The sequence below is a fragment of the Enterobacter sp. MEB024 genome (genome assembly GCF_030209635.1).
In the GTDB taxonomy this organism is placed as follows: domain Bacteria; phylum Pseudomonadota; class Gammaproteobacteria; order Enterobacterales; family Enterobacteriaceae; genus Enterobacter; species Enterobacter ludwigii.
Window position 1 is genome coordinate 230686 of the sequence record NZ_JARVRQ010000006.1, and the last position, 55794, is coordinate 286479.

The 55794-nt window shown below is 55.3% G+C and carries 59 protein-coding genes and 3 tRNA genes (2 of these 62 cut by a window edge); 42 read left to right on the forward strand and 20 right to left on the reverse strand.

The features are described 5' to 3' along the window. A protein-coding gene (locus tag QRN24_RS12660) for a DUF1120 domain-containing protein (RefSeq protein ID WP_284942765.1) crosses the window boundary here: on the forward strand, positions 1 to 314 show its 3' portion. It extends 256 nt beyond the left edge of the window; 314 of the gene's 570 nt are visible here — the last part of the coding sequence; its start codon lies off the left edge, out of view; its stop codon occupies positions 312 to 314. 117 nt (positions 315 to 431) lie between these two features. Next, positions 432 to 1136 carry a DUF1120 domain-containing protein gene (locus QRN24_RS12665; protein WP_025205508.1) on the forward strand — a complete coding sequence of 235 codons (705 nt, stop codon included), beginning with the start codon at positions 432 to 434 and terminating at the stop codon, positions 1134 to 1136. A gap of 46 nt (positions 1137 to 1182) precedes the next feature. Here QRN24_RS12665 and deoD read toward each other — a convergent pair whose 3' ends face one another. From deoD to deoC, 4 genes are all read right to left on the reverse strand, one after another. Then, positions 1183 to 1905, reverse strand: coding sequence for a purine-nucleoside phosphorylase (gene deoD / locus QRN24_RS12670; RefSeq protein ID WP_013095492.1), 723 nt, complete (start codon positions 1903 to 1905; stop codon positions 1183 to 1185). A gap of 104 nt (positions 1906 to 2009) precedes the next feature. Further along, positions 2010 to 3233, reverse strand: coding sequence for a phosphopentomutase (deoB, locus tag QRN24_RS12675; RefSeq protein ID WP_020885280.1), 1224 nt, complete (start codon positions 3231 to 3233; stop codon positions 2010 to 2012). A 53-nt stretch (positions 3234 to 3286) separates the two neighbouring features. After that, positions 3287 to 4609, reverse strand: coding sequence for a thymidine phosphorylase (deoA, locus tag QRN24_RS12680; protein ID WP_014168528.1), 1323 nt, complete (start codon positions 4607 to 4609; stop codon positions 3287 to 3289). 56 nt (positions 4610 to 4665) lie between these two features. Further along, positions 4666 to 5445, reverse strand: coding sequence for a deoxyribose-phosphate aldolase (gene deoC / locus QRN24_RS12685; protein ID WP_020885282.1), 780 nt, complete (start codon positions 5443 to 5445; stop codon positions 4666 to 4668). A gap of 261 nt (positions 5446 to 5706) precedes the next feature. Between deoC and QRN24_RS12690 the strand changes: the two genes are divergently transcribed. Then, positions 5707 to 7254, forward strand: a complete 1548-nt coding sequence (locus tag QRN24_RS12690) for a YjjI family glycine radical enzyme (RefSeq protein WP_284942766.1) — start codon at positions 5707 to 5709, stop codon at positions 7252 to 7254. Continuing rightward, complete coding sequence (locus tag QRN24_RS12695) at positions 7229 to 8089, forward strand: YjjW family glycine radical enzyme activase (protein ID WP_284942767.1); 861 nt, start codon at positions 7229 to 7231, stop codon at positions 8087 to 8089. The genes QRN24_RS12690 and QRN24_RS12695 overlap by 26 nt, the downstream gene beginning before the upstream one ends. Here QRN24_RS12695 and QRN24_RS12700 read toward each other — a convergent pair. The 8 genes from QRN24_RS12700 to QRN24_RS12735 form a co-directional block, all read right to left on the reverse strand. Continuing rightward, a complete protein-coding gene (locus QRN24_RS12700) occupies positions 8084 to 8866 on the reverse strand; it encodes a TatD family hydrolase (RefSeq protein ID WP_185791558.1) in 783 nt (260 codons plus the stop codon). The genes QRN24_RS12695 and QRN24_RS12700 overlap by 6 nt on opposite strands. Then, complete coding sequence (locus tag QRN24_RS12705; RefSeq protein ID WP_020885286.1) at positions 8863 to 9915, reverse strand: patatin-like phospholipase family protein; 1053 nt, start codon at positions 9913 to 9915, stop codon at positions 8863 to 8865. Before QRN24_RS12705 ends, QRN24_RS12700 begins: the two co-directional genes overlap by 4 nt. A gap of 120 nt (positions 9916 to 10035) precedes the next feature. Continuing rightward, positions 10036 to 10197: a DUF1328 domain-containing protein gene (locus tag QRN24_RS12710; RefSeq protein WP_003856556.1), complete on the reverse strand. Its 162-nt coding sequence runs from the start codon at positions 10195 to 10197 to the stop codon at positions 10036 to 10038. Positions 10198 to 10326: 129 nt separating this feature from the next. Further along, complete coding sequence (gene osmY, locus QRN24_RS12715) at positions 10327 to 10944, reverse strand: molecular chaperone OsmY (RefSeq protein WP_020885287.1); 618 nt, start codon at positions 10942 to 10944, stop codon at positions 10327 to 10329. Positions 10945 to 11247: 303 nt separating this feature from the next. Further along, positions 11248 to 12837, reverse strand: a complete 1590-nt coding sequence (prfC, locus tag QRN24_RS12720; protein WP_014168520.1) for a peptide chain release factor 3 — start codon at positions 12835 to 12837, stop codon at positions 11248 to 11250. A 91-nt stretch (positions 12838 to 12928) separates the two neighbouring features. Continuing rightward, positions 12929 to 13606, reverse strand: a complete 678-nt coding sequence (yjjG, locus tag QRN24_RS12725) for a pyrimidine 5'-nucleotidase (RefSeq protein ID WP_014168519.1) — start codon at positions 13604 to 13606, stop codon at positions 12929 to 12931. A gap of 19 nt (positions 13607 to 13625) precedes the next feature. Further along, a complete protein-coding gene (gene rimI / locus QRN24_RS12730) occupies positions 13626 to 14069 on the reverse strand; it encodes a ribosomal protein S18-alanine N-acetyltransferase (RefSeq protein WP_020885288.1) in 444 nt (147 codons plus the stop codon). Continuing rightward, positions 14038 to 14451, reverse strand: a complete 414-nt coding sequence (locus QRN24_RS12735; RefSeq protein WP_014168517.1) for a DNA polymerase III subunit psi — start codon at positions 14449 to 14451, stop codon at positions 14038 to 14040. Before QRN24_RS12735 ends, rimI begins: the two co-directional genes overlap by 32 nt. A 102-nt stretch (positions 14452 to 14553) precedes the next feature. Between QRN24_RS12735 and rsmC the strand changes: the two genes are divergently transcribed. The 4 genes from rsmC (at position 14554) to QRN24_RS12755 (ending at position 16077) form a co-directional block, all read left to right on the forward strand. Continuing rightward, positions 14554 to 15582, forward strand: a complete 1029-nt coding sequence (gene rsmC, locus QRN24_RS12740; RefSeq protein ID WP_014168516.1) for a 16S rRNA (guanine(1207)-N(2))-methyltransferase RsmC — start codon at positions 14554 to 14556, stop codon at positions 15580 to 15582. Positions 15583 to 15756: 174 nt separating this feature from the next. Continuing rightward, positions 15757 to 15843 (forward strand) — tRNA-Leu (locus QRN24_RS12745). Positions 15844 to 15871: 28 nt separating this feature from the next. Continuing rightward, a tRNA-Leu gene (locus tag QRN24_RS12750) sits at positions 15872 to 15958 on the forward strand. Between the two features lie 32 nt (positions 15959 to 15990). Then, a tRNA-Leu gene (locus QRN24_RS12755) sits at positions 15991 to 16077 on the forward strand. 40 nt (positions 16078 to 16117) lie between these two features. Here the strand turns inward: QRN24_RS12755 and QRN24_RS12760 are convergent. Then, positions 16118 to 16387 carry a DUF1435 domain-containing protein gene (locus QRN24_RS12760; protein WP_063214213.1) on the reverse strand — a complete coding sequence of 90 codons (270 nt, stop codon included), beginning with the start codon at positions 16385 to 16387 and terminating at the stop codon, positions 16118 to 16120. 215 nt (positions 16388 to 16602) lie between these two features. Between QRN24_RS12760 and QRN24_RS12765 the strand changes: the two genes are divergently transcribed. Together QRN24_RS12765 and fhuF are read left to right on the forward strand one after the other, a co-directional pair. Further along, positions 16603 to 17667, forward strand: coding sequence for a GGDEF domain-containing protein (locus QRN24_RS12765; protein WP_025205608.1), 1065 nt, complete (start codon positions 16603 to 16605; stop codon positions 17665 to 17667). A 94-nt stretch (positions 17668 to 17761) separates the two neighbouring features. Next, positions 17762 to 18550 (forward strand): siderophore-iron reductase FhuF, encoded by a 789-nt coding sequence (gene fhuF / locus QRN24_RS12770; RefSeq protein WP_020885292.1) that lies wholly within the window; start codon positions 17762 to 17764, stop codon positions 18548 to 18550. 47 nt (positions 18551 to 18597) lie between these two features. Here fhuF and QRN24_RS12775 read toward each other — a convergent pair whose 3' ends face one another. Then, positions 18598 to 19944: a PTS cellobiose transporter subunit IIC gene (locus tag QRN24_RS12775; protein WP_014168512.1), complete on the reverse strand. Its 1347-nt coding sequence runs from the start codon at positions 19942 to 19944 to the stop codon at positions 18598 to 18600. 328 nt (positions 19945 to 20272) lie between these two features. On the opposite strand from QRN24_RS12775, the gene QRN24_RS12780 reads away from it, so the two are divergent. Continuing rightward, positions 20273 to 20731 carry a YbaK/EbsC family protein gene (locus tag QRN24_RS12780; RefSeq protein ID WP_014168511.1) on the forward strand — a complete coding sequence of 153 codons (459 nt, stop codon included), beginning with the start codon at positions 20273 to 20275 and terminating at the stop codon, positions 20729 to 20731. A gap of 38 nt (positions 20732 to 20769) precedes the next feature. Here the strand turns inward: QRN24_RS12780 and bglJ are convergent, their stop codons facing one another. Both bglJ and QRN24_RS12790 read right to left on the reverse strand, forming a co-directional pair. Then, entirely contained in the window at positions 20770 to 21405 is a 636-nt protein-coding gene (bglJ, locus tag QRN24_RS12785) for a DNA-binding transcriptional activator BglJ (RefSeq protein ID WP_032681707.1), read from the reverse strand. Beyond that, the gene (locus QRN24_RS12790; RefSeq protein ID WP_014168509.1) at positions 21402 to 22139 is read right to left on the reverse strand and encodes a helix-turn-helix transcriptional regulator; all 738 of its coding nucleotides are present in this window, start codon (positions 22137 to 22139) and stop codon (positions 21402 to 21404) included. Before QRN24_RS12790 ends, bglJ begins: the two co-directional genes overlap by 4 nt. A 411-nt stretch (positions 22140 to 22550) precedes the next feature. On the opposite strand from QRN24_RS12790, the gene QRN24_RS12795 reads away from it, so the two are divergent. From QRN24_RS12795 to QRN24_RS12855, 13 genes are all read left to right on the forward strand, one after another. After that, positions 22551 to 23327, forward strand: coding sequence for a threonine/serine exporter family protein (locus QRN24_RS12795; RefSeq protein WP_014168508.1), 777 nt, complete (start codon positions 22551 to 22553; stop codon positions 23325 to 23327). Then, positions 23318 to 23791: a threonine/serine exporter gene (locus tag QRN24_RS12800; RefSeq protein ID WP_020885295.1), complete on the forward strand. Its 474-nt coding sequence runs from the start codon at positions 23318 to 23320 to the stop codon at positions 23789 to 23791. Before QRN24_RS12795 ends, QRN24_RS12800 begins: the two co-directional genes overlap by 10 nt. A gap of 67 nt (positions 23792 to 23858) precedes the next feature. Next, complete coding sequence (locus tag QRN24_RS12805) at positions 23859 to 24500, forward strand: TetR/AcrR family transcriptional regulator (protein WP_020885296.1); 642 nt, start codon at positions 23859 to 23861, stop codon at positions 24498 to 24500. Positions 24501 to 24541: 41 nt separating this feature from the next. After that, complete coding sequence (locus QRN24_RS12810; RefSeq protein WP_014168505.1) at positions 24542 to 24994, forward strand: MarR family winged helix-turn-helix transcriptional regulator; 453 nt, start codon at positions 24542 to 24544, stop codon at positions 24992 to 24994. Positions 24995 to 25078: 84 nt separating this feature from the next. Further along, positions 25079 to 25507 carry an organic hydroperoxide resistance protein gene (locus QRN24_RS12815; RefSeq protein WP_006174091.1) on the forward strand — a complete coding sequence of 143 codons (429 nt, stop codon included), beginning with the start codon at positions 25079 to 25081 and terminating at the stop codon, positions 25505 to 25507. A 148-nt stretch (positions 25508 to 25655) separates the two neighbouring features. Continuing rightward, positions 25656 to 26201: a primosomal protein DnaT gene (gene dnaT / locus QRN24_RS12820; RefSeq protein ID WP_025205613.1), complete on the forward strand. Its 546-nt coding sequence runs from the start codon at positions 25656 to 25658 to the stop codon at positions 26199 to 26201. Further along, positions 26198 to 26935 carry a replicative helicase loader DnaC gene (gene dnaC, locus QRN24_RS12825; protein ID WP_014168503.1) on the forward strand — a complete coding sequence of 246 codons (738 nt, stop codon included), beginning with the start codon at positions 26198 to 26200 and terminating at the stop codon, positions 26933 to 26935. The genes dnaT and dnaC overlap by 4 nt, the downstream gene beginning before the upstream one ends. Before the next feature lie 85 nt (positions 26936 to 27020). Then, the gene (locus QRN24_RS12830) at positions 27021 to 27503 is read left to right on the forward strand and encodes a YjjA family protein (protein ID WP_020885299.1); all 483 of its coding nucleotides are present in this window, start codon (positions 27021 to 27023) and stop codon (positions 27501 to 27503) included. A gap of 269 nt (positions 27504 to 27772) precedes the next feature. Then, on the forward strand, positions 27773 to 30064 hold the full coding sequence (gene opgB, locus QRN24_RS12835; protein ID WP_014168500.1) for a phosphatidylglycerol--membrane-oligosaccharide glycerophosphotransferase: 2292 nt from the start codon (positions 27773 to 27775) through the stop codon (positions 30062 to 30064). A 261-nt stretch (positions 30065 to 30325) separates the two neighbouring features. Beyond that, positions 30326 to 30865, forward strand: coding sequence for a helix-turn-helix transcriptional regulator (locus QRN24_RS12840; RefSeq protein WP_040018564.1), 540 nt, complete (start codon positions 30326 to 30328; stop codon positions 30863 to 30865). Between the two features lie 270 nt (positions 30866 to 31135). Next, the gene (locus QRN24_RS12845) at positions 31136 to 31876 is read left to right on the forward strand and encodes a winged helix-turn-helix domain-containing protein (protein WP_121339939.1); all 741 of its coding nucleotides are present in this window, start codon (positions 31136 to 31138) and stop codon (positions 31874 to 31876) included. Position 31877: 1 nt separating this feature from the next. Beyond that, positions 31878 to 32351: a FidL-like protein gene (locus QRN24_RS12850; protein ID WP_059306536.1), complete on the forward strand. Its 474-nt coding sequence runs from the start codon at positions 31878 to 31880 to the stop codon at positions 32349 to 32351. Between the two features lie 29 nt (positions 32352 to 32380). Then, a complete protein-coding gene (locus QRN24_RS12855; RefSeq protein ID WP_025205617.1) occupies positions 32381 to 32887 on the forward strand; it encodes a GNAT family N-acetyltransferase in 507 nt (168 codons plus the stop codon). A gap of 68 nt (positions 32888 to 32955) precedes the next feature. Here the strand turns inward: QRN24_RS12855 and tsr are convergent, their stop codons facing one another. Together tsr and hpaR are read right to left on the reverse strand one after the other, a co-directional pair. Next, on the reverse strand, positions 32956 to 34620 hold the full coding sequence (tsr, locus tag QRN24_RS12860; protein WP_032670796.1) for a methyl-accepting chemotaxis protein: 1665 nt from the start codon (positions 34618 to 34620) through the stop codon (positions 32956 to 32958). 85 nt (positions 34621 to 34705) lie between these two features. Next, positions 34706 to 35146, reverse strand: a complete 441-nt coding sequence (hpaR, locus tag QRN24_RS12865) for a homoprotocatechuate degradation operon regulator HpaR (protein WP_014168494.1) — start codon at positions 35144 to 35146, stop codon at positions 34706 to 34708. 269 nt (positions 35147 to 35415) lie between these two features. Between hpaR and hpaG the strand changes: the two genes are divergently transcribed. The 14 genes from hpaG to yjiA all read left to right on the forward strand — a co-directional run bounded on the left by hpaG (position 35416) and on the right by yjiA (position 50354). Further along, on the forward strand, positions 35416 to 36693 hold the full coding sequence (gene hpaG / locus QRN24_RS12870) for a 4-hydroxyphenylacetate degradation bifunctional isomerase/decarboxylase (protein ID WP_049023608.1): 1278 nt from the start codon (positions 35416 to 35418) through the stop codon (positions 36691 to 36693). Beyond that, positions 36690 to 38156, forward strand: a complete 1467-nt coding sequence (gene hpaE, locus QRN24_RS12875) for a 5-carboxymethyl-2-hydroxymuconate semialdehyde dehydrogenase (protein WP_049023609.1) — start codon at positions 36690 to 36692, stop codon at positions 38154 to 38156. Before hpaG ends, hpaE begins: the two co-directional genes overlap by 4 nt. Positions 38157 to 38158: 2 nt before the next feature. After that, positions 38159 to 39016: a 3,4-dihydroxyphenylacetate 2,3-dioxygenase gene (gene hpaD / locus QRN24_RS12880; protein ID WP_020885307.1), complete on the forward strand. Its 858-nt coding sequence runs from the start codon at positions 38159 to 38161 to the stop codon at positions 39014 to 39016. Between the two features lie 9 nt (positions 39017 to 39025). Beyond that, a complete protein-coding gene (locus QRN24_RS12885) occupies positions 39026 to 39406 on the forward strand; it encodes a 5-carboxymethyl-2-hydroxymuconate Delta-isomerase (protein WP_020885308.1) in 381 nt (126 codons plus the stop codon). A 78-nt stretch (positions 39407 to 39484) separates the two neighbouring features. Beyond that, positions 39485 to 40288, forward strand: coding sequence for a 2-oxo-hept-4-ene-1,7-dioate hydratase (hpaH, locus tag QRN24_RS12890; RefSeq protein ID WP_020885309.1), 804 nt, complete (start codon positions 39485 to 39487; stop codon positions 40286 to 40288). A gap of 9 nt (positions 40289 to 40297) precedes the next feature. Beyond that, positions 40298 to 41095 (forward strand): 4-hydroxy-2-oxoheptanedioate aldolase, encoded by a 798-nt coding sequence (gene hpaI, locus QRN24_RS12895; protein WP_032681713.1) that lies wholly within the window; start codon positions 40298 to 40300, stop codon positions 41093 to 41095. Positions 41096 to 41116: 21 nt separating this feature from the next. Next, on the forward strand, positions 41117 to 42469 hold the full coding sequence (gene hpaX / locus QRN24_RS12900; protein ID WP_020885310.1) for a 4-hydroxyphenylacetate permease: 1353 nt from the start codon (positions 41117 to 41119) through the stop codon (positions 42467 to 42469). Between the two features lie 9 nt (positions 42470 to 42478). Next, entirely contained in the window at positions 42479 to 43390 is a 912-nt protein-coding gene (gene hpaA, locus QRN24_RS12905) for a 4-hydroxyphenylacetate catabolism regulatory protein HpaA (RefSeq protein ID WP_014168485.1), read from the forward strand. Positions 43391 to 43554: 164 nt separating this feature from the next. Then, the gene (gene hpaB / locus QRN24_RS12910; protein ID WP_014168483.1) at positions 43555 to 45117 is read left to right on the forward strand and encodes a 4-hydroxyphenylacetate 3-monooxygenase, oxygenase component; all 1563 of its coding nucleotides are present in this window, start codon (positions 43555 to 43557) and stop codon (positions 45115 to 45117) included. A 17-nt stretch (positions 45118 to 45134) separates the two neighbouring features. Beyond that, positions 45135 to 45644, forward strand: a complete 510-nt coding sequence (locus QRN24_RS12915; protein ID WP_014168481.1) for a 4-hydroxyphenylacetate 3-monooxygenase reductase subunit — start codon at positions 45135 to 45137, stop codon at positions 45642 to 45644. Between the two features lie 178 nt (positions 45645 to 45822). Further along, on the forward strand, positions 45823 to 46746 hold the full coding sequence (locus QRN24_RS12920) for a helix-turn-helix transcriptional regulator (RefSeq protein ID WP_284942768.1): 924 nt from the start codon (positions 45823 to 45825) through the stop codon (positions 46744 to 46746). Positions 46747 to 46936: 190 nt separating this feature from the next. Next, the gene (locus tag QRN24_RS12925; RefSeq protein WP_020885314.1) at positions 46937 to 49090 is read left to right on the forward strand and encodes a carbon starvation CstA family protein; all 2154 of its coding nucleotides are present in this window, start codon (positions 46937 to 46939) and stop codon (positions 49088 to 49090) included. A gap of 96 nt (positions 49091 to 49186) precedes the next feature. Continuing rightward, a complete protein-coding gene (locus QRN24_RS12930) occupies positions 49187 to 49390 on the forward strand; it encodes a YbdD/YjiX family protein (protein ID WP_003856610.1) in 204 nt (67 codons plus the stop codon). Positions 49391 to 49400: 10 nt separating this feature from the next. Beyond that, positions 49401 to 50354, forward strand: a complete 954-nt coding sequence (yjiA, locus tag QRN24_RS12935) for a GTPase (RefSeq protein WP_020885316.1) — start codon at positions 49401 to 49403, stop codon at positions 50352 to 50354. A gap of 46 nt (positions 50355 to 50400) precedes the next feature. Here yjiA and QRN24_RS12940 read toward each other — a convergent pair whose 3' ends face one another. Then, positions 50401 to 51759: an esterase-like activity of phytase family protein gene (locus QRN24_RS12940; RefSeq protein ID WP_049023611.1), complete on the reverse strand. Its 1359-nt coding sequence runs from the start codon at positions 51757 to 51759 to the stop codon at positions 50401 to 50403. A 412-nt stretch (positions 51760 to 52171) separates the two neighbouring features. Here QRN24_RS12940 and QRN24_RS12945 point away from each other — a divergent pair, with 412 nt between their 5' ends. Both QRN24_RS12945 and QRN24_RS12950 read left to right on the forward strand, forming a co-directional pair. Then, positions 52172 to 52717 carry a YfaZ family outer membrane protein gene (locus tag QRN24_RS12945; RefSeq protein WP_014168475.1) on the forward strand — a complete coding sequence of 182 codons (546 nt, stop codon included), beginning with the start codon at positions 52172 to 52174 and terminating at the stop codon, positions 52715 to 52717. Then, entirely contained in the window at positions 52717 to 53037 is a 321-nt protein-coding gene (locus QRN24_RS12950) for a hypothetical protein (RefSeq protein WP_020885318.1), read from the forward strand. Before QRN24_RS12945 ends, QRN24_RS12950 begins: the two co-directional genes overlap by 1 nt. A 43-nt stretch (positions 53038 to 53080) precedes the next feature. Here the strand turns inward: QRN24_RS12950 and QRN24_RS12955 are convergent, their stop codons facing one another. Next, the gene (locus QRN24_RS12955; RefSeq protein ID WP_025205640.1) at positions 53081 to 54451 is read right to left on the reverse strand and encodes an NAD-dependent succinate-semialdehyde dehydrogenase; all 1371 of its coding nucleotides are present in this window, start codon (positions 54449 to 54451) and stop codon (positions 53081 to 53083) included. A 154-nt stretch (positions 54452 to 54605) separates the two neighbouring features. Here QRN24_RS12955 and QRN24_RS12960 point away from each other — a divergent pair, with 154 nt between their 5' ends. Both QRN24_RS12960 and QRN24_RS12965 read left to right on the forward strand, forming a co-directional pair. Then, on the forward strand, positions 54606 to 55358 hold the full coding sequence (locus tag QRN24_RS12960; protein WP_049023612.1) for an AraC family transcriptional regulator: 753 nt from the start codon (positions 54606 to 54608) through the stop codon (positions 55356 to 55358). Positions 55359 to 55397: 39 nt separating this feature from the next. Beyond that, positions 55398 to 55794, forward strand: partial view of a LysE family translocator gene (locus QRN24_RS12965; protein ID WP_020885321.1) — the 5' portion only. The gene runs 257 nt beyond the window's last position; the window shows 397 of its 654 coding nt (coding positions 1-397); its start codon is at positions 55398 to 55400; its stop codon lies off the right edge, out of view.

Here is a 55794-nt window from a genome sequence, read left to right on the forward strand (position 1 = left end):
GGGGGGTTCTCTTGGGTCAGGACGGGCGGCTGGCCATTATTGCCGACAATATGGTGGTTGACGGGCATGCCTGCACGCTGGCGAAAACGACGGACCGTATCGGTTTTACGCCCTCCTCCAGCCCGACGCAACGCGCGTTTATCAAAAATAATGAAGGTCTCGTTGCCCGGCAAAATGCCGCGCCGGTGCGGGGTAAACACATGAGCTTCACCCTTAAGATTGTTCCCGTCATTAATAACAGCCAGCTTCGTCATGTTGCTGACAATACCCTTCTTGAGAGCAATATGGCCTGGGAATTATTAACACAGGAATAACCCCATTCACGCGTCAGGTACCTGCCTGCGTGAAGCGTAGAAAAGCACTACCGTTACAAATACTGACGGGTTAATACCCCGCAATGTCATGCTTTTTATTTATGTTAAGGATTAACAATGAAAAAATGTTTACTCGTTGTCGCGCTGGCCCTGGCGGCCACATCCGCACACGCGGGCGATACCGCCGTGCTGAAAGTCAAAGCCTCGCTTGCCGGTGCCTCGTGTGTACCGGAGCTGAGCAATAATGGCGTGATCGATTTTGGCAGGATTCATATTGGCGATTTGTCGCAAACCCAGGCTACGCAGCTGGGCGAAAAAGGGGTGATGCTGACGATCAACTGCCCTACGCCAACAAAGGTGGGCTGGAGCATTGCGGATAACCGTACCGATTCCAACGCCAGCACGGGCAGCAGCAGTAACCTGAAGGTGAAAAACGCCAATGCTAACGGCGGTGAGCTTCGCGGTGCGATGAGCACCTTTGGGCTGGGCAAAACGCACGATGGTAAAAACATCGGCGCGTACTCCATCTACACCACGCCAGGCGATGTGACGGCGAACGGCAATAACGCTGAGCCTATCCGTACGGCCGTGACCGCGGGAGCGGGCGTGAGCCGCTGGCAGAAAGCCAACGGTGGTACCATCGCCAATAAAGATTTGGGTCTGATGAGCGTTGCACCGGCGGGCAAAAACGACCCGATGGCGGTCACCAGCGTCTCTTTCCCGCTGAACGTGTCGCTGGCGGTCGAGAATCTGAAGAATCTGTCTTTAACGGAAGATACGGAGTTTGACGGTCAGGCGACCATCAGCGTGGTGTATTTGTAACCGGGAAGAGCATGCCGGGCAGCGAACGCCGCCCGGCAGTACAACATTACTCTTTGTCGCCCAGCAGAACGGATTCCAGCGCGATTTTGATCATGTCGTTGAAGGTGGTCTGACGCTCAGCAGCGGTCGTCTGCTCGTGCGTACGGATATGGTCAGACACGGTACAGATGGTCAGTGCTTTCGCGCCAAACTCAGCCGCGACACCGTAGATCCCAGCCGCTTCCATTTCCACACCCAGGATGCCGTACTTTTCCATCACGTCGAACATCTCGCCGCCGTCTGGTGCATAGAACAGGTCAGCAGAGAACAGGTTACCCACTCGTGCGTCTACACCCAGCGCTTTTGCGGCATCAACCGCGTTACGCACCATGCCGAAGTCAGCGATGGCGGCAAAGTCATGGTCTTTGAAACGCATACGGTTAACTTTAGAGTCCGTGCACGCGCCCATGCCGATAACCACATCACGCAGCTTAACGTCCATACGTACTGCACCGCAGGAGCCTACGCGAATGATTTTCTTCACGCCGAAATCGGTGATCAGCTCTTTGGTGTAGATGGAGCAGGATGGGATACCCATACCGTGACCCATCACGGAGATTTTGCGGCCTTTGTACGTACCGGTGAAGCCCAGCATGCCGCGAACGTTGTTCACTTCACGCACGTCTTCGAGGAAAGTTTCTGCAATGTGCTTCGCGCGCAGCGGGTCGCCCGGCATCAATACGACGTCAGCGAAATCACCCATTTCGGCATTAATGTGAGGAGTTGCCATCTTCAGTTCCTTTTATCGTGTTTTTGCCGGGTGGCGGCGGCGCCTGCCCGGCCTGCATGGTGTTCTCCCTCTCGCGAAGGGAGAGGGGATACGCCCGGATGTGTTTAGAACATGGCCTTGCCATATTCCATGTCGGACGTACCAAAGTATTTCGCAATAGTCTGACCGATATCGGCGAAGGTTTCACGGTGGCCCAGTGAGCCAGGTTTCACTTTCGGGCCGTACACCAGCACAGGAATGTGCTCGCGTGTGTGGTCGGTACCGGTCCAGGTTGGGTCGCAGCCGTGGTCGGCGGTCAGGATCAGAATGTCATCTTCACCCACCAGCTCCATCAGCTCCGGCAGACGGCGGTCAAACAGTTCCAGTCCCGCGGCATAACCGGCCACGTCACGACGGTGGCCCCAGGAGGAGTCGAAGTCCACGAAGTTAGTGAAGACGATAGTCTTGTCACCCGCTTCTTTCATCTCTTTGATGGTGGCGTCAAACAGCGCATCCAGACCGGTGGCTTTCACTTTTTTGGTGATACCGCAGTTGGCATAGATGTCTGCAATTTTCCCCACGGACACCACGTGGCCGTCTTTCTCGTCAACCAGCTTCTGCAGTACGGTCGGTGCCGGTGGCTCAACGGCCAGGTCATGACGGTTACCGGTACGCTGGAAGTTACCCGCTTTATCACCGATAAACGGACGTGCAATCACGCGACCGATATTATAGCCGCCTTCGGTCAGCTCTTCACGTGCGATTTCGCACAGCTCGTAAAGCTTATCCAGGCCAAAGGTCTCTTCGTGGCAGGCAATCTGGAACACGGAGTCGGCAGAGGTGTAGAAAATCGGCTTGCCGGTTTTCATGTGCTCTTCACCGAGTTCGTCCAGAATCACGGTACCGGAAGAGTGACAGTTACCGAGGTAGCCCGGCAGATTGGCACGCTTAACCAGCTTGTCCAGCAGCTCCTGCGGGAAGCTGTTCTCGTGATCGGAGAAGTAACCCCAGTCGAAGAGAACCGGCACGCCGGCGATTTCCCAGTGGCCAGACGGAGTATCTTTACCGGAAGAGAGCTCGTGCGCCCAGGCGTACGCGCCTACCACTTCCGCATTGCCGTCCATACCGGCTGCAATTTTACCGGTAGAACCTTCATGGGCTTTCACCAGACCCAGACGGGTCAGGTTTGGCAGAGTCAGAGGGCCTTTACGACCGTTGTCCGCTTCGCCTTTCGCACAGGCTTCAGCGATGTGACCCATGGTATCGGAACCCACGTCACCAAAACGTTCTGCATCTTCGGTTGCGCCGATGCCGAATGAGTCCAGCACCATAATAAATGCACGTTTCATAATTGTTCTCCGTACGTAGTGCTTCAAAAATTATCGATCAGATCAGTATACCGCTATTCGGTGATACGGCGATAGACAGTCGGTGTGCTTTGCGGTGCTTTATCATCAAGCGTAATGGCCGCTTTCACCGCCTTCGCCGCTTCCTGCCAGCTGGCTTCATCTTTCGCGTGGATCACGGCCAGCGGACGTTGACCATCAACGCTGTCACCCAGACGCGCCATATCGGTAAAGCCGACGCTGTAATCAATGGTGTCCGAGGCCTGACGACGACCGCCGCCCATCGACACGACCGCCATGCCGAGCGCGCGCGTATCCATCGCCGAGACAAAGCCTTCGGTATCGGCGTAGACCGCTTTGCTGAGCGTCGCCGTTGGCAGGTATTTCGCGTAGTGTTCCACGAAGTCGGTTGGGCCTTTCTGCGCTGCTACCATGCGGCCGAAGATCTCTGCCGCTTTGCCGTTATCCAGCACCGCCTGAAGTTTGGCGCGTGCGTCGGCATCATCGCTGGCGAGCTTGCCGGAGATCAGCATCTCCACGCACAGGGCCATGGTGACATCGAGCAGACGCGGGTTCCGGTATTCACCGGTGAGGAACTGCACAGCTTCACGCACTTCCACGGCGTTGCCTGCGCTGGACGCCAGCACCTGGTTCATGTCCGTCAGCAGGGCGGTAGTACGCACGCCCGCTCCGTTGGAGACGCCCACAATGGCTTCTGCCAGCGCCGCGGAAAGTTCATAGGTCGGCATAAAGGCGCCGCTGCCCACTTTCACATCCATGACCAGCGCATCCAGGCCTTCCGCCAGTTTCTTGGCGAGGATAGAGGCGGTAATCAGGGGAATAGAGTCAACGGTCGCAGTGATATCGCGGGTCGCGTAGAAGCGTTTGTCTGCAGGAGCAAGAGAGCTGGTCTGGCCGATAATCGCCACACCAACGTCTTTAATAATGTCGCGGAAGCGATGGTCATCCGGGAAGATATCGAAGCCCGGGATGGCTTCCAGTTTGTCGAGCGTACCGCCGGTATGTCCCAGGCCACGCCCGGAGATCATGGGGATATAACCACCACAGGCCGCCACCATTGGGCCCAGCATCAGCGACGTCACGTCACCTACACCGCCGGTTGAGTGTTTATCCACAATCGGGCCGTTGAGGTTAAGGCTTTTCCAGTCCAGAACGGTTCCTGAATCTCGCATCGCCATGGTCAGCGATACACGCTCAGGCATCGACATATCGTGGAAGAAAATGGTCATCGCCAGAGCAGCAATCTGCCCTTCAGAGATGGTGTTATCACGAATGCCATTGATAAAGAAGCGGATCTCTTCGTCGCTTAATGCATGACCATCACGTTTTTTACGAATAATTTCTTGTGCGAGAAACACGGTAACCCCCGAGAAAACAGGTTAAATGCGGCGGATGGCCCGCCGCAGGATAAAAATCAGTAGCTGCTTGCGCTCTTACCGTCGCCGTGACCCAGCGCTTTCAGCAGGCTCGCCAGCAGGCTGGATGCACCAAAGCGATAGTGACGGGAATCCGCCCACGCCGGGCCGAACAGTTCGTCGGCAATCGCCAGGAACTGCTGCGCATCTTCAGCCGTGCGCACGCCGCCCGCAGGTTTGAAGCCTACGGTTTTTTCCACGCCCATATCACGGATCACTTCCATCATGATGCGCGCGCTTTCCGGCGTTGCGTTCACCGGCACTTTACCGGTAGAGGTTTTGATGAAATCTGCACCCGCGTTGATGGAGATTTCAGACGCTTTACGGATCAGCGCTTCTTCTTTCAGCTCACCGGTTTCGATGATCACTTTCAGCAGCACGTTTGCCGCTGCACAAGCGTCTTTACACGCTTTCACCAGGTCAAAACCAACCTGCTCGTTACCGGCGATCAGCGCACGGTACGGGAATACCACGTCCACTTCGTCAGCACCGTACGCGATGGCCGCGCGGGTTTCAGCCAGCGCAATCTCGATGTCGTCATTGCCGTGCGGGAAGTTAGTCACGGTTGCAATGCGTACATCCGGCGTGCCCTGCTCTTTCAGCGTCTTACGGGCAATGGGGATAAAGCGCGGGTAGATACAGACGGCTGCAGTGTTTCCGACGGGCGTTTTCGCCTGATGGCACAGGGCGATGACTTTCTCATTGGTGTCGTCATCATTCAGGGTGGTCAGGTCCATCAGTTTCAACGCGCGCAGGCTGCTTGCAGTTAAATCGGTCATAACATTCTCCAACGGCATCGCCGTATAAATTTCACCTTGCGGTCTGTGACTATTCTAACATCCAGCCGCACTTACACTTCGACATTCATCACAGTTAATGAAAACTGCGTACAAATTTGCATTACTGTAATGAGATGAACTTCAAATTTTACTGCTGTCGCTGCTGATTAAAGCAGCGATACCCGGTGTGGGATCAAAAGTCCCCCCGGGATGACTTCCTACAATTCGGTCATCATCCGCAGAACCATAAAGGAAGCGAATATGTCCCACGCCAGCCCTCACGCACTGCAACAACGTTGCCAGCAAATTGTGACAAGCCCGGTATTGACCCCCGAGCAAAAACGTCATTTTCTGGCGCTGGAGGCGGAGAACAATATTCCCTACCCCGCGCTGCCTCAGGCCGCTCGCACCGCGCTGGAAGAGGGATTTATCTGCGACATGTTCGAAGGCCATGCGCCTTATAAACCGCGCTATGTTCTGCCTGATTACGCCAGTTTCCTCGCCAACGGCTCGGCATGGCTGGAACTGGAAGGGGCAAAGGATCTGGATGACGCGCTCTCACTGCTGACCATCCTGTACCACCATGTTCCTTCTGTCACATCGATGCCGGTCTTCCTCGGTCATCTTGATGCATTACTGCAACCGTATGTTAATATTCTAACACAAGAAGAAATCGATAGCCGAATAAAACGTTTCTGGCGCTATCTCGACAGAACGCTTCCGGATGCGTTTATGCATGCCAATATTGGCCCGGCGGACACGCCCGTTACCCGCGCGATTTTACGCGCTGATGCAGAGCTGAAGCAGGTCGCACCGAATCTGACCTTTATTTATGATCCCGATATCACACCAGATTCGCTGCTGCTCAGGGTGGCCGAAAATCTCTGTGAATGCAGCAAACCCCATATTTCTAACGGCCCGGCAAATGATAAAATTTTCACAAAAGGCCGTTATGGCATCGTGAGTTGTTACAACTCCCTGCCGCTGGCAGGCGGCGGCAGCACGCTGGTGCGCCTGAACCTGAAGGCCATTGCCGAACACAGCGACTCGCCCGAAGACTTTTTTAGCCGTACGTTGCCCCACTACTGCCAGCAGCAACTGGCCGTCATCAATGCCCGCTGCGAGTTCCTGTATCAAAAATCCGGCTTCTTTGAGAATAGCTTCCTCGTCAAAGAGGGGCTGATTGATCCCGACCGCTTTGTGCCGATGTTCGGCATGTACGGCCTGGCCGAAACGGTGAACGTGCTGTGTGAGAAAGCGGGTTCCCCGGGCCGTTACGGTAAAGACGACCAGGCCAACGCGCTGGGGTATCGGATCAGCGAACAGCTCGCGGCGTTTGTTGAAAACACGCCGGTGAAATACGGCTGGAAACAGCGTGCGATGCTGCATGCCCAGTCCGGAATAAGCTCTGATATCGGTACGACGCCGGGCGCGCGGTTGCCTTACGGGGAGGAGCCGGACCCGATTAGCCACCTGCTGAGCGTGGCGCCTCACCACAAGCACTATCACGCCGGGATTAGCGACATCCTGACGCTGGACGAGACGGTCAAACGCAACCCGCAGGCTGTGGTGCAACTGTGTCTGGGTGCGTTCAACGCCGGAATGCGGGAGTTCACCGCCAACGTGGCCGGTAACGATCTGGTGCGCGTGACCGGATATATGGTCCGGTTGTCCGACCTGGAGAAATACCGTGAAGCAGGGTCACGCACTAACACCACCTGGCTTGGAGAAGAAGCCGCCCGACACACCCGCATCCAGGAGCGCCAGCCACGCGTGATAAGCCATGAACAGCAGATGCGCTTTAGTTAGTCAGGTGATCCCCTTCTCCTGCGTGGACGGGCCGGGCAGCCGCCTGGCTCTGTTTCTCCAGGGCTGCAACCTGCGCTGCAAAACCTGCCACAATCCGTGGACCATCGGACGCTGCAACGACTGTGGCGACTGCGTACCCCACTGCCCACACTATGCGCTGAACATACAGGCCGGGCGGGTCTGGTGGCAGGAGAGTCAGTGTCAGCAGTGTGATACCTGCCTGCAGTTGTGCCAGCAGCAGGCAACGCCAATGGCGCACCGTTTTAGCGTCGACGAGATCCTCATTCAGCTCTCTAAATCCGCGCCCTTTATTGAAGGTATTACCGTGAGCGGCGGTGAAGCGACAACGCAGCTACCATTCCTGGTGGCGCTCTTCACGGCGATCAAAGCCGATCCCGCCCTGCAACACCTGACGTGCCTGGTGGACAGCAACGGTCTGTTAGGGGAAACCGGCTGGCAAAAACTGCTGCCGGTATTCGACGGGGCAATGGTGGATTTGAAGGCCTGGGGGAACGAACACCATCGTTTCCTGACCGGACGCGAAAATCCGCAGATTAAGCACAGTATCCGCTGGCTGGCACACCACCAGCGGCTGGCGGAACTGCGATTACTGGTGATCCCGGAGCAGTGTGATTATCTGGAGCATCTGAAAGCGCTGACGGCGTTTATCCACGCGTTGGGCAATGTCCCGGTACGCATTAACGCCTTTCATGCTCACGGCGTTTACGGTGAAGCGGCGTCCTGGCGCAGCGCCACGCCCGAAGATATTGAGCCGCTGGCGCGGGCGCTGGAACAACAGCAGATCGTGGTGATCCGACCGGCGCTTTATCTATAACGTAATACCAAATACCGCGCGGGTATTCTCCAGCAGGGCATGCGCAATCACCTCTTCCGGCTCCTCGCGCAGCTCACAAAGCGTGTCAAAGACCCGGGCGGCCTGCTCCGGGCGATTTGGCTGCCCCTGAAAACCGTTGAGCGGCATATCCGGCGCGTCGGTTTCCAGTAATAATGCTTCGAGCGGCAGCTGCGCCATCACATCGCGGGTTTTACTGGCGCGTGGATAGGTGATGGTACCCCCGACGCCAATTTTATAGCCCAGCGCAATAAAGCGCTGCGCCTGCTGCAGGCTCCCTGAAAAGCCGTGCACAACGCCCCTTCGCGGAAGATCGATACGCTTCAGATGCATTGCCAGTGTGTCATGGGTTCGACGGGAGTGAAGGATCACCGGCAGATCGTGGCGCTTCGCCAGACGCAGCTGCGCATCAAGGATCGTCTGCTGGCGCGCAAACTGCGGATCGTCGCGATAGAGATCGAGGCCGATCTCACCGATGGCGACGAGTTTGTCGCCAGCCGTCTGCACAATGGCGTCCAGCGCGTCGATATGCTCATCAAGATGGTGTTCAATCACAATGGGATGCAGGCCGAGCGCGGCGTACAGCGCCTGGTGCCGCCTTGAGAGATCCAGTACCCGCTCAAAGTATGCCGCTTCAACCGCCGGCACAATTATCGCCTCTACGCCGGCTTGTGCAGCTCGCGTGATGCTTTGCTCTTCATCCCCCGTAAACGGTGGAAAATCAAAATGACAGTGGGTATCGATAAACCGGTACGTCACGCCAGATCCTCATTATCTAACAATGCGTCATTCGCCTGCGGAGCATCCACCAGTGGCATCGCCAGCGCATCATTCGCCACCACTGCCGGTGGGGTAATAATGGCTTTATGACGATGTATAGGCGGTTGTTCAGCCAGCAGTTTGCCTATTGTCGCCAGGAAGTAACGCCCGCACAGACGCCCCGTTTTGTAATCGGTACGCAGCGCAGGAACGCGGCTGCCCAGCGCCATGCTGACCAGCGGTTTAGGCGGATAAATTTCAAATATACGCAGCTTACCCGGCGGTTTTTCAATAAAGCGCTGCATGGCGCCGTAGGTCGTTTCATGCTGCTTCGCGATATTGACCAGATGTTGCAGGCTGCTGTCGCCTAACCAGCGCTCCATGCGTTTAAACCATTGCGGGGTATAGTACATTTGCGACGGGACGGTGCGGATCACCACAATGGTGTTTGCCCCGCGTCGCGCAGCTTCCTGTACCGGCACCGCGTCACTGATGCCGCCGTCCAGATAGCTGATGCCGTCCAGCAGCGCGCCGGAACGATAGAAACCGGGAATGGCGCTGGAGGCGCGAATGATATCCAGCCAGTTCTCTTTTTGAGGAGAGAAATAGCCCGGCGTGTAGTCATCACCACGGCTGGCGCACATCCAGAACTCTTTTCCGCTGTCGAACAGGCGCGCCGCCGTATCCATTGCCAGCGGCATCTGGCTTGAGGTCGAATCCAGCAGCCAGTCGAGGTCAATCAGGTTCCCGCCGCGCACAAAGCGCACCGGGTTGAAAAATTCTTTCGCCGTGGTGTAGCGCATGATCACTTTTCGCGCGTAGCCGGGCTGGTTACAGACATAAGCAGAGAGGTTTTGCGCCCCGGCAGAGGTCCCGAAGTACAGGTCAAACGGGTTGAATTGCGCGCGCATAAACTCGTCCAGCACACCGGCCGTAAAAATGCCGCGCTGTCCGCCACCTTCACACACCAGCGCAAGCGGGCCTGCGCGAAACGGCTTTAACGCCAGCGGCGCAATATTGCCGAGCGTAACGGGAATTCGTTGCCCCACCTCTGCTTTCCTGTTTTCATTTTTCTGTTATGACACAGTAGCGCACCCGACCAGCGACTGAAACAAGAAAAAGCCAGTCACGAGGACTGGCTTTTTTTTGTTGAAGGAATATTGCGTTTGCTACGGACGTCGACGACCCGTAAACAGGCTGACCAGGAACAGAATAATACCCACGACAAAGACAATTTTTGCTGCCCATGCCGCTGTACCTGCCAGACCACCAAAGCCCAATGCGGCGGCAATTAACGCGATAACCAGAAATATAATGCCCCAACGAAACATAAGCTTCTCCTTTACCATAGTTAATGTCGGCCGCTAAATGTGAGCGCGCTCAGGTCACTCACCGGCGATTTTCCAGAGTCATTTTTATTTCGCCCGCTGACGTTAGCCAGACGGGCGAATGGTGCAGATTTACTTCGTTTTCAGATCGTTTTTAACGCTTTTAACACCATCGATCGCTTTCGCGATGGACTCGGCGCGCTCACTTTGCGCCTGAGAATCGACCGTACCGGAAAGCTGAACCACGCCATCGGTGGTTTCCACTTTCACTTTACGAGATGGCACGATGTCATCTGCTAAAAGTTTAGCTTTGATTTCGCTGGTGGTGGCTGCATCTCCGGCATACCCTTTCACCGACGCGTTTTTGCTGTCCCGAACGTGCAGTTTGTCGCTCACGGACGCTACACCTTCAACACCCTTCGCCACTTTTACCGCCTGTTCGGCCTGGGCCTGGCTTTCTACAAAACCACTCAGGGTGACAACTTTCTTGTCAGTTTTAACGGAAATATCGGTGCTCTTGATAGCTTCATCATCCACCAGTGCGGCTTTCACTTTTGCTGTGATTGAGCTGTCATCCATGAAATTACCGACTTTATTCATAGAGCTATCGATTTTTTGCCCTGCGGTATCGGCGGTGGACTGGGCTTTATCCATAGTGCTGGTTTCAGCCAGAGCAGAACCACTTACCAGGATGCTACCCAGTGTCACAGCCAGCAGAGTTTTAGAAATCTTCAGTCTTGTCATATTCATCGATGTATTCCTGTGTATACCCGTCATTCGGGCGACATACTTCCCTAATTGCTAGTTTTATATATTGCGAATGAACACACGGGCAAAATGGAGAACCCAAAGTCATGCATTGAACAGTTAATTCATCCACGCCCGGTGTTAAACACTGAGTTAAATATAGATCACTCTCACAGTGCCGCTTTCAGATTTGGGTAAAAAACGAGCAAAAGACGCGAAATAATGTTGAATTAAGAACATTCCGCAAGAGATTAATAAGACAGGAAATAAAGAAGAGCACGGCGATTGCCGTGCTCTGAGAGGGGATCAGTGTTCGCGCGTTTTGCGGAACTGGACATCAGGATAACGTTCCTGCGTCAGGTTAAGATTGACCATGGTTGGGGCGATATACGTCAGGTTATCACCGCCATCCAGCGCCAGCTGCACTTCGTTCTTACGTTTAAATTCTTCGAATTTCTTCACGTCAGAACACTCTACCCAGCGCGCGGTTGCCACGTTAACCGATTCATAGATCGCTTCCACGTTGTACTCACTCTTCAGACGCGCAACGACCACGTCGAACTGCAGCACACCGACAGCGCCTACGATCAGATCGTTGTTAGCGATAGGGCGGAACACCTGGACTGCGCCCTCTTCGGAAAGCTGAACCAGCCCTTTCAGCAGCTGTTTCTGCTTCAGCGGATCGCGCAGGCGAATACGACGGAACAGTTCCGGTGCGAAGTTCGGAATACCGGTGAACTTCATCATTTCACCCTGGGTGAAGGTATCGCCGATCTGAATCGTACCGTGGTTGTGCAGACCGATGATGTCGCCCGGATAGGCTTCTTCAACGTGCGAACGGTCGCCCGCCATAAAGGTCAGCGCGTCGGAGATCACCACATCTTTACCGATACGTACCTGACGCAGCTTCATGCCCTTTTCATACTTACCGGACACCACGCGCATAAAGGCGACGCGGTCACGGTGTTTCGGGTCCATGTTGGCCTGAATTTTAAAGACGAAACCGGTGAACTTCTCTTCTTTCGCTTCCACTTCACGGGTGTCAGTTTTACGTGACATCGGTTGTGGCGCCCACTCCACCAAGCCATCAAGCATATGGTCAACGCCGAAGTTACCCAGCGCGGTACCAAAGAAGACCGGGGTGATTTCACCGCTCAGGAACAGCTCTCTGTCGAATTCGTGAGATGCACCTTGAACCAGCTCCAGCTCGTCACGCAGCTGCGCGGCCAGCTCTTCACCCACAGCCGCATCCAGCTCCGGGTTATCCAGACCTTTTACGATACGGACTTCCTGAATGGTATGGCCTTTGCCGGTCTGGTAAAGATAGGTTTCGTCTTTATAAAGGTGATAGACACCCTTGAACAGCTTGCCGCAGCCAATGGGCCAGGTGATAGGCGCACAGGCAATTTTCAGCTCGTTTTCCACTTCATCCATCAGCTCCATCGGGTCGCGGATGTCACGGTCGAGTTTGTTCATAAAGGTGAGGATCGGCGTATCGCGCAGACGGGTAACTTCCATCAGCTTACGGGTACGATCTTCTACCCCTTTCGCGGCGTCGATGACCATCAGACAGCAGTCCACCGCCGTCAGCGTACGGTAGGTATCTTCCGAGAAGTCTTCGTGCCCTGGGGTATCCAGCAGGTTGACCAGGCAATCATGATACGGGAACTGCATCACGGAGGTGGTAATGGAAATACCACGCTGCTTTTCCATCTCCATCCAGTCAGATTTTGCATGCTGGTTGGAACCACGGCCTTTTACGGTACCCGCAGTCTGAATCGCCTGTCCGAACAGCAACACCTTCTCGGTGATGGTCGTTTTACCGGCATCCGGGTGAGAGATAATGGCAAAAGTACGGCGCCTGGCCACCTCTTGCAGATAAGGAGACAACGTCATAATGAAATCTTCTATATAAGCGCGGCGTCAGGCCGCGCATCATGGGATACGAAAAATGCGGCTATTTTACCCATCAATGGGGGGCAGGCAATCATTGTTTACACAGGAGCTGCTCCAGTTCGTTCAATGACGTGACGGTCCAGGTCGGCTGGATACCTTCCGGCAACGTGCGACCGTGTGCATTCAGCCAGACGGTCGACAGGCCGGCGTTCATCCCGCCACGAATATCAGACTCCGCGGTGTCCCCGACCATCAGCACTCGTTCACGATCGGGATTGCCCGCTTGTTCCAGCGCATAATCAAAAATACGCGGATCCGGCTTAGGTACGCCCACCTCTTCAGAGATCACCAGCGCGTCAAAATGATCGCGCAGGCCCGTACGCTCAAGGCGGATCTGCTGCAGGGCGGTAAACCCGTTGGTAATAATGCCCAGCTTCGCCTTGCCCTTCAGGGCGTCCAGCAGGGAAACCGCGCCCGGCAACGGCGCGCAGATATCCGCCATAGCATTAAGGAAGGCATCGTTAAGCGCACCCGGGCTGACGTTTAACCGCTCGGCCCAGACATCAAAGCGCTGGTGCTGCAGCTGTAACGCGGTGATGGCACCGTTCTGGTAATCCACCCACAGCGGTTTGTTTACCGCCTGATAGTCCTGAAAGTCTTCAGCGGTGAAGGTAACGCTATAATCGAGAAACATCCGCTGTAGGCCGCCAAACGAGTCAAACGTAAACAGCGTTTCGTCGGCATCAAAGAAAATCCAGTCCCATTTCATCGTTACAACCTTATTTTAGTTATCCAAGCGGCAGAGCCATTATGATGGCGTCTTCACGTCCCTCTGCGGTGGGGTAGTAGTTACGGCGGATAGTCGCCTCGTTAAAGCCTAAGCTTTCATAGAGTGCGATGGCGGCGACATTCGACGCGCGCACCTCCAGCCACAGGGTGAAAACGTCACGGGTTTCGAGCTCGCGAATGAGATGCTCAAGCAGTTCTCTTCCCAGCCCCCGGCGCTGATACGCGGGATCAACCGCGATATTAAACAGCGTCGCTTCGTCCAGAACGACCTGCGTGATGGCAAAAGCGGCCATCGTGCCGTCGACGTCCAGACGGTAATTCAGATACCGCTCGCCCTGATTGCTGGCGAGGGTTTTTTCGCTCCATGGAAAAGCATGGGCGCGCGTTTCAATCGCGTACGCCGCGGTCAGATCAGGCGTCGTGAGGGAAGAAATCGTGTTCATATTCGCAGATTTGTTGCCATAGCGCGCTGCGCGCTTTTGGGTTGGCTTTCAGTTCGTCCAGCGCTGGCGAGCAGATCTGGCTCCCTTCCAGGGAGACCTCATCGATGTCTCCCATACGCCAGCTGTTGCAGCGGCTGTCGGATGGCAGCATGGTGACCCTGTCTGGCGTAAGCTGTAAAACCTGTTCAGTGGTCAGCTTCAGGCTACGAAGGACATCACCAATAAGGGGTTCATTCAGGGCAGGCAGTTCCTCCGCCACCATCACCAGCCGGACGTGCGCAGGGATGGAGATGGCGATTTCGCCCTGCAACGCCGTCGGGCGACGCAAGGCCCACTGGGTGATGCCCAGTTGCTGCAACTGCCAGTCTCGTCGGGATGTCATAGGGAAAACTCCTGTCTCTCAGGCGCGCAAATATAGCAAATGTGTCGAAACTGCGCCATCTACCTACTATAATCCCCGCCTGAGTTAATTGAGGAACAATTCATGTCTGCATTTACCCCGGCAAGTGAAGTCTTGCTGCGTCACAGTGATGATTTCGAAGAAAGCCGTATTCTGTTTGCCGGAGATATGCAGGATGACCTGCCCGCACGTTTCGACTGTGCTGAAAGCCGTGCCCACACCCAATACTACCACCACTGGCAGGTACTGAGCCGCCAGATGGACGACCGCGCGCGCTTTAGCCTGGTCGCTGAACAGAGCGACATCGCCGACTGCGACACGCTCATCTACTACTGGCCGAAGAACAAGCCAGAAGCCCAGTTCCAGCTGATGAACCTGCTTTCTCTGCTGCCCGTTGGCTGCGATATTTTCGTGGTCGGTGAGAACCGCAGCGGCGTTCGTAGCGCAGAACAGATGCTGGAAGGCTATGCGCAGCTGAATAAAATCGACAGCGCCCGTCGCTGTGGCCTGTATCACGGCCGTCTGGAAAAACAGGCGACCTTTGATGCTGAGAAATTCTGGGATGAGTATCAGCTTGACGGTCTGACCATTAAAACTCTGCCAGGCGTCTTCAGCCGCGACGGTCTGGACGTGGGCAGCCAGCTGCTGCTCTCCACCCTGACGCCGCATACGAAAGGCAAAGTGCTGGACGTCGGCTGTGGCGCGGGTGTACTGGCGACCGTACTGGCGAGCCATTCGCCAAAAGTGCGCTTAACCCTGTGCGATGTGAGCGCCCCGGCGGTTGAAGCAAGCCGCGCAACGCTTGCCGCAAACGGCCTGGAAGGCGACGTGTTTGCCAGCAACGTCTTCTCTGATGTGAATGGCCGTTTCGACATGATCATCTCCAACCCACCGTTCCACGATGGTATGGAAACCAGCCTTGAAGCGGCGCAAACGCTGATCCGTGGTGCAGTACGTCATCTGAACAGCGGGGGTGAACTGCGTATCGTGGCTAACGCCTTCTTGCCGTACCCGAAAGTGCTGGATGAAACCTTTGGCTTCCATGAAGTCATCGCCCAGACGGGTCGCTTTAAGGTTTACCGCACCGTGATGACGCGTCAGGCTAAGAAGTAATCCTCCTTATCTGGCAGGCCGGATACGCGTAACCGCTATCCGGCAAAACCGGGTGCTACCATCGGCCATTTTTGCAGCAATCAAAACAGCGTGCGCATTTTTCTGTTGACGTAAAGCTGAAAACATCTAGAATGCGCCTCCGTGGTTACGATACTTTTACAGTGTCGATGGTATGCGAAGGTGGCGGAATTGGTAGACGCGCTAGCTTCAGGTGTTAGTGTCCTTACGGACGTGGGGGTTCAAGTCCCCCCCCTCGCACCATAAATCACGTTGATATTGCTCGCACTGGGCGAAGGTGGCGGAATTGGTAGACGCGCTAGCTTCAGGTGTTAGTGTTCTTACGGACGTGGGGGTTCAAGTCCCCCCCCTCGCACCAACGAGGCGATATCAAAAAAGTAAGATGACTGTGCGAAGGTGGCGGAATTGGTAGACGCGCTAGCTTCAGGTGTTAGTGTCCTTACGGACGTGGGGGTTCAAGTCCCCCCCCTCGCACCAATTATCTTACATCCTTTCTGACGTTCTTCTCGCTTTCCGCTTATTTCAAACTCATCAGTATCACCAGAATTCCACTGACCAGTGCTACGCATGACGGCAGTAACACAAAGTGGCGCAGCTGTTTATGCCAGATCATCCCTGACGTCACTAACAGTCCTGACACAATGAGCGCTTTCCAGACATCAATGGAGAGATCGGCAAACATCAGACCGCCAAGAATCGCCCCCGGCAGTAACACTCCCCAACCACTTCCCAGCGCCCTGTTCAACATGGTTCGCCCTCTCACATTGATAATGATAACCAATATCATATGATATCAATTATCATTTGTCAGCACGATTAATCAAAAACTCTCCCCCTTTACCTTTCCTGTAATGACAGGAAATGCCTAAGGTGATAAATTGCTCACCTGTTAACTAGACCTAAAGTTTTTCTGATAATTACTCTTTGAGTTTTTTGCATCTTTCATTGCGAAACAACACCTATTTACCTGTTTTAATTAAATATTAATAAAAACGCACTACTATGACATCACAATCCTGGCGGTCTTTGGTCCACAGTAAATATCAATTATCGTTACGTTTATTTTTATTTCTGAACGCGACCTCTGCTGTGTTCTCGGTAACAAACCCGCTCTATTCTATTCGCCTGTTATCAGTCCCCCTGATTTCTATTTTTGTTATCAGCACCGGGCTGCTCGTCTGGCACTGGAAAAAGAGAACCCGCAAGGTAAATATTCCTGCCGTTTCAGCGATCTTCGGTATTTTATGGGCGTGGCAGGTGGCCTCGAAATTTTCGTTAATTACCCACGATCAGGCGACCTATTTGATCATGGCATTATTAACGGTACTGTTTATTGGTACGCTGGCCTTCGCCAGTAATATCAAAGCATTTACGCTGCACTCCTTCCCCACATTTATTGTCTGCCTGTGGTTAAGTAATCATGATATATGGCTGAGAATGACCTATTCTTTCGCACTTCCTGTGGTAGCAATTGCGATTCATAACATTTTGCAAAGACGTAACGATCGCTTCGCGCAGGAACTGCTCTCCCGTTTGCTGGAGGAGCGTGAGACCCTCACCGATCTGAGCATGATGGACCCGCTTACCGGCCTTTATAACCGTCGCGGACTGCAAAGCCGGCTGGAGAATCTTCCGGCAGTGGAGAACGGCGAGCACTTTGTCCTGCTGATGGATATCGACCACTTTAAGGCCTACAACGACCACTACGGCCATATGATGGGCGACCAGGCGCTGATCCGGGTCTCTGCTGCCATCCGTGATGCCGTGCGTTCACGTGATATTGTGGCGCGCTTCGGCGGGGAAGAATTTATGGTTCTGCTGACCAATATTTCTCTCGAGCATGCCCGCCAGACGGCAGAGCGGATCCGCCAGAAAGTCTACGATTTAAAAATCCCGCATATGTTCAATGAAAGCGTGGCGACAAACGTCACCATCAGCATTGGAATTGCCATTTTTGAGGATGAAGACGCCGAAGGCGCACTGGAGAAAGCGGACAAAGCCCTCTACGAAGCAAAGCATATGGGGCGCAATAACATCCTGCTGAGCGAAGAGCTTCAGACCGCGTAAGCGCGGCGTCATATAACGCGGACAAAAGTCTTGCCATCGGTATGAGCAATAGTTAGGATTGGCAATCATTATCATTTAGATTTGTATCTATACTATGGCCACTCATACCGCACAAATCGTTGAACCACTTCTCTGGAGAGCCCGCCTCCCCACCGGGAATGTTTCGCTTGCGGATGCCATCAGGGATAAGATCGCTAAAACCCGCGCCCACCTGCTGGACTTTATCAGGCTGGATGAAGCGCACCCGCACCACGCCATGACGCTGGAAGAGTGGCGACAGCCGTCGACACTGCAGTCGTTGCTGGCAACCTATTCCGACCATATCTATCGCAATCAACCGACCCTTACGCGGGAAAATAAACCCCTGCTCTCCCTCTGGGCGCAGTGGTATATCGGGCTGATGGTGCCCCCACTCATGCTGGCGCTGCTCACACAAAAGGGCATGCTGGAACTCTCCCCGGAATATTTTCATGTCGAGTTCCACGAGACCGGCCGTGCGGCCTGTTTCTGGATTGATCTCCACGAAGACCAGAACGCAGAGCACCTCTCTGCTCAGGAACGTATGGAGCAGCTCATAACTCGCGCCCTGATCCCGGTAGTGGATGCGCTGGAAGAGACGGGGGAAATCAACGGGAAGCTTATCTGGAGCAATACCGGGTATTTAATCCACTGGTATTTGACGGAAATGAAACCTCTGCTCGGTGATGAGAAGGTCGAGGCCCTGCGCCAGTCCTGTTTCTTTGCAAAACAGCTTTCCGATGGCCGCGATAACCCGTTATTCCGCACCGTGGTCCTTCGTGACGGGCTTCTGGTTCGTCGCACCTGCTGCCAGCGTTATCGCCTGCCGGACGTTCAGCAGTGTGGAGATTGTACGCTCAAGTAAGGTCAGGTGTTGCCGGGCCGCATTAACGCTGACCCGGCATCCGTTTCTCACGCTATCTGCTGATTTTCCTCTTCCGCATTACGTTGCGCTTCTTCTGCTTCCTGCTCCAGCAGTTGCTTCTCGTACACTTTAAAGAACGGGAAGTAGATGATGGCCGATACGCACGCCAGGACCACTACCAGAATGGCTGCACGGAAATCCCAGCCCAGCGCCCATGCGGCACCTACCGGTGCAGGTGCCGTCCACGGCACAACGGAGATCACGCGGCCAATCAGATCGAACTTCATCGCCGACCAGGCCAGCACGGCGTTAACCATGGGTGCCAGCAGGAACGGAATAAAGAACACCGGGTTCATGACAATCGGCGTACCGAAAATAACGGGTTCGTTGATGTTAAAGAGGCTTGGCACCACGCTCAGACGGCCGATAGAACGCAGATGAGCGGAGCGGCTGCGCAGGTAGCAGAACACCAGCCCCATCGTGGCACCTGACCCCCCAATGACGATAAAGAACGTCCAGAACGCTTCCATAAAAATATGCGGCAGCGGCTGGCTGGCGGCCAGCGCGGTCTGGTTAGCGCCCAGGTTGGTCAGCCAGAACATCTGCAACATCCCGGAGACAATCGCGGCGCCGTGGATCCCGGCGAACCACAGCAAATGCCCAATCAACACCGCCAGCAGGATTGCCGGCAGGGAGTCTGCGGCGGAAACCAGCGGTTTGAAGACAGACATAATCGCCTGCGGGATCAGCATGCCAAACTCAGACTGAATCACCAGACTCAGCGGGTAAAGCGTCAACACCACCACCAGCACCGGGATCAACAGGTCAAAAGAGTTTTTGATCATCGGCGGAACCTGATCCGGCAGACGGATCCCAATATTATGCGCTTTGAGAAAACGCATCATCTCAACGCAGTAGATAGCCACCAGAATCGCGGTAAAAATGCCTGTCCCGCCGAGGCTGTCGACCGGAAGCGTGCCTTTGGTTTTCGGCGCCGCGACCAGCAGAAACGCCATCAGCGACAGCATGGCGCACATAAACGGGTCTAACTGATGCGATTTGACATAGTGTTTGCCAAGGTTATAGGCAATGGCCGCGCAGATATACAGGGACATAACGCCCATGGTCATATCAAACGGCGTGAGGATCTGACCTTCAAATTGCTTCGCCATGTCCAGCCAGGCGCGCGCGAAACCCCAGGTGGTATCAGGCGAAAACGGTGGATACGCGAAGACGAGTAAAAATGAACCCACAATCATGAACGGCATCGCGGAGATAAAGCCATCACGAATAGCCATAACATGACGCTGGGAGGAGATCCGCCCGGCAATCGGGCTGACGTAATTTTCTACAAAACGAAATATCAGATTAAACGCAGCATGGTTGGCAGACATAGCAGATCTCCTTTCAGACGTTTATGACGGGCGCATACACGCCATACGTTGGTCCATACATCACCTTCACAACCTTGCCGGCGCGTTTACCAGCGGTACTGCTCAGACGGAATGGTTTCATATTTAGCTCTTATTATTGGATACAGGGGACGTTACACAGTCAGTATTAATCTCTCACTCACGGTCTGCAACCGGTTACTGTAACCGGTTTCTGTGAATGTGAAGGCGATCCAGAAATCGGCCGTGTGGGATATTTGTTACTGAAGAGATATTTACAGAGCATAAATTCTTATGACAGATTACGCGGGATATTTGTCAGGAGGAAACAATGAGTTTGCAGTCTGTACAGCAGTTTTTTGCCGACAACGCTCCGGATATAGAGGTCATCGAACTCAGCCAGAGTACCGCAACCGTTGCGTTGGCTGCTGCCGCCCATCGTGTTGAGCCGGGACAAATCGCCAAGACGCTGTCGTTGAAAGTTAAAAATGACGTCATTCTGGTGGTCGCGAAAGGTGATGCGCGTCTGGATAATAAAAAACTGAAAGACACGTTTGGCGCAAAAGCACGCATGCTCAGTTGTGATGAAGTGGTCACCATCACGGGTCATCCTGTTGGCGGCGTGTGCCCGTTTGGGCTGGAAAATCCGCTCGCGGTTTATTGCGATATTTCACTGAAACAGTACGCTGAAGTGCTGCCGGCCGCGGGTGCAATTCACAGTGCCGTGCGTATTTCACCCGACAGAATGGCAGAACTGACGTCCGCAAAATGGGTAGATGTTTGCATCTGAATGAGGCGCCAGAGCCTGTCTGGCGCACAGATATCAGCTTATAAAAATGTCGGCTGGCTTAATACTGATGTTCGAGGATCCCGGGCCGGGAGATGAGTCAGAATATCTGCCGCATCAAGCAGTCCCACGTCAGAATTGACCCCAAGCTTCACCATCGCATTAAACTTGTGCGCCCGGATGGTCTTAATATTGCGCTCAAGCTGCGCGGCGATTTCAGGAATAGAAAACCCGCAGGACATATACCGCAAAATCGCCCGCTCCGTTGGGCTTAACATCCTGTTTTGACTCTTGTACCAGTGGTTGAGCATATTGTCATTGATGTGCAGCGTTTCACTCAGTAACACCAGCAGTTCCTCCTGCAGGCGGTCGAGCGACACCGATTTACTGACGACACCGTGAAGGCGTGAAGGGGAAAGATGGCTGATTAACCGCGCTTCCATTTCATCTGCCGCCAGGATGATGCGCTGAATATGATTATGCGTAAACGCGAGATCCCGCAGGGATGCCAGGCAGTTTCGACGCTCTTCTCGCGCATCAGAAAGTGAATAGATCAGCGAGAAAAAAGAGACATGAGGAAGCGCCTTCTTAAAGCTGTCAAATTCACTGAACATGTGCAGTTGATAATGGCTGAGCGTGGGCAGTGCAAACAGGTGCTCCAGCCCGACGGCACTCATCGCGCAATTTTCGATGACGGCAATATGTCTTGTTGAACCGGTTTTATCCATTCCTCGAACTCTCCATAGGCTGACATTAAACTCAGCTCTCTCAATCCCTGAGTACTGTTGATCCAGGCGTACAGATCGGCATTACTCCGTAATGACAACCGTCGCATCGCACTGTTTTTCTGTGCACTGATCGTTTTATTGCTCTTCTTGAGCAAGGTGGCAATTTGGTTAATCCCCCAGCCCTTGCCTAACAGACGCAATACCTTGCGTTCAGAGTGGGTGAGCGCAATGACGCGGTCGTCTTCATCATCGTTACAGGCAGGCTCGGGCGTTAATAACGTCTGGCTTATCCGCTCTGCCCGTTCACTGCCTGCACGGATGGCGTTAATTACGCCTTCTATCGGCTCCATATCAGAAAGCAACGTGCTTTCCGGACGCATCAGCAGCTCAACGGCAATAGGGTAAAGCGGCCGGGAGACTAAAAAAATCCAGTGAATATCCCGATATTGATTTAATAAACCGTAATATTCTTCGAGCGTGCCCCGAGGATTCCTGTATTCACCTGAAATATCAGCAATAATGACGTCTGCACGCCGTAACTGCAGCAGGGTTAATTCCTGCAGCGAACGGCAAAACGTTAAATCAAAATCGGCAAAATGGCGTGTCATCACGCCCCCCAACCCGTTTTGCATTACGGGTATCCTGCTAATGACGACGCCATGTTTACCATTCAATGACGACATAGACCCTCCGTGTCCATTTTCATATGATGAGTAACGTTAAAACGCATCAAGGTATAAGTGTATTCGTCCCTGAGTGTAAAACTGATTAATACAAGCAGAAGATGAGATGTGTGCTTCATTTAAGAAATGCCTAAAACAGCGGTAATATCTCACAAAGCACAGATAAATTTAATTATAAAAGCCTTAAAATAATTAAAATATAAACTTAGTAAAACTAAATATAAATATCTTATATTTCTCAATTAATAATTTATCATATTTATGGCCCAAAACCGCATCCCGCCGCCAGACAGCCCGCAACTGTTTGCATAAATCTTGATCTGACCCACAGCTAGAGACACTGCAGTTTGTGCTAAAAGTAAGCATGACGGGCCAACAGGCAAGCTATTCACCTTCTCTTCAGGACATGACATGCAGGCAGATCGATCAACGCAGCGTGCCATCACGCGGCTCTGTATTCAGTGCGGTCTTTTTCTGCTCCAGCACGGGGCGGAAAGCGCGCTGGTCGAGGAACTTTCCACCCGGTTGGGGCTGGCGCTGGGTATGGATAGCGTTGAGAGCGCCATTTCATCCAATGCTATCGTGTTGACCACCATAAAAGACGGTCAGTGCCTGACCTCCACCCGCAAAAACCACGACCGCGGCATCAATATGCACGTTGTAACCGAGGTCCAGCATATTGTCATTCTTGCTGAGCATAAGCTTCTCGACCTGCACGACATTGAAAAACGGTTCAACCAGATTAAGCCCTTACGTTATCCCCGCTGGCTGGTGGTGTTAATGGTCGGGCTGTCCTGCGCCTGTTTTTGTAAGCTCAACAAAGGCGGCTGGGACGGCGCGGTCATCACCTTTTTCGCCAGCAGCATCGCCATGTACGTGCGCCAGCTCCTGACGCACCGCCAACTCCACCCGCAAATTAATTTCTGCATTACCGCTTTTGTCGCCACCACGGTTTCTGGCCTGCTGCTTCGTCTGCCGCAGTTTGCCAACACGCCGACGATTGCCATGGCGGCCAGCGTGCTTCTGCTGGTGCCCGGCTTCCCGTTGATTAACGCCGTAGCCGATATGTTTAAGGGTCACATCAATACCGGTCTGGCACGCTGGGCGATTGCCAGCCTGCTGACGCTTGCAACCTGCATTGGTGTGGTAATGGCCATGACACTCTGGGGGTTACGCGGATGGGCGTGATCGATTTTCTGCTGGCGCTGGCGCAGGATATGCTGCTGGCCGCGATCCCTGCCGTCGGTTTTGCGATGGTCTTTAACGTTCCGCAACGCGCGTTACCGTGGTGCGCGCTGTTGGGTGCTATTGGTCATGGCTCGCGAATGGTGATGATGACGGCGGGATTCAACATTGAATGGTCAACATTTATGGCCTCAATGCTGGTCGGTAGCATCGGAATTCAGTGGTCGCGCTGGTATCTGGCGCATCCCAAGGTGTTCACCGTCGCCGCCGTTATCCCGATGTTCCCCGGCATATCTGCCTATACGGCCATGATTTCCGCGGTGAAAATCAGCCATTTCGGCTACACCGAACCGCAAATGATCCTCCTTCTGAGCAACTTTCTTAAGGCTTCGTCCATTGTCGGTGCGCTCTCTATCGGACTGTCGATCCCCGGACTGTGGCTGTACCGCAAACGTCCACGGGTTTGAGATTTGTGTTATTACGCTGCCGTGAGGATAATCACTCCAATCCGTTTGGTGACGATAAGGAAAGGATGTGGCTAACCCAGGCAGCGAACTCCCCGAGCACAATGAAGAATCCAGCCTGAAAGAGAAAATCTTTCAGAGCGCTATCACGCTGTTTGCCGAATACGGGTTGAACGGTGCCCGCATGGAACAAATTGCGGAGAAAGCCGGCACCACCAAACGCATGGTTGTTTACCACTTCAAAAACAAAGAGAACCTGTATCTTCTCGTACTGGAGTATGTTTACACCCAGATCCGCGCCAGTGAACAGGCGCTCAGCCTGGCGGGAATGCCCCCTGTCGAAGCGCTGGTTCATCTGGTTGAAGCCACCTTTGACTACCATGCCGACCACCCGGATTACATCCGCATTATCTGCATGGAAAACATGCAGCGTGGCCGTTTTATGCAGCAGTCCAGCTACCTCCGCCAGGTCAACCGCAGCGCACTTGATCTGCTGGAAGCGATCCTCCGTCGCGGGAAAGAAAAGCAGTTGTTCAATCAGACGGTTGAAGCCCGCGATCTGCATCGTTTGATCAGCAGTTTCAGCTTCCACTACGTTGCCAACAGCTACACCTTCACCCTGCTGTTTGAAGAGGGTGCGGACGAACAGGCACAGCGCCAGCACTACCGCAAAATGGCCGTTCAGGTGGCGCTCCGCTATACCTGCCCATAAAATAGCTTGCAATTAAATCGTACACTATCTATATTCATCTCATGAACGCGAAAACGAACGACACGACCGCTGCGCTCCTGCTGGATAACCAGCTCTGCTTTGCTCTCTATTCAGCAAATCTGGCGCTGAACAAGTTGTACCGGCAACTGCTGGCACCGCTGAACCTGACTTACCCGCAATACCTGGTGATGCTGGTGCTGTGGGAGCAGGATGACATTACGGTGTCGGACATCGGTGAACGGTTGTTCCTTGACTCTGCCACGCTGACGCCGCTGTTGAAGCGTCTGGAAAGCGCGGGGCTGATAAACCGCCACCGCTCACGTAAAGACGAGCGTCAGGTCGCCGTCACCCTGAGCGATGCGGGACGTCATCTCCAGCAGCAGGCTTCCGGGATCCCCCATGCAGTGGGATGCGCCGCCCAGTGTGATACTGAGACCATGCTGTCACTTAAGCAGCAGCTGGAACGTTTGCGACAACAGATCCAACGCGCGTAAGGCTATACTTTACGCGTATTTATTTACCCATATATATCGCACGCTATTTAATAGCACACATTAATGTAAGATGAGGAATCTGCCATGTCTTTAGAAAAAGTTGTCTACACTGCCAAAGCAAAAGCAACCGGGGGCCGTGATGGCCGTGCGACCTCTTCCGACGGCGTACTGGACGTTAAACTCGGCGTGCCAAAAGAGATGGGCGGCATGGGCGGTGACGTCACCAACCCTGAGCAGCTGTTTGCTGCCGGCTACTCTGCCTGCTTCCTGGGTGCCATGAAGTTTGTAGCCGCGCGCGACAAATTTACCCTGCCGAAAGAGGCCTTTATTGAAGGCGAAGTGGGGATTGGGCCGCTGCCAACCGGTTTTGGTATCGAAGCAAAACTGAACATCCACGTTGAAGGTATGGATCCTGCAGAAGCCAAAAAACTGGTCGATGCAGCACACATTGTGTGTCCGTACTCTAACGCGACCCGCGGTAACATCGACGTAACGCTGAACATTATCGCCTGATAACTGCCTGATGGCGTTACGCTTATCAGGCCAGCCGTTGACGCCCCGGCAGGCATCGCGCCGCCGGGGAAAACCCCTCCTTCCCTTCCCGCTCTCTGTGCTACCATAAGCCCATATCACGCCCGTAGTTATCAGTAGAGTAAGCGTTATGTCCTCCAGAATTCTGACCACCAGCATTGCTGGTATTGATGCCTTTATGCGCGATCCCCGCGGTGTGCTGACCCACGCCGAAGGCGGCACGGTTGCGGTATTTGCTGACAACGCTCCGGCGTTTTATGCCATCACACCGGAACGTCTGGCACAGCTTCTGGAGATTGAAGCGCAGTTGTCCCGCCCGGCGAGCGACGTAACCCTCGATAACCAGTTCTTTGACGAGCCGGTTAACGTCCCCATGGCCGTTCCCATGGGAAAATTTGCCCTGTATGCGGGCTGGCAACCTGATGCTGATTTTCAACGGCAGGCGGCATTGTGGGGCATAGCGTTAACGCAACCGGCTACCCCCGAAGAGCTGGCCGCGTTTACCGCGTGGTGGCAGGCGGAAGGCAAAGTATTCACTCATATTCAGTGGCAACAGAAGCTCGCGCGTCATCTGCAAATTAATCGCGCCAGCAATAACGGCCAGCCAAAACGTGATATCAACGCGTTTTCCGAACCGGATAAACAGATCCCTAATGGATTCCGAGGTGCGAAATGAAGAACGTCGGCGACCTGATGAAACGTCTGCAAAAGATGATGCCAGCCAACGTGAAGCCCGCCTTCACGACGGGTGAAGAACTCCTGGCGTGGCAAAAAGAGCAGGGTAAGATCCGCGCCGCCGCGCTGGCCCGCGAAAACCGGGCGATGAAAATGCAGCGCACCTTTAACCGTTCCGGTATTCGCCCCCTGCACCAGAACTGCTCATTTGATAACTATAAAATTGAGACCAACGGGCAGATGAATGCACTCGCTGCCGCGCGTCAGTACGTGGATGAATTCGACGGCAATATCGCCAGCTTCATCTTTAGCGGCAAGCCTGGCACGGGGAAAAACCACCTGGCGGCCGCTATCTGTAACGAGCTGCTGCTGCGCGGGAAATCGGTGCTGATCATCACCGTGGCCGATATCATGTCCGCCATGAAAGACACCTTCAGCAACCGCGAAACCAGCGAAGAGCAACTGCTTAACGACCTGAGTAATGTCGATTTACTGGTTATTGATGAGATTGGCGTCCAGACCGAATCCCGCTATGAAAAAGTGATCATTAACCAGATTGTCGATCGCCGCTCTTCCTCCAAACGCCCCACCGGCATGCTGACTAACCACAACATCGACGAAATGACCCGCTTGCTGGGCGAACGCGTCATGGATCGTATGAAGCTCGGGAACAGTCTGTATGTCATCTTCGACTGGGAAAGTTACCGCAGCCGTGTCACCGGTAAAGAGTATTAAGATATTTCCAGGAAAGACCGGTGGCCCGGAGGTATATACTGACTCCACTTTCGCCCCAAAACGGACCTTTTTTGAGTAAGCCATTATGAAAAAACAGTTTCTTTTCAGCACCGTATTAGGCGCCCTGCTGGTTACCGGCGCGGCACAGGCCGCATCCTGGCAGGATTCGCTGTCCAGCGCAGCGAGCGAACTGACCAAAGAGAGCAGCAGCACCCAGGGCGGGCTGTCAGCCTCTTCCCTTACCGGCCTGCTGGGTAACAGCACCCAGAGCCTGAGCGCAGGTACAATGAACAACGCCGCGGGGATTCTGGAATATTGCGCGAAGCAAAAACTGGCCTCCGTGACCGACGCGCAAAACGTGAAAAATCAGGTGCTGGGCAAACTCGGTCTGGATACACAGGAGCAGAAACAGGACACCAACTATATGGATGGTATTCAGGGCCTGCTGAATGCGCAAAACGGTCAACAGCTCAACCTGAGCACCATCGGCAACTCCTCGCTGGCGAAACAGGTTAAAACCAAAGCCTGCGATCTGGTGCTGAAACAAGGCGTTAATTTCATCTCCTGATCCCCGCCTGTATTGCCATTACACGCCGCGTTTAAGACGTTACTCTTTTAACGCGGCGTTAAAGCCGTCTTTTTCCTGCTTGCCACCGTCTGAGCGTCCATATGTCAGGATGCGACCCCCTTCAAAAAAACGATTTTCTAAACCAAATCCTAACAACAGCACACTTTCGTGACACTAAAATTGCAGCTACACGACAACGCAATTACATTGTATAACCCAAAAAATAATCAGTTAGCCAGCTAAGCGCCTGGCGTCATGAGGATAGACTGTTGTCAGAGTTAATGTCCCTTGTCCTTTTTCTGGCCTCTGTCGGCGTTTACGCCTGCAAAGCGGGCCGTAACACCTGGTGGTTTATCGCCACGCTGGTGGTGCTCGGCATTTTTATTATTTTAAACATTACCTTATACGCCAGCGATTACTTTACCGGTGACGGCATTAACGATGCGGTGCTCTACACGCTGACGAATAGCCTGACGGGCGCGGGCGTGGGTAAATACATTCTTCCCGGGCTTGGGCTGATTGCGGCGCTGGTGATTATTTTTGGTGCCCTGGCCTGGGTGCTACGCCGCCGTCGACATCTTCCGCATCATGGCGGCTACAGCCTGCTGGCACTCTGTCTGGCGCTGGCGTCCGTGGATGCCAGCCCGGCATTTCATCAGATAACCGAGCTGGTAAAGTCACAGTCGCGCGACGGCGACCCGGATTTCATGGCCTGGTATAAAGAGCCGTCCAAAAAAATAGCCAACCCGAAGCTTAACCTGGTGTATATCTACGGCGAGAGTCTGGAACGCACCTGGTTTGATAACAATGCCTTCCCGAACCTGACGCCGGAGCTGGGCGCGCTGAAAAACGAAAGTCTTGATTTCAGCCATACCGCGCAGCTGCCCGGTACGGATTACACCATCGCCGGGATGGTTGCCTCGCAGTGCGGTATCCCGCTCTTCGCCCCCTTTGAGGGTAATGCCTCGGCCTCAATGTCGAGCTTCTTCCCGCAGAACGTTTGCCTCGGCGATATCCTGAAAAACTCCGGCTACGAAAACTACTTCGTGCAGGGGGCCAACCTGCGCTTTGCCGGAAAAGATGTGTTCCTGAAATCCCACGGTTTTGACCATCTGTATGGCTCAGAAGAGTTAAAAACGACCGTTGCCGATCCGCATTACCGCAACGACTGGGGCTTTTACGACGACACGGTACTGGACGAAACCTGGAAAAAGTTCGAGGAACTGTCCCGCGCCGGCAAGCGTTTCTCCCTCTTTGCCCTGACGGTAGATACCCACCATCCGGACGGGTTTGTCTCGCGCACCTGTAAGCGCAAACGCTATGAGATTGACGGCAAAAACAACACGTCGTTCAGCGCGGTAACCTGCAGCCAGGAGCATATCGCCGCTCTGGTCGAGAAAATCAAAGCCTCGCCGTATTTTAAAAACACGGTCATCGTCGTCTCATCTGACCATCTGGCGATGAAAAACAGCGCCTGGGATCAGCTCAGCAAACAGGATCGCAGCAATCTGTTCTTCATTCTGCGCGGCGACCAGCCGCAACAGGATGTGATCGCCACCAAACGCAACTCCATGGATAACGGCGCAACCGTGCTGGACATTCTGGGCGGGGATAACTTTATTGGCCTTGGCCGCAGTACGCTCTCGGGGCAGTCACTGTCGGAAGTGTTCCTCAACATGAAGGAGAAAATCCTTGCGTGGAAGCCGGACATCATCCGCCTGTGGAACTTCCCGAAAGAGATGAAAGACTTCACCATCGATCAGGATAAAAACACTATCGCCTTCTCCGGCAGCCATTTCCGTCTGCCGCTGCTGCTGCGCGTGTCGGATACGCGCGTCGAACCGCTGCCGGAAAGCGAATACTCTGCGCCGCTGCGTTTCCAGCTGGCCGACTTCGCCCCGCGCGATAATTTTGTCTGGGTCGACAGGTGCTACAAAATGGGCCAGCTCTGGTCCCAGCCACTGGCTCTCTCAACCGACTGGTGCGTTTCTCAGGGACAGCTTGGCGGGGAGCAAACCGTGCAGCATGTCGATAAAGCGCAGTGGAAAGGCAAAACCGCATTCAACGATACGGTCATCGATACCGCGCGCTATCAGCGAAATGTCGACATGCTGAAAATCGTGGATAACGATATTCGCTATAAAGCAGACAGCTTTATCTTCAACGTGGCCGGGGCACCGGAAGAGGTCAAACAGTTCAGCGGCATCTCGCGTCCGGAATCCTGGGGGCGCTGGTCTAATGCGCAGCTGGGCAGTGAAGTGAAGATTGAGTACGCGCATCCTCTGCCGGAAAAATTCGACCTGGTGATCACCGCCCGGGCCTATGGTCCAAACGCGAACCGTCCCATCCCGGTGCGTGTGGGCGATAAAGAGCAAACGCTGACGCTGGGAAATGACGTCACCACCACCACGCTGCATTTTGATAATCCTTCCCGCAGCAATACGCTGGTGATTGTTCCGCCGGACCCGCAGCCGACGAATGAGGGAAATATTCTTGGCCATTCACCGCGCGAGCTCGGCATCGGGATGGTAGAGATTAAAATTGTCAGTAAAGAGAGCTGATCCCTTCTGCGCCCGGCGTTCTGTCGGGCGCTTTATGTAAATATATAATCCTATAAAACCATTAAAAATAAGACAGAGACACCATATATCTCTCATTTCCATTTATAAATTCACCAGAAAGAAATCATATCTCAGAATGTGTAACTCCTTACACCCTGAGAGAGTTACCCACTTTTTATCATGCTAACCGGCAATACGTTCGAATCCACCCTGGCACAGCGCAGCGGAGTACGACCAGCGCTATCAGGGGAAAAAACCCTGATGCCGCAGACACTGAATGCCGACTATAAGGTCATCGTTTTAAGCGGCAATGCCTTCTTGTGGCTGGGCCTGAAGACGTTCATCTCGCAGAGTGTGGACCCCTGCCCTGAAATTTTCTGGATTAACGACGTGAGCCCTGAGGGGATCCTGCCCCTGCGGCAACTGATGTTGAATATCCGCGTCAAAAAAGGGTGGCTGGTATTCACCGATGCGTCCCGCGTCAACGATATTAAAATCATTCTGGGGGGTGAGCGTGTCCACGTGGTGGCGGGAAACCTGTCACTCGCGCAGCTCAGCCGCTGTTTTCAGAACACGCCGTTCGCAAGCGTAAAAAACGCCACGCTCACCTGCCAGGAGCTTCGGGTTTGCATGCTGTTCCGCAACGGGTTCAGCCCGGTTCGCATCGCGCAGATCCTGAATAAATCCCCGAAAACGATCTACACCCACAAGCGTAACGCGATGAACAAATTTCACTGCCAGAACCTGGCGGAATTCCATCGCAAACTCTTCCTGCTCGACTACCCGGCATCGTGTTTGTAACTGCACGGCTAATCACGTCGGGAAATAAGATCATGCGGCGTCATCTTCCCTGTCTCATTCTCTGGCTGTTGATGCTGGCGCTGCTGTCTCGCTATGCCCTTCCCGCCACGTTGGGATGACGTGGTAATCCGACTGCACGAGTAAATTGCTTTAAATCTTGTCTGGATCAATGTTATCGGTAACAATGACGCTAAAATAGCCAGCGTGTTATGTCCGACAAGGCACAGCCTTATCTTCTTTTTTGTTATTTTTTCTGTATTACAATAACTTATGAAATACCTGCTTGCTGACGCCATCGTCTATAACGACGAAGACGGTTCTGTTTCTCTTATCAATGCACCCGATCTGGACAGACAAATCCTCACCTGTACCGCCAACGCCATCATGAAGCTGCTGGTTCAGCATCACGGCAACGTCGTCGAACGTGACACCTTTCTGAGTGATGTCTGGGATCAACGTGGGCTCCAGGGGTCCAACAATTCGTTAAATCAATACATCAGTATTGTGCGCAAAATGCTGTCGAGCCTGCTGCCCGACACCCTGTTTATCGTCACCGTGCCGAAAACGGGCTTTATGCTCAGTGCTGATATCGCGGTAACGCCCCTGGAGGACGATTTTCCCGTCGTGGAGTCGGTCCCGGCCTCACGACGCATTCAGCCAGAATGGCTATTCTGCGGTGTACTTACGCTGATGGTCGTGGCGCTGTGCATCGGCGCCTGTTTGACGAAACAGGCGCACCAGTACAGTGACACTCATCTGCTCACCCACATTGGCACCTGTCCGGTCTACACCTTCGCCCCGCTGGCAGATGTGTTTCACTCTAAGGCCATGGCGCTGGCGCAGACGCTTCAGCGCGAAGGTAATCTGCCCTGCCTGAAAAACTCTATTTTCTATATGCACATCCAGAGAACACTTTTCTATGGCCACGAAGGGCGGCTGGTCCTTTCCCAGTGTTCTCTCACGGACGGTAAAGCTAGCGCCTGCCGAACGCTTTACTTTTACGAGTGGTGATATGAAACAAAAAAAAGTGTGGCTTATTCTGGCGCTCAATCTGTTGCTGATTGGCGTGACGCTGGCGTGGTACGTCTACACGCCTCCGCTGTCCGGAACCTGTGCAGGAAACCTGACATTTTCAGCCCGACATGACGATCATGATTTCTCCTTTGAAGGGGAGATTACGCTGCGCTTTCAGCCCGACAACACAGGGTACCTTACGCTTAACGGCGACGTGGTTAACGAGCCACATCACTGGGATGTTTCCCGCCAGGAGATGTTTACGTGGCGGCACGTTGAGGGCTCACTCTATGAAATATTCATACAAAGCGTGGCGCGCTTTAGCCATGACACCCTGCCACCGGGGGTCTTTGAAAAGTACGTCGCCGGCCTGACGCCGGGGAACAAAAGACTCCTGAAGATTGAACGCACGCCGGAAGACGCGCTGGTGATCAGCAATTTCTATGCGCCGGTCCTGATTTGTTCAGAATAGGCGCGGCTGGTCGGGGTATACTTTCCGCCATGAACATTCTCTTTCGACCGACGACGCCCAAAGATGTTGCAGCCCTGCCCGCCATCGAGCGCGCGGCAGGCGAGCGTTTTCGGGACGTCCCCGAACTGGCCTGGCTTGCAGACGGCGACGTCATTTGCGCGGAACATCATCTTGATTACGCGAAACGCGGGTTAAGCTGGCTGGCGCTGGCAAACGACCTGCCCGTCGGGTTTATCCTTGCAGAAGCCCATCCGTCATCGCTGTTTATTGTCGAACTCTCGGTTCATCGGGAGTGGCAGGGAAGAGGAATAGGTCGGCGACTTATCGCCTGCGCCGCAGACCATGCCCGCACGCTGGGGCTGACATCGCTGACGCTGACCACCTTTTGCGAGGTGCCGTGGAATGCGCCGTTTTATGCGCGACTCGGGTTTGAAACGGTGACGATGCTAACGCCTGAACTGCGTCAGAAAAGAGAGGAAGAAGCGGCGCACGGTTTCGCGTATGACTCCCGCTGTGCCATGCGCCTGCCTCTGTGATATCGGCCTGCAAAACGCCCCATTACAGGCCGGGTCAGGCGTAGCCGCCCCCCGGCACTGTGGCAGGATTAAAACGTTTCCCAGTTTTCGCCCGCATCGGTGGTCGCGGCTTTACGCGCCATCATAGGGGCCACAGCGGTTTTCGCTGAAGCCTGCTCGCGGGCTTTCATCTGCTCCTGCTGAATGCGGAACACGGCCACGGCCTGAGTCAGACGGCTCGCCTGCTCTTCCAGTGCCGCTGCCGCCGCCGCAGACTCTTCCACCAGCGAGGCGTTCTGCTGGGTCACGCGATCCATCTCAGCCACCGCCAGACCCACCTGATCGATACCGCGGCTCTGCTCATCAGACGCAGAGGCGATTTCGCCCATGATGTCCGTCACGCGGGTTACCGCATTAACGATTTCACCCATGGTTTCGCCGGCGCTTTCTACCAGGGTAGACCCGACTTCCACGCGGCCAACAGAGTCTTCAATCAGGCTCTTGATCTCACGTGCTGCCTGGGCGCTGCGCTGTGCCAGGTTACGGACTTCACCCGCAACAACGGCAAATCCGCGGCCCTGCTCGCCCGCACGTGCCGCTTCTACCGCGGCGTTCAGTGCCAGAATGTTGGTCTGGAACGCGATGCCGTCGATCACGCTGATAATATCGGCAATTTTCTGCGAACTGCCCGCGATGTCACGCATGGTTTGCACCACGTTATCCACCACTTTACCGCCCTTCTGCGCGGTTTCAGACGCGCTCAGCGCCAGGTTGCTCGCCTGACGGGCGTTCTCGGCGTTCTGCTTAACGGTCGCCGTCAGCTGCTCCATGCTGGCAGCGGTCTCTTCGAGGGATGCGGCCTGCTGTTCCGTACGGGAAGAGAGATCGTTGTTACCCATCGCGATTTCGCTCGCGCCGCTGTATATGGCATTAGCACCGTTACGCACATCACCAACGGTACGGACCAACTCGCCCTGCATATGACGCAGCGAGTCGGCCAGTTCACCCATCTCGTTAGCGCCCTGCACCTCGATGCGCTTCACCAGATCGCCGCTGGCGATATGACGAATGTTGTCGATAAGACGGGTAAGTGGCGAAATCAGCGCCTGCTTGATACCCAGCCACACGGCCACGATCACCACCAGCACCGCAATCAGTACGCTAATCAGCACCCAGATTGCCTGGCTGTAGGAGCTATTGCTGTTTTCCACCGCCATCTGATACAGCTTGTCGTTCTGCTGCAGATAGTTCACGTACTGCTTCTCAAAACCATCCTGATAGCTCTGGGTAGGTTGATCGAAGAAGGCGTTGATTTTGCCCGCGCCCAGCAGCTGGATCAGCTCCGCCAGTGCACCGTGGTAGATATCGTAGTTACGTTTGATCTCCGTCGCGTCGGCGTCGTTTTGACGCGGATCGCGTGGCAGGGCTTCGTATTCAGCCCAGTTTTTTTCTGCCTGTTTCAGGGAAGCCGCCGCAATTTGCATCAGATCGTTCACGGTCGCGCCGCTGCCGATATTGCTCTGATCCATCATGTAGCGGATACCCGCACGGTTCAGGGTATTACGGGTTTGCAGCAGGGCAACCCAGCTGGCGTTCAGCGTGGACTGTTGCTGGCGAATGGTTTGCAGGACGGTGAAATTCTCTTTGTCATGCTTGAGGGCATTGAAGAAAAGACCACCGGATGTGAGTTGTAAAAGGCCAAATATCGCTAATACCAGCATTAAGCTGGTGACAATCTTGATACGGTTTAACATGTTTTCGCTTTCCATCAGACAGATAACAGGATTTTCGGCCTGGAAAGAGAAAACTTTACGAAAATCATCCTTAAATTTGTGGTTTTTACTCTTCTTCGCGCGCTGTGATATGCCGGTTCCCCAGTTCAATAAACTCTTCCAGCAGCGCTGTCAGCTGTTGCATCTTCGCCGGCGTATATTCGGCCTCGATTTGCTGATACGCCTCTTCCACCTGCGCCTGGGCACGCTCGTATAGCCTGTTCCCCTCTTTGGTCAGCGATACGTACAGCTTGCGCTGATCGTTTACGGGCTTAAGGCGCAGCACCAGACCGTCACGCTCCATGCGCGTCAGAATGCCCGTCAGGCTGGGACGCAAGATACAGGTGCGAAACGCCAGATCGTGAAAATCCATCGACGGATGTTCGGCCAGTACGCGCACGATGCGCCACTGCTGCTCGGTCAGGTTATGCCGTTTCACAATCGGGCGGAAGTAAGACATCGCCGCTTCCCGCGCCTGTAACAGGGCGATAGTTAATGAATCATGCATAGCCTCTCCCGGTAATCATTAACACATGAACAATTCAGTTCTGCTGGTTTTACACACAACGCGTTTTACGACAAAAAGTCTAACAGAAACAAGCCTGATATTTTAACGCAATGATAAATATAGACTTTAATCTCTTTATGTAAATTTATTGTTATTCATATCACAAATTATTCACTTCTGGTTGCGAAATAAACAGCAAAGGCATACAACCAGATCATTAACATATTAATGAAATCACAGGCCGGATGTCCGGCCTGAGGAGTAAGTGAATGAAAGGTACTGTTTTTGCCGTAGCGCTGAACCACCAGAGCCAGCGCGATGCCTGGCGCGACGCGTTTGAAAAAGCCCCCTACAACACGCCGCCAAAAACCGCCGTGTGGTTTATCAAACCGCATAACACCGTGATCCGCACGGGCGACCCCATTCCCTTCCCGCAGGGAGAAACCGTGTTAAGCGGTGCCACGGTAGCGCTGGTTGTGGGTAAAACGGCGCGTAACGTTCCCGTGGACGAGGCGGCGGAGTACATCGCCGGTTACGCGCTTGCCAACGAAGTGAGCCTGCCGGAAGAGAGTTTTTATCGCCCGGCGATCAAGGCCAAATGCCGCGACGGCTTTTGTCCGCTGGGAGAGCTGGCCGCCCTCGACCACGTTGATAACCTGACCATCGTCACCGAAATTAACGGCCGGGAAGCGGACCACTGGAACACCGCTGACCTGCAGCGCAATGCCGCCGAACTGCTGAGCGCCCTGAGCGAGTTCGCCACCCTCAGTCCGGGCGATGCCATTCTGCTCGGCACCCCACACTCGCGCGTCCCGCTGCAGCCGGGCGATCGCGTACGCATTCTGGCGAAAGGCTTCCCGTCCCTGGAAAACCCGGTGGTTGACGAACGCGAGGTCGCCCATGCGCAAGGCCCACATCCGCACGCCACGCTGTTCGCGCTTGGTCTGAACTACGCCGATCACGCCAGTGAGCTGGCGTTTACGCCGCCAACGGAACCGCTGGTGTTTATCAAAGCCCCCAACACCGTGACCGGCGATAACCAGACCTCGGTCCGCCCGAACAACATTGAGTACATGCACTACGAGGCGGAGCTGGTGGTGGTCATCGGCAAAACGGCGCACAAGGTCAGTGAGCGCGAGGCGATGGACTATGTCGCGGGCTATACCGTCTGCAACGATTACGCCATCCGTGACTACCTGGAAAACTACTACCGCCCGAACCTGCGGGTGAAAAGCCGCGACGGGTTGACCCCCCTCAGCCCGCATATCGTGCCGAAAGAGGCCATTCCCGACCCGCATAACTTAACCCTGCGTACCTTCGTGAACGGTGAATTGCGCCAGCAAGGCACCACTGCCGATCTGATCTTCAGCATCCCGTTCCTGATTGCCTATCTCAGCGAATTTATGACCCTGCAGCCCGGCGACATGATTGCCACCGGCACGCCAAAGGGTCTGTCTGACGTACAGCCAGGCGACGAAGTGGTCGTGGAAGTGGAGGGCGTGGGCCGCCTGGTGAACCGCATTGTCAGTGAGGAGACTGCAAAATGAAAAAAATAAACCATTGGATTAACGGTAAGAACGTCGCAGGAAGTGATTACTTCCACACCACTAACCCGGCCACCGGAGAGGTGCTGGCGGAGGTCGCGTCCGGCGGTGAAGCTGAAATTCATCAGGCCGTGGCGGCGGCCAAAGAGGCATTCCCGACGTGGGCTAACCTGCCGATGAAAGAGCGCGCACGCCTGATGCGTCGCCTCGGAGATCTTATCGATCAACACGTTCCGGAGATTGCGGCCCTCGAGACCGCCGACACCGGCCTGCCGATCCACCAGACCAAAAACGTGCTTATTCCACGCGCGTCGCACAACTTCGAGTTCTTCGCCGAAGTGTGCCAGCAGATGAACGGTAAAACCTACCCGGTCGACGACAAGATGCTCAACTACACCCTGGTGCAGCCGGTGGGGGTCTGCGCGCTGGTGTCGCCGTGGAACGTGCCGTTTATGACCGCCACCTGGAAGGTTGCGCCGTGCCTGGCGCTGGGCAACACCGCGGTGCTGAAGATGTCTGAGCTCTCCCCGCTGACCGCCGACCGTCTGGGCGAGCTGGCGCTGGAGGCCGGTATTCCGGCGGGCGTGCTGAACGTGGTGCAGGGCTATGGCGCAACGGCGGGCGATGCGCTGGTACGTCACCACGACGTGCGCGCCGTCTCCTTTACCGGCGGCACCGCCACCGGGCGCAACATCATGAAAAACGCCGGACTGAAGAAATACTCCATGGAGCTGGGAGGGAAATCTCCGGTGCTGATTTTTGAAGATGCGGATATCGAACGCGCGCTGGATGCCGCCCTGTTCACCATCTTCTCCATCAACGGCGAGCGTTGCACCGCTGGCTCACGCATTTTCATTCAGCAGAGCATCTACCCGGAATTCGTCAGGCGCTTTGCCGAGCGCGCGAACCGTCTGCGCGTGGGTGACCCGACCAATCCGAACACTCAGGTTGGCGCGCTGATCAGCCAGCAGCACTGGGAAAAAGTCTCCGGCTATATCCGTCTTGGCATTGAAGAAGGCGCGACCCTGCTGGCGGGCGGCCCTGACAAACCCACCGATCTCCCTGCTCACCTGAAAAACGGCAACTTCCTGCGCCCGACCGTGCTGGCAGACGTCGACAACCGGATGCGCGTGGCCCAGGAAGAGATCTTCGGGCCGGTTGCCTGCCTGCTGCCGTTTAAGGACGAAGCCGAAGGGTTGCGTCTGGCTAACGACGTGGAGTACGGCCTGGCGTCATACATCTGGACCCAGGACGTCAGCAAAGTGCTGCGCCTGGCGCGCAATATCGAAGCCGGAATGGTGTTTGTAAACACCCAGAACGTGCGCGATCTGCGTCAGCCGTTTGGCGGCGTGAAGGCTTCCGGTACCGGGCGCGAAGGGGGCGAATACAGCTTCGAGGTGTTCGCTGAAATGAAAAACGTCTGCATCTCCATGGGCGACCATCCGATTCCAAAATGGGGGATCTGAGTATGGGCAAGTTAGCGTTAGCGGCAAAAATTACCCACGTTCCGTCAATGTACCTCTCTGAACTGCCGGGAAAAAACCACGGCTGCCGCCAGTCCGCCATCGACGGACATAAAGAAATCAGCAAGCGCTGCCGGGAGCTGGGCGTCGATACCATTATTGTGTTCGATACCCACTGGCTGGTGAACAGCGCCTACCACATCAACTGTGCGGATCATTTCTCCGGCATCTACACCAGCAACGAGCTGCCGCATTTTATCCGCGACATGACCTACGACTACGACGGTAACCCGGCGCTCGGCCAGCTTATCGCCGACGAAGCGGTGAAACTCGGCGTACGTGCCAAAGCGCACAACATCCCGAGCCTCAAGCTGGAGTACGGCACGCTGGTACCGATGCGCTACATGAACAGCGATAAGCACTTCAAAGTGATCTCTATCGCCGCGTTCTGCACCGTCCATGACTTCGCCGACAGCCGCAGGCTGGGCGAGGCCATCGTCAGCGCGATTCAGAAATATGACGGCACCGTGGCGGTGCTCGCCAGCGGTTCGCTGTCGCACCGTTTTATCGACGACCAGCGCGCCGAAGAGGGAATGAACAGCTACACCCGCGAGTTCGACCGTCAGATGGACGAACGCGTGGTGAAGCTGTGGCGTGAAGGCAAGTTCAGGGAGTTCTGCAGCATGCTGCCGGAGTATGCCCACTACTGCTACGGCGAGGGCAATATGCACGACACGGTGATGCTGCTGGGGATGCTCGGCTGGGACACATACGACGGCAAGGTGGAGTTCCTCACCGAGCTGTTCCCCAGCTCCGGCACCGGCCAGGTTAACGCCGTTTTCCCCCTGCCCGCGTCCGCGTAAGGAGCCAGCATGCCGCACTTTATTGCTGAATGCACTGACAACATCCGCGAGCAGGCGGACCTGCCAGCACTGTTCGCCAAAGTGAACGACGCGCTTGCCGCCACGGGAATCTTCCCACTCGGCGGTATCCGTAGCCGCGCGCACTGGCTGGACACCTGGCAGATGGCCGACGGTAAGCACGATTACGCCTTTGTGCATATGACGCTGAAGATTGGCGCCGGGCGCAGTCTGGAGAGCCGGGAGGCGGTGGGAAAGGCACTGTTTGAGCTGATTAAAACCCACTTCGCCGACCTGATGGCATCGCGCTATCTGGCGCTCTCTTTTGAAATAGACGAGCTGCACCCGACGCTCAATTACAAACAAAACAACGTGCACGCTTTGTTTAAGTAGCGCCCTTACCGGGCCGACAACGGCTTTGAACGCAAGCCGGGTGAGCAGCACGCCACCCGGCAACAACAGGAAATCGCCATGCTCGATAAACACACCCATACCCTGATCGCCCATCGTCTGCATCAGGCGGAGCAGTCCCGGGAGCAGATCCGCCAGATCTCGCTCGACTACCCGACGATCACCCTTGATGACGCCTACGCCGTACAGCGCGAATGGGTGAGCCTGAAAATCGCCGAAGGTCGCGTGCTGAAAGGCCACAAGATTGGCCTCACCTCCAAAGCGATGCAGGCCAGCTCGCAGATTAGCGAGCCGGACTACGGCGCTCTGCTCGACGACATGTTCTTCCACGACGGCGGCGATATCCCTGCCGACCGCTTTATCGTCCCGCGCATCGAAGTGGAGCTGGCCTTCGTGCTGGCAAAACCCCTGCGCGGCCCAAACTGCACCCTGTTCGATGTCTACAACGCCACGGATTACGTCATCCCCGCGCTGGAGCTGATCGACGCCCGCTGCCACAACATCGATCCCGAGACCCAGCGTCCGCGCAAGGTGTTCGACACCATCTCCGATAACGCCGCCAACGCAGGTGTGATCCTTGGCGGTCGCCCGATTAAGCCCGACGAGCTGGATCTGCGCTGGATCTCCGCCCTGCTCTACCGCAACGGCGTCATTGAAGAGACCGGGGTCGCCGCGGGCGTGCTCAACCACCCGGCCAACGGTGTGGCATGGCTTGCCAATAAACTCGCGCCGTACGACGTTCAGCTGGAGCCTGGCCAAATCATCCTCGGCGGTTCATTTACCCGCCCGGTGCCGGCCAGCAAGGGCGATACCTTCCACGTGGACTACGGCAAGATGGGCTCCATCAGCTGCCGTTTTGTTTAGGAGACCACCATGGAAAACAGATTCAAAGCGGCGCTGAGCGCCGGAAAACCGCAAATCGGCCTCTGGCTGGGGCTGACCAGCAGTTACAGCGCCGAGCTGCTGGCCGGTGCGGGTTTCGACTGGCTGCTGATCGACGCAGAGCACGCGCCCAATAACGTGCAAACCGTCCTGACCCAGCTGCAGGCGATCGCGCCTTACGCCAGCCAGCCGGTGGTACGCCCGTCGTGGAACGATCCGGTCCAGATCAAACAGCTGCTGGACGTCGGGGCGCAAACCCTGCTGGTGCCGATGGTACAAAACGCCGATGAAGCCCGGCTGGCGGTGCGCGCCACGCGTTATCCACCGGCGGGGATCCGCGGCGTGGGCAGCGCGCTGGCTCGCGCCTCGCGCTGGAACCGCACGCCTGATTACCTGCAGCGCGCTAACGATGCCATGTGCGTGCTGGTACAGATTGAAACGCGCGAGGCGCTGAAAAATCTGCCGCACATCCTCGACGTGGAAGGCGTGGACGGGGTGTTTATTGGCCCGGCGGATCTGAGCGCCGACATGGGCTTTGCCGGAAATCCGCAGCACCCGGAAGTCCAGGCCGCCATTGAGAAGGCCATTGCGCAGATCCGTGCGGCAGGCAAAGCGCCCGGCATCCTGATGGCTAACGAGCCGCTGGCAAAACGCTACCTCGAGCTTGGCGCGCTGTTTGTCGCCGTCGGGGTCGACACCACCCTGCTTGCACGCAGCGCCGAGGCGCTGGCGGCACGTTTTATCGATATCCCGGTTACGTCAGTAAATAACAATAAATCCGTCTACTAAACGTACGATGTGGAGCGCAACATGACGACCTCTACCCTGCAAACCCATGATAATAAAGCTGTAGAACACCGCGTTATTCAGAAGCTGTTTCGTCGTTTGATCGTGTTTCTCTTTATCCTGTTTGTCTTCTCGTTTCTTGACCGCATTAACATCGGCTTTGCCGGGCTGACGATGGGCAAAGATCTGGGCCTCACCTCGACCATGTTTGGCCTGGCCGCCACCCTGTTTTACGTCACCTACGTGATATGTGGGATCCCCAGCAACATCATGCTGGCGAAGGTCGGCGCCCGTCGCTGGATCGCCGGGATCATGGTGGTGTGGGGCATCGCTTCCACCTGCACCATGTTCGCCACCAGCCCGCACACGCTCTATGTGCTGCGCATGCTGGTGGGCATTGCCGAGGCCGGATTCCTGCCGGGGATCCTCGTCTATCTCACCTGGTGGTTCCCTGCCTACCACCGCGCCCGCGCCAATGCGTTGTTTATGATCGCCATGCCGGTGACCATGATGCTCGGCTCGATCCTCTCCGGTTATATTCTGGCCATGGACGGGCTGTGGAACCTGAAAGGCTGGCAGTGGCTGTTCCTGCTGGAGGGGCTACCGTCCGTGGTGCTTGGCGTAGTGACGTGGTTCTACCTGAACGACACGCCGGATCAGGCCAGCTGGCTGGATGACGACGAAAAGCAGGCGCTTAAAACAATGATCGCCCGCGAGCAGGAGTCGGCCATCGCCCGCCCCGTCACGCCGCGTTCGACGCTGCGCGAAGTGTTTACCCCGGCCGTGCTGCTCTATACCCTGGCCTATTTCTGCCTCACGAATACCCTGAGCGCGATTAATATCTGGACGCCGCAGATCCTGCAGAGCTTCAACACCGGCAGCAGCAACATTGTGATTGGCCTGCTGGCGGCGATCCCGCAGTTTTGCACCATCCTCGGGATGATCTGGTGGAGCCGCCGCTCCGACAGGCTGAAAGAGCGAAAAAAGCACACCATTCTGCCGTATCTCTTTGCGGCGGCAGGATGGTTACTGGCCTCGGCGACCCACCACAGCCTGATCCAGCTGCTTGGCATCATCATGGCCTCAACCGGATCGTTTACCGCCATGGCGATCTTCTGGACCACGCCGGATCGGGTTATTAGCCTGCAGTCGCGGGCGGTCGCACTGGCGGTGATCAATGCCATCGGTAACGTCGGATCCGCCGTCAGCCCGCTGTTGATCGGCATTCTGCGTGACAGCACCGGCAGCTTCAGCTCCGGGTTGTGGTTTGTTGCCGGCTTGCTGGTGGTCGGCGCGCTGGTGCTGACACGTATCCCGATGACGCAGCGGGAAAGCCTTGAGCACGAGCCGGGTATGGCGGCGCAGAAAATCCCGTAAGGAGCGGCTATGTGCCAGAACCCGATCGCGAATATCGACATCAGCAAAGAGTACGACGAAAGTCTGGGAACGGATGATGTTCACTATCAGTCGTTCGCCCGCATGGCGGCCTTTTTTGGCCGCGACATGCAGGCTCACCGTCACGACCAGTATTTTCAGATGCACTTTCTGGATACAGGACAGATCGAACTGCAGCTCGACGATCACCGCTACTCGGTGCAGGCTCCGCTGTTTGTGCTCACCCCCCCGTCGGTACCGCACGCGTTTATTACCGAATCCGACAGCGACGGGCACGTTCTGACGGTGCGCGAGGATCTGATCTGGCCGCTGCTGGAAGTGCTCTACCCCGGCACGCGGGAAGCCTTTGGCCTGCCGGGGATCTGCCTGTCGCTGGCCGATAAGCCGGACGAACTGGCGGCACTGAAGCACTACTGGCCGCTGATTGCCCGGGAATCGACGGAACAACTGCCCGGGCGCGAACACACGCTGGTTCTGTTAGCCCAGGCGGTGTTCACCCTGCTGCTGCGCAACGCGAAGCTCGACGATCACGCCGCCAGCGGCATGCGCGGCGAGCTGAAACTGTTCCAGCGCTTTACCCAGTTGATTGACGTCCATTTTCATGAGCACTGGACGGTGCCGGAATATGCCAGCGAACTGCACCTGACCGAATCGCGTCTGACCGATATCTGCCGGCGCTTCGCCAACCGCCCGCCGAAGCGGCTGATTTTTGACCGTCAGCTGCGTGAAGCGAGGCGGATGCTGCTCTTCTCCGACAGCGCGGTCAGCGAAATCGCCTGGCAGCTGGGGTTTAAAGACCCGGCCTATTTTGCCCGGTTTTTTAATCGGTTAGTGGGGTGTTCGCCGAGCGCGTATCGGGCACAAAAAGTACCGGTGTCGTCTGTCACCCCACCCCAGCCCTGACCCTCCCCCGGGTTCAGGGTGAGGGAAATCACACTCTGCGATCATATGCGAAAAGTACCAGCCGTTGTCCCAATCGTCCCTTCACGTTCACCCCCGCTCAGGCTTCAATTAAACAACAAAAACAAAACATAAATTTAACATCACTGTTCCGATACGAGGTCCCTATGAAGCCTGAAGATTTCCGCGCTGATGCCAAACGTCCGTTAACCGGTGAAGAGTATTTAAAAAGCCTGCAGGATGGCCGTGAGATTTATATCTACGGCGAGCGCGTCAAAGACGTGACCACTCATCCGGCGTTTCGCAATGCGGCAGCCTCCATCGCACAGATGTACGATGCGCTGCACAAGCCTGACATGCAGGACACGCTGTGCTGGGGTACCGATACCGGCAGCGGCGGCTACACCCATAAGTTTTTCCGCGTGGCGAAAAGCGCCGACGACCTGCGTCAACAGCGTGACGCCATCGCCGAGTGGTCGCGCCTGAGCTACGGCTGGATGGGCCGCACCCCGGACTACAAGGCGGCGTTTGGCTGCGCGCTCGGTGCCAATCCGGCGTTCTACGGCCAGTTCGAACAGAACGCCCGCAACTGGTACACCCGTATTCAGGAAACCGGGCTTTACTTCAACCACGCCATCGTTAACCCCCCCATCGACCGTCACAAACCGGCGGACGAAGTAAAAGACGTCTACATCAAGCTGGAAAAAGAGACCGACGCCGGGATCATCGTTAGCGGCGCAAAAGTGGTGGCAACCAACTCGGCGCTGACTCACTACAACATGATCGGTTTTGGCTCCGCACAGGTGATGGGCGAAAACCCGGACTTCGCGCTGATGTTCGTTGCGCCAATGGACGCCGAAGGCGTGAAGTTGATCTCTCGCGCCTCTTACGAAATGGTGGCAGGCGCGACCGGCTCTCCGTACGACTACCCGCTCTCCAGCCGTTTCGACGAAAACGACGCGATCCTGGTGATGGATCATGTGTTGATCCCCTGGGAAAACGTGCTGATCTACCGCGATTTCGATCGCTGCCGTCGCTGGACCATGGAAGGCGGTTTTGCCCGCATGTACCCGCTGCAGGCCTGCGTACGTCTGGCGGTGAAGCTCGATTTCATTACCGCGCTGCTGAAGAAATCGCTGGAGTGTACCGGCACCCTGGAGTTCCGCGGCGTGCAGGCGGATCTCGGGGAAGTGGTGGCCTGGCGCAACATGTTCTGGGCGCTGAGCGACTCCATGTGTTCTGAAGCCACGCCGTGGGTGAATGGTGCGTACCTGCCGGATCACGCGGCGCTGCAGACCTACCGCGTCATGGCCCCGATGGCCTATGCGAAGATCAAGAACATCATCGAGCGTAACGTCACCAGCGGCCTGATCTATCTGCCGTCCAGCGCACGAGACCTGAACAATCCGCAGATCGACCAGTATCTGGCGAAATACGTGCGCGGCTCCAACGGCATGGATCACGTGGAACGCATTAAGATTTTGAAACTGATGTGGGATGCCATCGGCAGCGAGTTTGGTGGTCGTCACGAGCTGTATGAGATCAACTACTCCGGCAGCCAGGACGAAATCCGTCTGCAGTGTCTGCGTCAGGCACAGAGCTCTGGCAACATGGACAAAATGATGGCAATGGTCGACCGCTGCATGTCCGAGTACGACCAGCATGGCTGGACGGTGCCGCACCTGCACAATAATTCCGATATCAACATGCTGGATAAGCTGCTGAAATAACGCAGCGGGAGGTTTCAATGCATACAGAACAACGCCTGCGTTTTCGCGATGCGATGGCCAGCCTGTCGGCGGCGGTTAACGTTGTCACCACCGAGGGCGATGCAGGACGCTGCGGTATCACCGCCACCGCCGTCTGTTCGGTCACGGACACCCCGCCATCGTTGATGGTCTGCATCAATGCCAACAGTGCCATGAACCCGGTTTTCCAGGGTAACGGTAAGCTGTGCGTTAACGTGCTGAACCATGAGCAGGAGATCATGGCCCGCCACTTCGCCGGGATGACCGGCATGGCAATGGACGATCGCTTTGCCCTCTCCTGCTGGCAGAAAGGTCCGCAGGGGCAACCGGTGCTGAAGGGCGCGCTGGCAAGCCTTGAAGGCGAGATTAGCCAGGTGCAAACCATCGGCACCCATCTGGTTTATCTCGTTGAAATTAAAAACATCATTCTGAGCGAAGCGGGACACGGCCTGATCTATTTTAAACGCCGTTTCCACCCCGTCATGATGGAGACTGAAGCCGCAGTGTGACCCCCTCCTGCGCTGGCCGTTTCCCGGCCAGCGCCAATTTCCACAAAAATTCCTAAGGTTTCCGCTTAATCACGCCGTTATATAGCCATAAGAGAAATTTTCTGTGTCTGAATACTGACAATACATGTCAGTGCGACCCGCATCATTCAGCGCATACCCTAATATACAGGAAGACCTTATGGCTAAATCGACGCGGAGCCGCTCGGCTGAACGTCTGGTCGATATTCTGGTTGAGTTACATTTAAATGGTGTGGTAAACCGCAGTGCGCTCATGGAAAAATTTAAAATTACCGAGCGCACTGTCTACCGGGATTTAAATGCGCTTTCACCTATTGTGGAACATACCGGTAACGGACTGTATCGTCTGATCCACTCCGCACAATCTCCCGGTGGACAAGGATTACATCACACGATTGCTAACTTCCTGAATGCCGATAGCTTTTTCCCGGAAAGAAATACGGAGTTCTGGCAGAAACTTGAAACACGCGTTGACGAAAATCATATTCTTATTCTTATTCTTGGCAACGAAGCAGAGCACACGGTAGAACATGATATTCGTCGCTATTTATCGAAAATCGAGAAATCGATTAAGAATCGTAATGTATGCCAGATCGTTTATAAGGGTAAAACCCGCCTGATTAATCCCTATAAACTCATTAACAATAAAAATATATGGTATTTACAAGCCACCGAGAATAGCCGGCTAAAATCCTTCTCGTTGAGTCAGATTAGCTGGTTTGATATTCAACAAAAAACCTTCACGCCGGAAGAAAATGCGCTCGGGCTGCTGGAAAAAAGTCTTGATCCGTGGGTGTCGGAAGACACTTTCGAAGTGAAAATATTCATTAAAGATACTATTTCACATTACTTTATGCGCCGCGACCTGCTGCCGGAACAAGAGCTTGTCGGTGAGCAGCACAACGGCGTCACGCTGCGCTGTCAGGCGGCACACGAGAACCAGATCCTGCCGCTGCTGTTCTACTGGCTGCCGAACATTCAAATCCTGGAGCCCAACTGGCTAAAAGAGAAGCTGCTTAAAACGCTGGAAAATTATCTGGCGGTAGAGCGCACAGCAGATAACCACGTGATCTCAATCACATAATTTCTCCCGGCGGCGGCGAGACGGAACCACTCGCCGCCCTCTTTGACCGCTCACCTGGCCCTTTCAACCGCTCATTCATTTACCTGTCTTTACACGCGCGTGGTTCTGGCACGATCGCTCCAGCATTAATCAATACCTCCTCATAACGAACCCTGACCCTTTTTCATTACATAAAAAACCAGGTCTTACTATGGATACGAAAAAACTACTGAAGCACGTGCCCTGGGCGTTACTCGGGATCCTCGGCGCTTTTTGTCTGGCGGTTGTCGCACTACGCCGGGGCGAACACGTAAGCGCCCTGTGGATCGTCGTTGCGTCTGTCTCCGTCTATCTTGTTGCTTATCGCTACTACAGCTTATACATCGCGCAGAAGGTCATGAAACTCGACCCGACGCGTGCCACTCCGGCGGTCATTAATAATGACGGCCTCAACTACGTGCCCACCAACCGCTACGTGTTGTTTGGTCACCACTTTGCCGCTATCGCCGGTGCGGGTCCGCTGGTCGGCCCGGTTCTGGCCGCGCAGATGGGCTACCTGCCTGGTACCCTGTGGCTGCTCGCGGGCGTAGTGCTGGCCGGGGCGGTGCAGGACTTTATGGTGCTGTTTATCTCTTCTCGCCGTAACGGCGCCTCTCTGGGTGAGATGGTGAAAGAGGAGATGGGCCGCGTGCCGGGGACCATCGCACTGTTCGGCTGCTTCCTGATTATGATCATCATCCTCGCGGTGCTGGCGTTAATCGTGGTGAAAGCGCTGGCCGAAAGTCCGTGGGGGGTCTTCACCGTCTGCTCTACCGTGCCGATTGCGCTGTTCATGGGTATCTACATGCGCTTTATCCGCCCGGGTCGCGTGGGTGAAGTGTCGGTGATTGGTATTGTGCTGCTGGTTGCATCCATCTACTTCGGTGGCGTGATTGCGCACGACCCGTACTGGGGCCCGGCGCTGACCTTCAAGGACACCACCATCACCTTCGCGCTGATTGGGTATGCGTTTGTCTCCGCTCTTCTGCCGGTCTGGCTGATCCTGGCACCGCGTGACTACCTGGCGACCTTCCTGAAAATCGGCGTTATCGTCGGTCTGGCGATCGGCATCCTGGTAATTAACCCGGATCTCAAAATGCCGGCAGTGACCCAGTACATCGACGGTACCGGTCCTCTGTGGAAAGGTGCGCTGTTCCCGTTCCTGTTTATCACCATCGCCTGCGGTGCGGTCTCTGGCTTCCACGCCCTGATTGCTTCCGGTACCACACCGAAGCTGCTGGCTAACGAAAAAGACGCGCGTCTGATTGGCTACGGCGCAATGCTGATGGAGTCTTTCGTGGCGATCATGGCGCTGGTTGCCGCGTCCATCATCGAACCGGGTCTCTACTTCGCGATGAACACCCCTCCAGCAGGCCTGGGGATTACCATGCCAAACCTGCATGAGATGGGCGGTGATAACGCGGCGCTGATCATGGCGCAGCTGAAAGATGCGAGCGCACATGCTGCCGCAACCGTCAGCTCCTGGGGCTTCGTGATTTCGCCTGAGCAGATCATGCAGACCGCGAAAGACATTGGCGAACCGTCAGTCCTGAACCGCGCCGGTGGCGCACCGACGCTGGCAGTGGGTATCGCACACGTGTTCCACAAAGTGCTGCCGTGGGCGGACATGGGCTTCTGGTACCACTTCGGTATTCTCTTTGAAGCGTTGTTCATCCTCACCGCGCTGGACGCCGGTACCCGTGCGGGACGCTTTATGCTGCAGGACCTGCTGGGTAACTTCGTGCCGTTCCTGAAGAAAACCGACTCTCTGGTGGCGGGTATTCTGGGAACCGCGGGCTGCGTGGGTCTGTGGGGCTACCTGCTGTATCAGGGCGTTGTCGACCCGCTGGGCGGCGTGAAGAGCCTGTGGCCGCTGTTCGGTATCTCTAACCAGATGCTGGCCGCTGTCGCCCTGGTTCTTGGCACCGTTGTACTGGTGAAGATGAAACGCACCAAATACATCTGGGTCACCGTGATCCCTGCGCTGTGGCTGCTGCTCTGCACCACCTGGGCACTTGGTCTGAAACTGTTCAGCGCCAATCCGCAGCTGGAAGGCTTCTTCTTCATGGCTAACCAGTACAAAGAGAAAATTGCCGCAGGCGGTGCGGACCTCACTGCCCAGCAGATTGCCAACATGAACCATATCGTGGTGAACAACTACACCAACGCAGGTTTGAGCATTCTGTTCCTGGTGGTGGTGTACAGCATCATCTTCTACGGCATTAAAACCTGGCTGAACGTGCGTAACGCCGAGGGTCGTACGGATAAAGAAACCCCGTATGTCCCGGTACCGGAAGGCGGCGTGAAGACCTCTTCACACCACTAATCCGCCCTCGCATCCCTCTCCCTCCGGGAGAGGGTTAGGGTGAAGGGAAACTACGCCCGGCAGCCCCTGCCGGGCTTTTTCTATCTGGAAGGCACAATGTTTGGTAACTTAGGCGAAGCGAAAAAATACCTCGGTCAGGCGGCGAAAATGCTGATTGGCATTCCGGACTATGACAACTACGTTGAGCATATGAAGACCAACCATCCGGATAAACCGTACATGACCTATACCGAATTCTTCCGCGAGCGTCAGGAAGCGCGCTACGGCGGGAGTGGAGAAGGCGGCGTACGCTGCTGCTAAAGGAGAGACCATGACCCCGATTGCCGTCACCCTGCTGACCGGTTTCCTTGGCGCCGGTAAAACCACCCTGCTGCGCCACATTCTGAACGCGCAGCACGGCTTCAAAATCGCCGTGATCGAAAACGAATTCGGCGAAGTCTCGGTCGACGATCAGCTGATTGGCGATCGCGCCACGCAGATCAAAACCCTGACTAACGGCTGCATCTGCTGCACCCGCTCGAATGAATTAGAAGACGCCCTGCTGGATCTGCTCGACAGCCGCGATCGCGGTGAAATCGATTTTGATCGCCTGGTGATTGAATGCACCGGTATGGCCGACCCCGGCCCGATTATTCAGACCTTTTTCGCCCATGAGATCCTCTGCCAGCGCTACCTGCTGGACGGCGTCATTGCGCTGGTCGACGCGGTTCATGCCGACGAACAGATGAACCAGTTCACCCTCGCCCAGTCGCAGGTGGGCTACGCCGATCGCATCCTGCTGACCAAAACCGACGTGGCGGGCGACAGCGAAAAACTGCGCGAGCGCCTGACGCGTATCAACTCGCGCGCGCCGATTTACATCGCGACGCACGGTGATATCGACCTCTCGCAGCTGTTCAACACCAACGGCTTTATGCTGGAAGAGCATGTCACCTCAACGCCGCGCTTCCACTTTATGGCAGATAAGCAAAACGACGTCTCGTCGATTGTGGTCGAGCTGGATTACCCGGTGGATATCAGCGACGTCTCCCGCGTCATGGAAAACCTGCTGCTCTCTTTTGCCGACAGGCTGTTGCGCTACAAAGGGATGCTGTGGATTGATGGCGAACCGAACCGCCTGCTGTTCCAGGGCGTACAGCGGCTGTACAGCGCGGACTGGGACAGACCGTGGGGAGATGAAACGCCGCGAAGCGTCATGGTGTTTATTGGGCTACAGCTGCCGGAAGATGAGATCCGGACAGCGTTTGCAGCACTGCGCAAATAACCGTACGAACGCAGCCCTCTCCGCAGTTGAGGAGAGGGCTGGGAGATTATTTCAGCGCGTCGGGCAGCGTCACAATCCACAGTTCGCTTTCTGACGCCGGCTTCGCCAGCGGCTTCACGGCGAGGGTGGTCGCAACCGGTTTATCATCAATCGTGAGCGCACCTTGCGAATTCACCCGATAATCCTTGAGCTTCTTGCCCTCGACCGGATTTTCCATCGCCACCTTCACGCCAAAGTCGTTATCGTTCGCGACCGCCAGCGTGTTGTTGTCAATCAGCGCTAACCCTTCGGCCTTTTCCTGCTGCCAGCCAAGCGCGCGCAAATCCACGACCTGGGTTTTAGCCGCTAGCGTAATGCCGCGCTGGGCCAGCGTTTTCTCGTCATCAAACTCCGGGTATTCGCCCGGCTTATCGAAGCGTGTCAGATCGCTCGCCTTGCTGAGGTCCACCTTGTAGATGAGGTTGCGCATGCCATCGTTTTTATCGCTGCCCTGCTCAATCAGCAGCAGGTGCTGGTTATCAAGCGCCACAATGTCACCGATTTTGGCGTCACTGTTTTTGCTGTAGGCTGCGCTGTCGATGGGATAACCATACATCGCGGTTTTCCCGGTCGCCGGGTCGAAGCTCACCAGGCGGGTAAACAGCGCCTGTTTTTTGCTTTTACCGTCGATATCCAGCGTGCTTTGCACCGCGGCAATGATACGCCCGTCCGGCATACGGGTCAGGCCTTCAAAGCCCCGGTTTGGTTGACGCCATTTAATAATATTCGGCAAGCCGCCCGCGATGGATTTCTCGCCTTCCGCCGCCTGCGGACCGTGAATCGCCAGGATCTTGCCTTTGCTGTCGACGTTAATCAGGAACGGACCGTACTCGTCGCACAGCCAGTAACCGCCTTTACCATCCGGCGTGATACCTTCCGTATCCAGCCCGCGATTGTCGCCCTTCAGCACCTTTAACGTGTCACTGAACGCCACTTCATTGGTCGAGCCAATCACGCCGCTTTGCAGCGGCAGACCGTTGATCTCGCCTTTATCGTCATGCAGAGGGCGCGCATCGACGGCCTCCGCTTTGCCATTTTGTACGCGAATCGTCATCAGCAGCGGAGCGAAATCGGGCGTGACAAAGATTTTGGCTTCGTTTTTCCCCACTTTCGGCGAATCCGCATTCGGACCGCGATCGGTCACGGTCGCAAACGTCAGGGTATCGCCCTGTTTACCGGTAAACAGCAGGCCAGAGCCAATCCCGACCGGGAGCCCCTTCGGGAACGCACCGGCAAACGCGCCGCTGTAGCTCACGCGCGTGCCTTCGGGGAAGCTGACAACATAGTGTTCGGCCGTGGGCTGCGCCGCCAGGCCAGAGAAAGAGAGCGCACAACCGATAAGCACAGGAATAATTTTTCTTTTCATATTGTTAGTATCCAGAAAGTGAAGCCAACAACGTAAAGAACAAACGTGTCAGGAAAATGACACCGCAGAGATACGCGGGCAGGCAATTGCAGGCGCGTGAACCGCCAGAAATGTAAAACTAAACCACAAAGTGTAAAATTTGAAATGTTTCTGGAAATTATTAGAAAGCCAATTAATTCATGTCAAACGGTTATCCTCTGTCTCGTTCAGTGTCTATTTAGTCAAAAAACTAAACCTGTCCTAAACGTCCAGGTAATACATATTGACCCGGCGATAACTAAACATGAAAGCAACATTTCAAAAGCCAGCCATTAACAAAAACAGCATAAAAACACGACCTTAATCACATTTGCAGTCATAAACATCGCTTGTTAAGGTGGCCTCAGATGAAATTAATGACGAGGCACAAAACATGAAAAAACTGAATGTTCTTCTTCTTTCTGCTCTGACCGTCCTGTCGGGTTCCGCACTGGCTATGGGCGGCACGATTGAGCAAGGTAAAAACTTTACTAATCTTAATCTGGAAATGGGTAAATCCTCATCCGGCGTGTACCTTGAAAGCAACTGGCTCAAAAACACTGACGACGGCACGCAAACAGGTGGCGTTGGCGCCGGTTACAACCTGGAAGTGGGCCCGGTGATGCTGAATGCCGGTGCTAAAGCAATCTACCTTGGCCCGAAAAAAGGCGATAACGGCGTGGCATTCCCCATCGGTGGCGGTATTAACGTTGCGCTGACGGACAGCATCCACGTGTTTGGCGAAGGGTATGCCGCACCAGAAGGTCTGAACAACAGCGTGAAAAACTACGTGGAAGCCAACGGCGGTGTGAGCTGGACGCCAATCACGCCTGTGACGCTGAAAGTGGGTTATCGTCACGTAAGCGTTGACGGCAAAGACGGTCGCCCTGGCCACACGCTGATCGACGGCGCATATGTAGGCGGTGGAGTCACCTTCTGATGAAACACCGCATTACCGCGCTTTGCGTTCTGAGCATCACGCTTCTGCTCACCGGTTGCGTCCAGTATAAATGGGTGAAACCGGGAGTCAGTGACGCTGAGATGAATAAAAAGCTCACGGAATGCGAAGCACAGGCCCTGATTGATCTGCCCCCGGACAATGTTGTGACCGGTTCGAGCTCGGAAAAAATGGACAAATCGAAAAAGAAAAAGGATATTTCCACGAGCTACACGGTTGAAGACGCGAATGAATATCGCCGGGATACCTTAGTCGACAGCTGCATGTTCAAAAGCGGCTGGGACAAGATTGAAGTGCAATAACCTCAAAAAAACCTGCCGGATGGCAGGTTTTTTATTCGCGGAGTTACTTACGCACCACCACCAGCTTCTGGTTCACAAACTCTTTGATCCCCAGGTCCGACAGTTCGCGTCCGTAACCGGATCGCTTCACGCCGCCAAACGGCAGCTCTGGCGCGGTATCGGTGAGCCAGTTGATATACACCATGCCGGTCTCAATACGCGACGCCATTTTCTTCGCCCGCTCGATATCCTTGCTGAACACCGCGCCGCCCAGACCATAGTGGGAATCGTTCGCCAGTGCGACCGCTTCGTCATCATTTTTCACCACATAGATCTGCGCCACCGGGCCGAAGAATTCCTCAAAGTAGGCCGGGTTGTCGCGCGAGATATGCGTCAGGATCGTCGGCTCAAAGAAGCACCCGTCACGCTGCACCGGTTTGCCACCGTAATGCAGCGTCGCGCCGTTTTTCACCGCCTCGTTGACCTGTCTGGTCAACGTGTCCAGCGCATCCTGAGAGGACAGCGGCCCCAGGGTGGTGCTCTCGTCCAGCGGATCGCCAATCTTCACCTGCTTAAATGCCTCGGTGAATTTCGCGAGGAAGGCATCCGCAATCTTCTCATGCAGGATGAAACGCTTCGCCGCCGTACAGACCTGACCGGCGTTATTGAGTCGGGCATTCACGCCCGTCTTCACGGCCTTCTCCAGATCGGCATCATCCAGCACCACAAAGACGTCATTACCGCCCAACTCCAGGGTCGATTTTTTGATGTGCTTCGCCGCCTGCGCCGCGACCACGCTACCCGCTTTTTCGGAACCGGTCAGCGCGGCACCCTGTACACGATCGTCGGCGATGATGTTCGCCACCTGATCCGACGAAATAAACAGGTTGGTCCACGCCCCTTCCGGTGCACCGGCCTCGCGCACCAGATGTGCAAACGTCTCTGCACAGTGCGGCACGATGCTGGCGTGTTTGGCGATCACCGGGTTACCGGCCGCCAGGTTCGGGGCGAGGACACGCATCAGCTGGTAATAAGGGAAGTTCCACGGCTCAACGGCCATCAGCACGCCAATAGGGTGGTGCTCGACCCACGCTTCCCCGAGTTCGGAGTCGTACTTCACCGGGGCGAGGAACCGTTGGGCATTATCCGCGTAGTAGCGGGCGATTTGCGCGCACAGTTTCACTTCACCGCGGCTCTGCTCAATGAGCTTACCCATCTCCTTGCTGGCAATTTTGGCCAGATCCTCCGTACGTTCGTCGATGAGGTCCGCAAGTTTACGCAGTACCGGCAGGCGCTGGTTAATGTCGCCTTTTGCCCAGTCCGAATGGTAAAGCGCATCGGCCGCCTTCAGCGCCGCTTCAACATCCGCGTCGGTATGGGAGGGATATTCTTTGATGAGCTGGTTTGTGGCAGGATTTACTGTCTGGTAAGCCATGTCGAATCTCCTTGTTTTACCGCTTAGGGTATTAAGGGTAGACAATATGACTGGCGATGGACGTAAAGTTGGGTATATCCGGAAGGTTCTTAGCGTGGTACTGCAACATGTCGCGCGGGCATGGTATAAAAAACGTTCCTGACAGGAGTCCCCCATGACCGAGACCCGACACATCCGCCAGACCTTTCATCGCGCCTGCGGCCACGAGCTGCGCAGCACGTGGCAGAGCACCCAGGCGTATAAACGTCATTGTCACCCACAGCTCTCTATTGGCGCGATCCTGGAAGGCCAGACGTGCTGCACAGTCCATGACAGGGAGTATATCCTGACCCCTGGCGACATCATCGTCATCCCGGCGCATGCGCCCCACAGCTGCAACCCGGTGGCGGGGCAGCCACGCAGCTATCATATGCTGTATATCGACACTGACCTTTCGCTGGCACTGCAGGTCATTCGCGACCAAACGCTGTTTAATCATTATCTTGACGTGGTTGAGAACATGACCGCGGCCTCCCTGAACGCACTGCTTTGCGCCCTTCCTCCCTCTACAGGCCGTACAGATAAGCCCCATTCATTGAGTCAGCAGGTGCAAGAGGCGTTTCTGTCGAACCTCACCGCCCCGCCTTCCCTTGACGACCTTGCCCGGCGATTTTCACTGCGCAAAGAGACGTTAATCCGCACCTTTAAACAGGACACCGGCCTGACGCCAGGACGCTTTCTCAGCATCTCTCGCGTGGAATACGCCAAAGCGCGACTGCGTGCGGGAGATGATCTCGCCGATGTCGGTTACCAGAGCGGGTTTGCCGACCAGAGCCATTTCCATAAAACCTTTGTCAGCTACACGGCCGCCACGCCTCGCCAGTACGCGACGGGCCGATCAATATCAGACAATAATCAGGATACGTAACGCCGTAAGGTGATCTCCGTTTTTGCTCTGGAGGTCACGATGGAACTGTTCTTCCCTTCCGCTTTTCTCGCCCTGGCGCTGGCGCATTTTGTAGCCCTGTTAAGCCCCGGTCCGGATTTCTTTTTGCTGGTCGGTTACGCCGCGCGTTACCGGCTGCGCGGCAGTGCCGGGTTGTGCCTCGGTATCGCCGCGGGTAACGCGCTCTATATTGTGCTGGTGATTATCGGCTGGAGTGCCCTGCGCACGTTTTCGTGGCTGTTCACCCTTATCGAATTATCCGGCGCGCTCTACCTGCTCTGGATTGGATCGCGGCTGGCGCGCAGCCGCCCGCAGACGCTTGCGCTCAATGAGACTCATCAGCGGTGCCCCTCATTGCGTAAGCAAATCCTGCTGGGGCTCGGTTCGGCACTGTTAAACCCGAAGAATGCACTTTTTT

Excerpts from the sequence above, each read along its gene's own strand:
- QRN24_RS12665 (WP_025205508.1), top strand. The coding sequence starts at position 432 with ATGAAAAAATGTTTACTCGTTGTCGCGCTGGCCCTGGCGGCCACATCC.
- deoD (WP_013095492.1), bottom strand. The coding sequence starts at position 1,905 with ATGGCAACTCCTCACATTAATGCCGAAATGGGTGATTTCGCTGACGTC.
- deoB (WP_020885280.1), bottom strand. The coding sequence starts at position 3,233 with ATGAAACGTGCATTTATTATGGTGCTGGACTCATTCGGCATCGGCGCA.
- deoC (WP_020885282.1), bottom strand. The coding sequence starts at position 5,445 with ATGACCGATTTAACTGCAAGCAGCCTGCGCGCGTTGAAACTGATGGAC.
- QRN24_RS12690 (WP_284942766.1), top strand. The coding sequence starts at position 5,707 with ATGTCCCACGCCAGCCCTCACGCACTGCAACAACGTTGCCAGCAAATT.
- QRN24_RS12695 (WP_284942767.1), top strand. The coding sequence starts at position 7,229 with ATGAACAGCAGATGCGCTTTAGTTAGTCAGGTGATCCCCTTCTCCTGC.
- QRN24_RS12710 (WP_003856556.1), bottom strand. The coding sequence starts at position 10,197 with ATGTTTCGTTGGGGCATTATATTTCTGGTTATCGCGTTAATTGCCGCC.
- osmY (WP_020885287.1), bottom strand. The coding sequence starts at position 10,944 with ATGAATATGACAAGACTGAAGATTTCTAAAACTCTGCTGGCTGTGACA.
- prfC (WP_014168520.1), bottom strand. The coding sequence starts at position 12,837 with ATGACGTTGTCTCCTTATCTGCAAGAGGTGGCCAGGCGCCGTACTTTT.
- yjjG (WP_014168519.1), bottom strand. The coding sequence starts at position 13,606 with ATGAAATGGGACTGGATTTTCTTTGATGCCGACGAAACGCTGTTTACG.
- rimI (WP_020885288.1), bottom strand. The coding sequence starts at position 14,069 with ATGAACACGATTTCTTCCCTCACGACGCCTGATCTGACCGCGGCGTAC.
- QRN24_RS12735 (WP_014168517.1), bottom strand. The coding sequence starts at position 14,451 with ATGACATCCCGACGAGACTGGCAGTTGCAGCAACTGGGCATCACCCAG.
- rsmC (WP_014168516.1), top strand. The coding sequence starts at position 14,554 with ATGTCTGCATTTACCCCGGCAAGTGAAGTCTTGCTGCGTCACAGTGAT.
- QRN24_RS12760 (WP_063214213.1), bottom strand. The coding sequence starts at position 16,387 with ATGATATTGGTTATCATTATCAATGTGAGAGGGCGAACCATGTTGAAC.
- QRN24_RS12765 (WP_025205608.1), top strand. The coding sequence starts at position 16,603 with ATGACATCACAATCCTGGCGGTCTTTGGTCCACAGTAAATATCAATTA.
- fhuF (WP_020885292.1), top strand. The coding sequence starts at position 17,762 with ATGGCCACTCATACCGCACAAATCGTTGAACCACTTCTCTGGAGAGCC.
- QRN24_RS12775 (WP_014168512.1), bottom strand. The coding sequence starts at position 19,944 with ATGTCTGCCAACCATGCTGCGTTTAATCTGATATTTCGTTTTGTAGAA.
- QRN24_RS12780 (WP_014168511.1), top strand. The coding sequence starts at position 20,273 with ATGAGTTTGCAGTCTGTACAGCAGTTTTTTGCCGACAACGCTCCGGAT.
- bglJ (WP_032681707.1), bottom strand. The coding sequence starts at position 21,405 with ATGAGTGCCGTCGGGCTGGAGCACCTGTTTGCACTGCCCACGCTCAGC.
- QRN24_RS12790 (WP_014168509.1), bottom strand. The coding sequence starts at position 22,139 with ATGTCGTCATTGAATGGTAAACATGGCGTCGTCATTAGCAGGATACCC.
- QRN24_RS12795 (WP_014168508.1), top strand. The coding sequence starts at position 22,551 with ATGCAGGCAGATCGATCAACGCAGCGTGCCATCACGCGGCTCTGTATT.
- QRN24_RS12800 (WP_020885295.1), top strand. The coding sequence starts at position 23,318 with ATGGGCGTGATCGATTTTCTGCTGGCGCTGGCGCAGGATATGCTGCTG.
- QRN24_RS12810 (WP_014168505.1), top strand. The coding sequence starts at position 24,542 with ATGAACGCGAAAACGAACGACACGACCGCTGCGCTCCTGCTGGATAAC.
- QRN24_RS12815 (WP_006174091.1), top strand. The coding sequence starts at position 25,079 with ATGTCTTTAGAAAAAGTTGTCTACACTGCCAAAGCAAAAGCAACCGGG.
- dnaT (WP_025205613.1), top strand. The coding sequence starts at position 25,656 with ATGTCCTCCAGAATTCTGACCACCAGCATTGCTGGTATTGATGCCTTT.
- dnaC (WP_014168503.1), top strand. The coding sequence starts at position 26,198 with ATGAAGAACGTCGGCGACCTGATGAAACGTCTGCAAAAGATGATGCCA.
- QRN24_RS12830 (WP_020885299.1), top strand. The coding sequence starts at position 27,021 with ATGAAAAAACAGTTTCTTTTCAGCACCGTATTAGGCGCCCTGCTGGTT.
- QRN24_RS12840 (WP_040018564.1), top strand. The coding sequence starts at position 30,326 with ATGCCGCAGACACTGAATGCCGACTATAAGGTCATCGTTTTAAGCGGC.
- QRN24_RS12845 (WP_121339939.1), top strand. The coding sequence starts at position 31,136 with ATGAAATACCTGCTTGCTGACGCCATCGTCTATAACGACGAAGACGGT.
- QRN24_RS12850 (WP_059306536.1), top strand. The coding sequence starts at position 31,878 with ATGAAACAAAAAAAAGTGTGGCTTATTCTGGCGCTCAATCTGTTGCTG.
- QRN24_RS12855 (WP_025205617.1), top strand. The coding sequence starts at position 32,381 with ATGAACATTCTCTTTCGACCGACGACGCCCAAAGATGTTGCAGCCCTG.
- tsr (WP_032670796.1), bottom strand. The coding sequence starts at position 34,620 with ATGTTAAACCGTATCAAGATTGTCACCAGCTTAATGCTGGTATTAGCG.
- hpaR (WP_014168494.1), bottom strand. The coding sequence starts at position 35,146 with ATGCATGATTCATTAACTATCGCCCTGTTACAGGCGCGGGAAGCGGCG.
- hpaG (WP_049023608.1), top strand. The coding sequence starts at position 35,416 with ATGAAAGGTACTGTTTTTGCCGTAGCGCTGAACCACCAGAGCCAGCGC.
- hpaE (WP_049023609.1), top strand. The coding sequence starts at position 36,690 with ATGAAAAAAATAAACCATTGGATTAACGGTAAGAACGTCGCAGGAAGT.
- hpaD (WP_020885307.1), top strand. The coding sequence starts at position 38,159 with ATGGGCAAGTTAGCGTTAGCGGCAAAAATTACCCACGTTCCGTCAATG.
- QRN24_RS12885 (WP_020885308.1), top strand. The coding sequence starts at position 39,026 with ATGCCGCACTTTATTGCTGAATGCACTGACAACATCCGCGAGCAGGCG.
- hpaH (WP_020885309.1), top strand. The coding sequence starts at position 39,485 with ATGCTCGATAAACACACCCATACCCTGATCGCCCATCGTCTGCATCAG.
- hpaI (WP_032681713.1), top strand. The coding sequence starts at position 40,298 with ATGGAAAACAGATTCAAAGCGGCGCTGAGCGCCGGAAAACCGCAAATC.
- hpaX (WP_020885310.1), top strand. The coding sequence starts at position 41,117 with ATGACGACCTCTACCCTGCAAACCCATGATAATAAAGCTGTAGAACAC.
- hpaA (WP_014168485.1), top strand. The coding sequence starts at position 42,479 with ATGTGCCAGAACCCGATCGCGAATATCGACATCAGCAAAGAGTACGAC.
- hpaB (WP_014168483.1), top strand. The coding sequence starts at position 43,555 with ATGAAGCCTGAAGATTTCCGCGCTGATGCCAAACGTCCGTTAACCGGT.
- QRN24_RS12915 (WP_014168481.1), top strand. The coding sequence starts at position 45,135 with ATGCATACAGAACAACGCCTGCGTTTTCGCGATGCGATGGCCAGCCTG.
- QRN24_RS12920 (WP_284942768.1), top strand. The coding sequence starts at position 45,823 with ATGGCTAAATCGACGCGGAGCCGCTCGGCTGAACGTCTGGTCGATATT.
- QRN24_RS12925 (WP_020885314.1), top strand. The coding sequence starts at position 46,937 with ATGGATACGAAAAAACTACTGAAGCACGTGCCCTGGGCGTTACTCGGG.
- QRN24_RS12930 (WP_003856610.1), top strand. The coding sequence starts at position 49,187 with ATGTTTGGTAACTTAGGCGAAGCGAAAAAATACCTCGGTCAGGCGGCG.
- yjiA (WP_020885316.1), top strand. The coding sequence starts at position 49,401 with ATGACCCCGATTGCCGTCACCCTGCTGACCGGTTTCCTTGGCGCCGGT.
- QRN24_RS12940 (WP_049023611.1), bottom strand. The coding sequence starts at position 51,759 with ATGAAAAGAAAAATTATTCCTGTGCTTATCGGTTGTGCGCTCTCTTTC.
- QRN24_RS12945 (WP_014168475.1), top strand. The coding sequence starts at position 52,172 with ATGAAAAAACTGAATGTTCTTCTTCTTTCTGCTCTGACCGTCCTGTCG.
- QRN24_RS12950 (WP_020885318.1), top strand. The coding sequence starts at position 52,717 with ATGAAACACCGCATTACCGCGCTTTGCGTTCTGAGCATCACGCTTCTG.
- QRN24_RS12955 (WP_025205640.1), bottom strand. The coding sequence starts at position 54,451 with ATGGCTTACCAGACAGTAAATCCTGCCACAAACCAGCTCATCAAAGAA.
- QRN24_RS12960 (WP_049023612.1), top strand. The coding sequence starts at position 54,606 with ATGACCGAGACCCGACACATCCGCCAGACCTTTCATCGCGCCTGCGGC.